Annotated in this window: 51 protein-coding genes and 2 pseudogenes (1 of these 53 cut by a window edge); 33 read left to right on the top strand and 20 right to left on the bottom strand. The window is 65.9% G+C overall.

Translation table 11 applies throughout. The features are described from left to right. Both QNO00_RS00790 and QNO00_RS00780 read left to right on the top strand, forming a co-directional pair. On the top strand, positions 1-707 hold the 3' portion of the coding sequence (locus QNO00_RS00790) for an RNA polymerase sigma factor (protein ID WP_284023286.1). 556 nt of this gene lie to the left of the window's left edge; 707 of the gene's 1,263 nt are visible here — the last part of the coding sequence; its start codon lies off the left edge, out of view; its stop codon occupies positions 705-707. Between the two features lie 782 nt (positions 708-1,489). Beyond that, complete coding sequence (locus QNO00_RS00780; protein WP_284023284.1) at positions 1,490-2,515, top strand: HNH endonuclease; 1,026 nt, start codon at positions 1,490-1,492, stop codon at positions 2,513-2,515. A 248-nt stretch (positions 2,516-2,763) separates the two neighbouring features. Here QNO00_RS00780 and QNO00_RS00775 read toward each other — a convergent pair whose 3' ends face one another. After that, on the bottom strand, positions 2,764-4,017 hold the full coding sequence (locus tag QNO00_RS00775) for an MFS transporter (RefSeq protein ID WP_284023283.1): 1,254 nt from the start codon (positions 4,015-4,017) through the stop codon (positions 2,764-2,766). Further along, on the bottom strand, positions 4,014-4,706 hold the full coding sequence (locus QNO00_RS00770; RefSeq protein WP_284023282.1) for a winged helix-turn-helix domain-containing protein: 693 nt from the start codon (positions 4,704-4,706) through the stop codon (positions 4,014-4,016). The genes QNO00_RS00775 and QNO00_RS00770 overlap by 4 nt, the downstream gene beginning before the upstream one ends. A 129-nt stretch (positions 4,707-4,835) precedes the next feature. On the opposite strand from QNO00_RS00770, the gene QNO00_RS00765 reads away from it, so the two are divergent. The 3 genes from QNO00_RS00765 (at position 4,836) to QNO00_RS00755 (ending at position 7,090) form a co-directional block, all read left to right on the top strand. Further along, complete coding sequence (locus QNO00_RS00765) at positions 4,836-5,162, top strand: hypothetical protein (RefSeq protein ID WP_229965859.1); 327 nt, start codon at positions 4,836-4,838, stop codon at positions 5,160-5,162. 79 nt (positions 5,163-5,241) lie between these two features. Next, a complete protein-coding gene (locus QNO00_RS00760; protein WP_284023281.1) occupies positions 5,242-6,390 on the top strand; it encodes a zinc-dependent alcohol dehydrogenase in 1,149 nt (382 codons plus the stop codon). Positions 6,391-6,403: 13 nt separating this feature from the next. Further along, positions 6,404-7,090, top strand: a complete 687-nt coding sequence (locus QNO00_RS00755; RefSeq protein WP_502862910.1) for a hypothetical protein — start codon at positions 6,404-6,406, stop codon at positions 7,088-7,090. Between the two features lie 23 nt (positions 7,091-7,113). Here QNO00_RS00755 and QNO00_RS00750 read toward each other — a convergent pair whose 3' ends face one another. Together QNO00_RS00750 and QNO00_RS00745 are read right to left on the bottom strand one after the other, a co-directional pair. After that, entirely contained in the window at positions 7,114-7,668 is a 555-nt protein-coding gene (locus QNO00_RS00750; RefSeq protein WP_284023280.1) for a Clp protease N-terminal domain-containing protein, read from the bottom strand. Beyond that, a complete protein-coding gene (locus QNO00_RS00745) occupies positions 7,661-7,906 on the bottom strand; it encodes a helix-turn-helix domain-containing protein (protein WP_284023279.1) in 246 nt (81 codons plus the stop codon). Before QNO00_RS00745 ends, QNO00_RS00750 begins: the two co-directional genes overlap by 8 nt. 133 nt (positions 7,907-8,039) lie before the next feature. Here QNO00_RS00745 and QNO00_RS00740 point away from each other — a divergent pair, with 133 nt between their 5' ends. Both QNO00_RS00740 and QNO00_RS00735 read left to right on the top strand, forming a co-directional pair. Further along, on the top strand, positions 8,040-9,023 hold the full coding sequence (locus QNO00_RS00740; RefSeq protein ID WP_284023278.1) for a DMT family transporter: 984 nt from the start codon (positions 8,040-8,042) through the stop codon (positions 9,021-9,023). A gap of 50 nt (positions 9,024-9,073) precedes the next feature. After that, positions 9,074-10,153 (top strand): tartrate dehydrogenase, encoded by a 1,080-nt coding sequence (locus tag QNO00_RS00735; protein WP_284023277.1) that lies wholly within the window; start codon positions 9,074-9,076, stop codon positions 10,151-10,153. Positions 10,154-10,157: 4 nt separating this feature from the next. On the opposite strand, the gene QNO00_RS00730 is transcribed toward QNO00_RS00735, so the two are convergent. Beyond that, entirely contained in the window at positions 10,158-11,324 is a 1,167-nt protein-coding gene (locus tag QNO00_RS00730) for an isocitrate/isopropylmalate dehydrogenase family protein (RefSeq protein WP_284023276.1), read from the bottom strand. 138 nt (positions 11,325-11,462) lie between these two features. Next, the gene (locus QNO00_RS00725) at positions 11,463-12,365 is read right to left on the bottom strand and encodes a LysR family transcriptional regulator (protein WP_284023275.1); all 903 of its coding nucleotides are present in this window, start codon (positions 12,363-12,365) and stop codon (positions 11,463-11,465) included. A gap of 141 nt (positions 12,366-12,506) precedes the next feature. Here QNO00_RS00725 and QNO00_RS00720 point away from each other — a divergent pair, with 141 nt between their 5' ends. Next, positions 12,507-14,135 (top strand): SLC13 family permease, encoded by a 1,629-nt coding sequence (locus tag QNO00_RS00720; protein WP_229965868.1) that lies wholly within the window; start codon positions 12,507-12,509, stop codon positions 14,133-14,135. 10 nt (positions 14,136-14,145) lie between these two features. On the opposite strand, the gene QNO00_RS00715 is transcribed toward QNO00_RS00720, so the two are convergent. Next, entirely contained in the window at positions 14,146-14,709 is a 564-nt protein-coding gene (locus QNO00_RS00715; RefSeq protein WP_284023274.1) for a hypothetical protein, read from the bottom strand. 91 nt (positions 14,710-14,800) lie between these two features. On the opposite strand from QNO00_RS00715, the gene QNO00_RS00710 reads away from it, so the two are divergent. Beyond that, on the top strand, positions 14,801-15,643 hold the full coding sequence (locus tag QNO00_RS00710; RefSeq protein WP_229965870.1) for an alpha/beta fold hydrolase: 843 nt from the start codon (positions 14,801-14,803) through the stop codon (positions 15,641-15,643). Between the two features lie 54 nt (positions 15,644-15,697). On the opposite strand, the gene QNO00_RS00705 is transcribed toward QNO00_RS00710, so the two are convergent. After that, entirely contained in the window at positions 15,698-16,513 is an 816-nt protein-coding gene (locus QNO00_RS00705) for a lysophospholipid acyltransferase family protein (protein ID WP_229965871.1), read from the bottom strand. Between the two features lie 136 nt (positions 16,514-16,649). Here QNO00_RS00705 and QNO00_RS00700 point away from each other — a divergent pair, with 136 nt between their 5' ends. After that, complete coding sequence (locus QNO00_RS00700; RefSeq protein ID WP_284023273.1) at positions 16,650-17,615, top strand: alpha/beta fold hydrolase; 966 nt, start codon at positions 16,650-16,652, stop codon at positions 17,613-17,615. Here QNO00_RS00700 and QNO00_RS00695 read toward each other — a convergent pair. The 4 genes from QNO00_RS00695 to QNO00_RS00680 form a co-directional block, all read right to left on the bottom strand. Beyond that, positions 17,575-18,366 carry a glycosyltransferase family A protein gene (locus tag QNO00_RS00695; protein WP_284023272.1) on the bottom strand — a complete coding sequence of 264 codons (792 nt, stop codon included), beginning with the start codon at positions 18,364-18,366 and terminating at the stop codon, positions 17,575-17,577. The two genes, QNO00_RS00700 and QNO00_RS00695, sit on opposite strands and share 41 nt — an antisense overlap. A gap of 121 nt (positions 18,367-18,487) precedes the next feature. Then, the gene (gene nhaA, locus QNO00_RS00690; protein ID WP_229965874.1) at positions 18,488-19,867 is read right to left on the bottom strand and encodes a Na+/H+ antiporter NhaA; all 1,380 of its coding nucleotides are present in this window, start codon (positions 19,865-19,867) and stop codon (positions 18,488-18,490) included. A gap of 146 nt (positions 19,868-20,013) precedes the next feature. Further along, entirely contained in the window at positions 20,014-21,036 is a 1,023-nt protein-coding gene (ligD, locus tag QNO00_RS00685) for a non-homologous end-joining DNA ligase (protein WP_284023271.1), read from the bottom strand. A gap of 49 nt (positions 21,037-21,085) precedes the next feature. Then, positions 21,086-22,297 carry an MFS transporter gene (locus QNO00_RS00680; RefSeq protein ID WP_284023270.1) on the bottom strand — a complete coding sequence of 404 codons (1,212 nt, stop codon included), beginning with the start codon at positions 22,295-22,297 and terminating at the stop codon, positions 21,086-21,088. Positions 22,298-22,565: 268 nt separating this feature from the next. Between QNO00_RS00680 and QNO00_RS00675 the strand changes: the two genes are divergently transcribed. Then, the gene (locus QNO00_RS00675; RefSeq protein WP_284023269.1) at positions 22,566-24,266 is read left to right on the top strand and encodes an alpha-glucosidase; all 1,701 of its coding nucleotides are present in this window, start codon (positions 22,566-22,568) and stop codon (positions 24,264-24,266) included. A 26-nt stretch (positions 24,267-24,292) separates the two neighbouring features. On the opposite strand, the pseudogene QNO00_RS00670 reads toward QNO00_RS00675, so the two are convergent. Together QNO00_RS00670 and QNO00_RS00665 are read right to left on the bottom strand one after the other, a co-directional pair. Further along, positions 24,293-24,691 (bottom strand): annotated as a pseudogene (locus QNO00_RS00670) (LuxR C-terminal-related transcriptional regulator); the annotation flags it as partial. 62 nt (positions 24,692-24,753) lie between these two features. Then, positions 24,754-25,296, bottom strand: a complete 543-nt coding sequence (locus QNO00_RS00665; protein WP_284023268.1) for a hypothetical protein — start codon at positions 25,294-25,296, stop codon at positions 24,754-24,756. 274 nt (positions 25,297-25,570) lie between these two features. Between QNO00_RS00665 and QNO00_RS00660 the strand changes: the two genes are divergently transcribed. The 8 genes from QNO00_RS00660 (at position 25,571) to QNO00_RS00625 (ending at position 34,322) form a co-directional block, all read left to right on the top strand. Continuing rightward, the gene (locus QNO00_RS00660) at positions 25,571-26,482 is read left to right on the top strand and encodes an aldose-1-epimerase (RefSeq protein WP_284023267.1); all 912 of its coding nucleotides are present in this window, start codon (positions 25,571-25,573) and stop codon (positions 26,480-26,482) included. A gap of 82 nt (positions 26,483-26,564) precedes the next feature. Continuing rightward, positions 26,565-27,572: a LacI family DNA-binding transcriptional regulator gene (locus QNO00_RS00655; RefSeq protein WP_284023266.1), complete on the top strand. Its 1,008-nt coding sequence runs from the start codon at positions 26,565-26,567 to the stop codon at positions 27,570-27,572. Between the two features lie 4 nt (positions 27,573-27,576). Further along, positions 27,577-28,524 (top strand): alpha/beta hydrolase, encoded by a 948-nt coding sequence (locus QNO00_RS00650; RefSeq protein ID WP_284023265.1) that lies wholly within the window; start codon positions 27,577-27,579, stop codon positions 28,522-28,524. A gap of 171 nt (positions 28,525-28,695) precedes the next feature. Then, the gene (gene araB, locus QNO00_RS00645; protein ID WP_284023264.1) at positions 28,696-30,432 is read left to right on the top strand and encodes a ribulokinase; all 1,737 of its coding nucleotides are present in this window, start codon (positions 28,696-28,698) and stop codon (positions 30,430-30,432) included. After that, positions 30,429-31,106 carry an L-ribulose-5-phosphate 4-epimerase gene (locus QNO00_RS00640; protein WP_284023263.1) on the top strand — a complete coding sequence of 226 codons (678 nt, stop codon included), beginning with the start codon at positions 30,429-30,431 and terminating at the stop codon, positions 31,104-31,106. The genes araB and QNO00_RS00640 overlap by 4 nt, the downstream gene beginning before the upstream one ends. 80 nt (positions 31,107-31,186) lie before the next feature. Further along, entirely contained in the window at positions 31,187-32,698 is a 1,512-nt protein-coding gene (araA, locus tag QNO00_RS00635) for an L-arabinose isomerase (RefSeq protein WP_284023262.1), read from the top strand. Positions 32,699-32,774: 76 nt separating this feature from the next. Further along, positions 32,775-33,980 (top strand): FAD-binding protein, encoded by a 1,206-nt coding sequence (locus QNO00_RS00630; RefSeq protein WP_284023335.1) that lies wholly within the window; start codon positions 32,775-32,777, stop codon positions 33,978-33,980. Between the two features lie 96 nt (positions 33,981-34,076). After that, a complete protein-coding gene (locus QNO00_RS00625; RefSeq protein WP_284023261.1) occupies positions 34,077-34,322 on the top strand; it encodes a hypothetical protein in 246 nt (81 codons plus the stop codon). A 109-nt stretch (positions 34,323-34,431) separates the two neighbouring features. Here the strand turns inward: QNO00_RS00625 and QNO00_RS00620 are convergent, their stop codons facing one another. Then, the gene (locus tag QNO00_RS00620) at positions 34,432-34,698 is read right to left on the bottom strand and encodes a GlsB/YeaQ/YmgE family stress response membrane protein (protein ID WP_284023260.1); all 267 of its coding nucleotides are present in this window, start codon (positions 34,696-34,698) and stop codon (positions 34,432-34,434) included. Positions 34,699-34,937: 239 nt separating this feature from the next. On the opposite strand from QNO00_RS00620, the gene QNO00_RS00615 reads away from it, so the two are divergent. Further along, positions 34,938-35,342 carry a DUF302 domain-containing protein gene (locus QNO00_RS00615; protein ID WP_229965887.1) on the top strand — a complete coding sequence of 135 codons (405 nt, stop codon included), beginning with the start codon at positions 34,938-34,940 and terminating at the stop codon, positions 35,340-35,342. Positions 35,343-35,366: 24 nt separating this feature from the next. Here QNO00_RS00615 and QNO00_RS00610 read toward each other — a convergent pair whose 3' ends face one another. Then, entirely contained in the window at positions 35,367-36,737 is a 1,371-nt protein-coding gene (locus QNO00_RS00610; protein ID WP_284023259.1) for an aspartate aminotransferase family protein, read from the bottom strand. A 27-nt stretch (positions 36,738-36,764) separates the two neighbouring features. Further along, positions 36,765-38,252, bottom strand: coding sequence for a CoA-acylating methylmalonate-semialdehyde dehydrogenase (locus QNO00_RS00605; RefSeq protein WP_284023258.1), 1,488 nt, complete (start codon positions 38,250-38,252; stop codon positions 36,765-36,767). A 166-nt stretch (positions 38,253-38,418) separates the two neighbouring features. Between QNO00_RS00605 and QNO00_RS00600 the strand changes: the two genes are divergently transcribed. The 5 genes from QNO00_RS00600 (at position 38,419) to QNO00_RS00580 (ending at position 45,682) form a co-directional block, all read left to right on the top strand. After that, positions 38,419-40,110: a PucR family transcriptional regulator gene (locus QNO00_RS00600; protein ID WP_284023257.1), complete on the top strand. Its 1,692-nt coding sequence runs from the start codon at positions 38,419-38,421 to the stop codon at positions 40,108-40,110. Positions 40,111-40,188: 78 nt separating this feature from the next. Then, positions 40,189-41,103 (top strand): LysR family transcriptional regulator, encoded by a 915-nt coding sequence (locus QNO00_RS00595; protein WP_284023256.1) that lies wholly within the window; start codon positions 40,189-40,191, stop codon positions 41,101-41,103. A gap of 327 nt (positions 41,104-41,430) precedes the next feature. Next, complete coding sequence (locus QNO00_RS00590) at positions 41,431-42,783, top strand: MFS transporter (RefSeq protein ID WP_284023255.1); 1,353 nt, start codon at positions 41,431-41,433, stop codon at positions 42,781-42,783. A gap of 92 nt (positions 42,784-42,875) precedes the next feature. Next, positions 42,876-44,201, top strand: coding sequence for a M20 family metallo-hydrolase (locus QNO00_RS00585; RefSeq protein ID WP_284023254.1), 1,326 nt, complete (start codon positions 42,876-42,878; stop codon positions 44,199-44,201). Beyond that, a complete protein-coding gene (locus QNO00_RS00580) occupies positions 44,198-45,682 on the top strand; it encodes an amidase (protein ID WP_284023253.1) in 1,485 nt (494 codons plus the stop codon). Before QNO00_RS00585 ends, QNO00_RS00580 begins: the two co-directional genes overlap by 4 nt. Here QNO00_RS00580 and QNO00_RS00575 read toward each other — a convergent pair. Next, the gene (locus tag QNO00_RS00575; RefSeq protein WP_229965895.1) at positions 45,648-45,947 is read right to left on the bottom strand and encodes a hypothetical protein; all 300 of its coding nucleotides are present in this window, start codon (positions 45,945-45,947) and stop codon (positions 45,648-45,650) included. The genes QNO00_RS00580 and QNO00_RS00575 overlap by 35 nt on opposite strands. 194 nt (positions 45,948-46,141) lie before the next feature. After that, positions 46,142-48,340: a transglycosylase domain-containing protein gene (locus tag QNO00_RS00570; protein ID WP_284023252.1), complete on the bottom strand. Its 2,199-nt coding sequence runs from the start codon at positions 48,338-48,340 to the stop codon at positions 46,142-46,144. 241 nt (positions 48,341-48,581) lie between these two features. Between QNO00_RS00570 and QNO00_RS00565 the strand changes: the two genes are divergently transcribed. The 8 genes from QNO00_RS00565 (at position 48,582) to QNO00_RS00530 (ending at position 55,405) form a co-directional block, all read left to right on the top strand. Then, positions 48,582-49,304 (top strand): TetR/AcrR family transcriptional regulator, encoded by a 723-nt coding sequence (locus QNO00_RS00565; RefSeq protein WP_229965897.1) that lies wholly within the window; start codon positions 48,582-48,584, stop codon positions 49,302-49,304. Beyond that, the gene (locus tag QNO00_RS00560) at positions 49,301-50,050 is read left to right on the top strand and encodes an SDR family NAD(P)-dependent oxidoreductase (RefSeq protein WP_284023251.1); all 750 of its coding nucleotides are present in this window, start codon (positions 49,301-49,303) and stop codon (positions 50,048-50,050) included. The genes QNO00_RS00565 and QNO00_RS00560 overlap by 4 nt, the downstream gene beginning before the upstream one ends. A 239-nt stretch (positions 50,051-50,289) precedes the next feature. Next, positions 50,290-50,913, top strand: a complete 624-nt coding sequence (locus tag QNO00_RS00555; protein WP_284023250.1) for a DNA glycosylase AlkZ-like family protein — start codon at positions 50,290-50,292, stop codon at positions 50,911-50,913. A gap of 420 nt (positions 50,914-51,333) precedes the next feature. Then, complete coding sequence (locus tag QNO00_RS00550) at positions 51,334-52,824, top strand: HNH endonuclease signature motif containing protein (RefSeq protein ID WP_284023249.1); 1,491 nt, start codon at positions 51,334-51,336, stop codon at positions 52,822-52,824. Positions 52,825-53,043: 219 nt separating this feature from the next. Beyond that, positions 53,044-53,664, top strand: a complete 621-nt coding sequence (locus QNO00_RS00545) for an L-threonylcarbamoyladenylate synthase (protein WP_284023248.1) — start codon at positions 53,044-53,046, stop codon at positions 53,662-53,664. Between the two features lie 57 nt (positions 53,665-53,721). Continuing rightward, positions 53,722-54,456, top strand: coding sequence for a DUF72 domain-containing protein (locus QNO00_RS00540; RefSeq protein WP_284023247.1), 735 nt, complete (start codon positions 53,722-53,724; stop codon positions 54,454-54,456). A gap of 77 nt (positions 54,457-54,533) precedes the next feature. After that, positions 54,534-55,175, top strand: a complete 642-nt coding sequence (locus QNO00_RS00535; protein WP_284023246.1) for a hypothetical protein — start codon at positions 54,534-54,536, stop codon at positions 55,173-55,175. A 14-nt stretch (positions 55,176-55,189) separates the two neighbouring features. Further along, positions 55,190-55,405, top strand: a complete 216-nt coding sequence (locus QNO00_RS00530) for a helix-turn-helix domain-containing protein (RefSeq protein ID WP_231712735.1) — start codon at positions 55,190-55,192, stop codon at positions 55,403-55,405. Positions 55,406-55,426: 21 nt separating this feature from the next. On the opposite strand, the pseudogene QNO00_RS00525 reads toward QNO00_RS00530, so the two are convergent. Continuing rightward, a pseudogene (locus QNO00_RS00525) lies at positions 55,427-55,579 on the bottom strand (sugar O-acetyltransferase); the annotation flags it as partial. Between the last annotated feature and the right edge of the window lie 190 nt (positions 55,580-55,769).

The following is a 55,769-nucleotide window of genomic DNA, read 5'->3' as shown; positions in this document are numbered from 1 at the left end:
AATGGGGGCCACGGCTCGGCGGTGTTTTGGGTGTCGTCTACCTCATGTTCACTGAGGGGTACGCGGCAACGTCCGGGGACACCTGGATCAGACCTGATCTGGCCGGTGAAGCACTGCGGATCGGGCGGGTCTTGGCCGGACTGGTGCCGCAGGAGCCTGAGGCCCAGGCGCTCGTCGCCCTCATGGAGTTCCAGGCCTCGCGCTTTTCGGCCCGGACCCGGCCCGACGGCTCTGCTGTGCTGCTGGCTGACCAGGACCGGACGCAGTGGGACCGGACTCAGATCCAGCGCGCCCGGGCCGCCCTTGCCCGGGCCGACTCGCTGGGCCGGGGGCGGGGAAGCTACGCCCTGCAGGCGGCCATCGCGGAATGCCATGCCGTGGCTCCCCGTCTTGACGGCACCGATTGGGCGCAGATTGTGCTGCTGTATGAGGCGCTCGGGCAGGTGGCGCCCAGCCCGGTGGTCGAGCTCAACCGAGCCGTGGCGGTGTCCATGGCCACGGGGCCGGCCACCGCCCTCGCCATCGTGGACCGGCTTGTGGCTCAGGGGACCCTCCGCGGGTCGCATCTGCTTCCCGGCGTCCGCGCCGAACTGCTGGTCCGTCTTGGCCGGCTGGAGGAAGCGCGCGGAGAATTCGCCGCAGCCGCCGCACTGGCCAAGAATGTCCGCGAGCGCGAGATGCTGGAACGGCGGGCGGCCGGGGGCTGATTCAGTGGGGACCCTGATTGGAAGAGACTGGTTTATGGAAGGCACTTGGCTCCTTGCGGGAGAACCAGAGGGCCAGGCACAACGCTGCACCCCACACGAGAAACAGAGGATCCCAGAGCCAGGCGTGGCCAACCATTGCGGCGGCGTCGTAACCGCCTGCCGGACGGATGGCTCCCGCCAGCACCGCAGCGCGTGACGGTGTTAGCCGCCCCGTAGATTGTCAGAAGGATGCCGCCGATCCAGCTCAGGGCACGCCAGAACCGGTGCCACGGCAGCTGGTCGTAGATAACCGCTGGCGGAATCGCGGCGGCCAGCAGCTTTGCCGCGCCGATGGCGCCCAGCACCAGACCCGCCTCGAGCGGAGCTTGGGTTGCGCGCTCGACAGCCCATGCACCCACTGTGGCCAGGAGCCACCTGCCGCCGACGGCCCAGCACAGGCTGAAGGCTGCGTGCACCGCACCCGCGGCGCACGCGACCCACACGAAGGTTCGGCTGAGCCGTTGACGATGGGAGGGCTCCACGTTTGCACTTTAGCCACACAGTTGGTGCGCCTCCAGTGCCCATGCCCTGTCCCCTGGCCTTTGTTCCTTACCCTTGTCCCCTGTCCCCTGTCCCCTGTCCCCCCGCCTCCTGGCAGGAACGACGACGGCGGGTCCTGGCTGGCGGGCCTGCAGGCTCAGTGGCAGATCGGGTCTCACGACTCCAAAAAACAGGTACTTTCGCCGGATGTCCGGTAATTCGGAACGCCGTAAAGTGTGGCCTTCGCGACTAAAATCGAACGTATGTACTACTCTCGAACTGCCGAAGGCGGCAACCGAAGCACTGGATCCGCAGACGCAAGCGAGCGCGTATTGGGAGCCGCAGCAGGTTCCGGCCCTGCGCTGGTGGATCTGGAGGCTGCTGAGCGGGCCCGGCTGATCGACGAAATCCGTGCCCTGGAAGACCTGAAGTCAGCGGTCGCGGCAGCACAGGCACGCGCAACGGCGGCGTTCGATGCCTCGAGCCGTCGCTCCCAGGCCCGCGCCGGGCTGAAGGCTGATCAGCTCGGCCGGGGAATTGGCTCTCAGATCGGTTTGGCTCGGCGGGAGTCTCCCCGCCGCGGAACCCAGCTGCTGGGCTTGGCGAGAATCCTCACCACCGAGATGCCCCATACCTTGAATGCCCTCTCCCAAGGGGTGATCAGTGAATATCGGGCCACGATCCTCGTACGGGAAACGGCCTGCCTCAGCCTGCCGGACCGGCAGTGTGTGGACGAGCAGATCGCCGGAAACCTCGCCGAGCTTGAACAGCTCGGGGATGCGAAGTTGATCGCCAGGATCAAGGCCCTCTCCTACGGCCTGGATCCGCACAGTGTGGTCAACCGTGCCGCAAAGGCCGTCTCGGAACGGTATGTCTCTTGTCGCCCTGCACCTGACACCATGACCTATCTGACCGGCTTGCTGCCCGTGACTCAGGGTGTTGGCGTCTATGCAGCCCTGTCGCGGGAGGCTGACCAGGTCTGCCGGATGCCGTGGTGCGGTGCACCAATCCGGCACTATGACCATATCCGTCCCTTCCGAGAGGGCGGTCTCACCAGGGCGGAGAATATTCAGGGGCTGTGCGTGGCATGCAACCAAGCCAAGGAGGCGCCGGGATGGGACTCTGTGGTCACTGGCGGCGTCGAGGCACCGGAATCATCAGAGGTACCGGCGACACCGGGGACGCCGGCAGCACCGCCCCTGCCGCCCCTACCGTCCATACCGTCCATACCGTCCATACCGGAGCGTTCACGGCCAACCTCCAGCACTGGGGGCGGCACACTGTGCTGACGCGGACGCCCACTGGTCATGTGTACCGGTCATCAGCGCCACGACCACCGACAGGGACCATCAACGGATATGGCCACTCGGAATGACTTAGCGGCTGGTTGAGATGATCAGCGAGCGCCTGGCAACTGGCAAACTGGCGGCGAGCGCAGGAGTGCCCCGTGTCGAGTGCCATCCCCATGGAAAGCACCTCGGAACACACCGCTGATTGATCGAACACCTGTTCGATGATCGCATCCCAGCGGGCAGCCCTATGGCTCCGAAGTTCCCTCCGTAGCCGCCTCCGCCCGGGTCCGCGGGCTCAGCAGTGGCAGTACGGCCGCCAGGCACACGGCCGCTGTCGCTGCAATCAGCACACGGTAGTCGACAACGCCGATCACCGCCGCCGCTGCCATCGATACAGCTACCTGGGGAACATTGAGAACCACATGTGTTGCTGCCGCAGTCCTGCCCTGCATTCGGGCGGGCGTTTCGCGCTGGCGCAGCGTGACAAAGGAGATGACTGCCCAGGGAGCACTGATACCCAGCAATACCGTGCCGCCGAAAACAACCGGCAGCGAGGGCGACGCCGTCAGGAGGACGCCCGCAGCCAGCACTGCCACGGAAAAGGCGATCGTGGTCCGGATGCCAAACCTGCGGATTACCCGGGAAGCAGCAAGGCCCCCAAGGACTGACATCGCCCCCTGCACGCCAAGCAGTACGCTGAGGAACTCAGGTGGCTGTCCCAGGCCCTGCTCGGTGGTGGCGAAAATGGTCACATTGATGACTCCCACAGCGCCAACCGCAATGGACATGGTGACGAGCGCCGGTCGAAGCAGCGGGTGGCGGGCCAGGAAGCGGAACCCCGCCGTCGTACTCTGCCAGAAGGTCTCTTCCCCATCCTCCGTGAAAACCGACTCCTTGATCCGCAGAGTGGTGAGTATGCCTGCGGCCATCACAAAGCACCCGCATGCGAGCAGCACCACGGATTCCATGCCCCACAGCGCCAGCATGCCGGCGCCCAGCAACGGTGAGACAATCCGCAGGCCCTGGTCAATGCTGCTGAGGATGCCGTTGGCGGGCGCCAGCAGCCGGTCCGCCAGCAGATCGCGGAGCAGGCCGGACTGCGCCGCAGCGGTGACATAGGACGAGTTCGCATAGACGAAGACCACCGCGTAGACCAGCCACAGCTGATCGGCATCGCGGACGGCGAGCAGGACCAGGACGACGGCGGCAGCGCAGATGTTGTTGATGATCACCAGGGGCTTGCGGCGGTACCGGTCAGCGAGCCTTCCGGTCAGCGGAGACAGGAGCGCCGGCAACCCCAGTGCGGCGAAGACCAAACCGGCGGCCGCGTCGCTGCCCGTGAGTTGTTTGACCCAAATCGCCGCCGTCAGGTACAGGACGGAGTCACCGAAATTGGAGAACAGCCAGGCCAGGGCCAGACGACGGAACGCCGGGAGACTGAGGGCCTCACGGTTGGTGCCAATATCGGTGACGGAGGATCCGGAAGCTGCGGGGCTCATGCGCTGCCGCCCGCGGGTGCAGACTGTTGCCCGGCTGCGCCCGGCCGCCCATCCGGATCAACGTTCAGGACGGTGAGCAGCTGCACCGGAACTGATCCCTCGGGGCGCTGCTCCGGGTGCTGCCAGCGGCCGTCAAATCTGCCGGCCAGCTCCCAGATGTCATCGCGCAGCTTTCGGATTTCCTCGTGAGTGGCATAAAAGCTGGAGTTGGAGATGGTTGCCACGTCCATGTCCTCAAAGGGCAGCTGGGGCGCGCGGCGGAGCCAGGACTGGATGCGGTCCAGCTGCCGGTTCACATGGATGGCCGCCATTGTGGAGAGTGCATGCACTGAGCCGGGGATGCTTCGGTCGGGCACATGGGATCTCCCCCGGGACAGAACCTTCCACGGCTTCTCCCGGCCAGTCCTGCCGGCCTGTTCGATGTAGCCGTGCCTGGCCAGCATGCGCAGGTGATAGGAGCAGCTGGCAACGGATTCACCCGTCGCCGCCGCGCACTCTGTTGCCGTTGCCTGCTCAACGTCGTCCAAAAAGTCCAGCAGCTCAAGCCGCAGCGGATGGGCCAGGGCCCTGATGCGGATTGGATCCGCGATGACCTCCTCCCCGGCCCGCGCCGCATAGCTCCCCGTACGCGAGGTAGAGGGGCTGTCGGGGCCGGAGGCATCGCCGTTGTCGTTCGGGGCAGGAATCATGCCCACAGTGTGCATTCTAAAGAACGCTTTAGCAAGGGATGTTTAGGACCGCCGGATGGGAGAGGCGGTGGCGACGGCCAGGCACAGGCCCCTGTCGTGGCGTACCCTCGGCAGAAAGGGGGTGCAGGTATGCGGCGAATCGGAAGTCTGGCGTTGGTCCTCGGGGCGGCGGCTTTGCTCGTCGTCGTGGGGCTGACGGCGGCGGGCCGGGACGCCGCTGTGGTGGTGAACCTGTTGCTGACCTGCTTCTGGGGCGCGCTCGCCGTGGGTTTGACGGTGCGCCTGATCCTTGCGGTGGCACGCGGGCAATCGGTGCGGAGAGAGCTGCGGCCGGTGGCCGATGCGGCAGCTGTCTACAGCGAGCTCCTCACCTCAACTCCCCCGGCGGCAGCAGAGGCACGCAAGCTGCCCTCGCCCATCGGAGACGACAGGGAATCGTCAGCTGGCCACCCTTGACGACTTCCCGCCCGGGAGGCAGTCTGGTGAATTCATCAGGGGCTTTCAAAAGCAGCATGCTTCGAAACCGGGGAGACAGATGAGGTCAATGGTGTACCGCGGACCGTACAAGGTCCGGGTCGAAGAAAAGGACATCCCGCGGATTGAACATCCCAATGACGCCATTGTGCGTGTGACAGCATCCGCGATCTGCGGATCTGACCTGCACCTCTATCACGGCATGATGCCGGATACCCGGGTGGGGACCACCTTTGGGCACGAGTTTGTGGGGGTGGTCCATGAGGTTGGCTCCTCGGTGGAGCACCTGAGCGTCGGCGACCGGGTCATGGTTCCCTTCAACATCTACTGCGGATCGTGCTACTTCTGCGAGCGCGGGCTCTACTCCAACTGCCACAACGTGAATCCGAACGCCACCGCAGTCGGTGGCATCTACGGGTACTCCCATACCTGCGGCGGGTACGACGGCGGCCAAGCCGAATTTGTGCGGGTCCCGTTCGCGGATGTGGGACCCACGCTGATTCCGGACTGGATGGACGAAGAAGACGCGGTGCTGCTTACTGATGCCCTCCCCACCGGATACTTCGGTGCCCAGCTGGGTGGTATCAGCGAAGGCGACACCGTCGTCGTCTTCGGTGCCGGCCCGGTGGGGCTGTTTGCGGCCAAGTCGTCCTGGCTCATGGGCGCCGGCCGGGTCATCGTCGTCGATCACCTGGAATACCGGCTGGAGAAGGCCCGCACTTTTGCGCACGCGGAGACCTGGAACTTTGCCGAGTACGAGGACATCGTGGTGGAAATGAAGAAGACCACCGATTACCTCGGTGCCGATGTGGTGATCGATGCGGCCGGGGCTGAGGCGGACGGCAGCTTCCTCCAGAACGTCACTGCCTCTCAGCTGAAGCTGCAGGGCGGGTCGCCGGTGGCCCTGAACTGGGCGATTGACTCGGTGCGCAAGGCAGGCACGGTGTCAGTGGTGGGCGCCTACGGCCCCATTTTCAGCGCGGTAAAATTCGGTGACGCCCTGAACAAGGGCCTGACCCTGCGGATGAACCAGTGTCCGGTCAAGCGGCAGTGGCCGCGGCTCTTTGAGCACCTCCGCAACGGCTACCTCAAACCCAGCGACATCATCACGCACCGCATACCCCTGGAGCATGCAGCGGAGGGCTATCACATGTTCTCCGCCAAGCTCGATAACTGCATCAAGCCGCTCCTGATCCCCAGCGCGTACTGAAGGCGAGGAAACAATGTCCGAAACACCGAGCACGCCGTATCTCGCCGGACAGGGACAGCGAAAAGTCAGCAGTGATCAGTTGCGGCAGCGCATCCCCGGCTGGGGCGCCGATCTGGATCCCGGCGACCGGCCCTCTGTCCCGAAGGAACGGATGGACCTGCCGACAGGCGCACACTGGGACTTCCCGGAACGGCAGGAGGAAAGGCAGCCGCGCGAACGTTCCATCGAGCACCAGTTCCTGACCCCCGTGTTCGGCACCTCCGTTCCGTTGAAGGGCCTGTCGGGTGCAATGCGCCGCTATGCCTACAAATACAGTGAGGCGCGGGCGGCCCACTGGCTCATCCTGATCGCCGCAGACCGGGTCGACGCCGGCGGCAGCCACCTGCGTTCCTTCCTCACCCTGCACCCGGACAATCCCCTCACCGAAACCGGGATCCTGAGCGAGTTCACCCGTCACGGAATTTCCTCCCGGTTCGGCAAGAAGCGCGCAGATCTCAAGGGGCAGGCGCTGGCGCCGGTGTTCGTGGCCGGACCGTGGATCCTGGCCGCCGCCGCCGTCTTTGCCGCTGCCCGGGTCCTGGCCCGGGCAGCCCGAGCAGCTCGGAACCGGTCAGTCCGGCCTAGTCGGGTTGGGCCCGTTCGGGTTGGGTTCAGTCGCGCCGCCGCCCGACGGCGGGCCCTAGGCTGCGCCCGACCCTAGCCGCCCGACGCCGCCGCCCGCCCCTAGGCGGCCCGTCCGAGCTCCCGGAGTACTTCGGACCGCACCCGTGCGGGCTCGGCGCCCAGGGCCCTGAGCGTGCGTGCTGCCAGGTCGTTGTCCCCGGCCACCATCCCCAGCAGGAGGTGCTCGGCACCAATGACTTTGTCCCCCAGGGCAATGGCCTGCCGCAGGGACTGCTCCAGGACCGCCTTGGCCGAAGCGGTAAACGGAATGTGTCCTCCGCTGCGCCGGCCCAGCAGGCCCGAACGCCGATGCCGGGGCTGGTCCAGGGCGCCGGGGCCGAAGCTGGCTTCAGCACTTGTGCGGATGGCTTCCAGATCCACGCCAATGGCCTCGAGCGCCTGCGCGTCGGCGGCCCCGAGCCCCTGGGCCCGCTGCGCCACGGCATCATGCCCGATGCCGAGCCGGTGCAGGGCCCTGGCGGCAGGATTGTCCCCGCCGTCAAGGATGCCGAGCAGAAGGTGGTCGGCGGTAATTTCGTGGTCTCCCAGCTGCCTGGCCTGCTCCTGTGCTCCAATCACGGCCGCACGGGCTGCCGGTGAAAAACGTTCAAACATCGTGTTCTCCTCTCTCCGCGGACACTCCCACGCGCCCCGCGTGTTTTTTGTGCACTGCCTGTTTGGAAACTCCGATGGCGGCGGCGATCTCCGCCCACGACCAGCCCTGCCTCCGGGCGTTCTGCACCTGAAGGAATTCCAGCTGCTCCACCAAGCGCCGCAGGGCCGCCACCGCACGCAGCCCGACGGCGGGATCCCGACTTGTTCCGTTGCCGATGAGGTCACTTTCTGGTTCCATGCCGTCAGCCTAGGTTGACGGCATCGGCGCGTCAACCCTTGTTGCCAAGTGAATCCGTCCGTCTTCAGGGCCGGCCGGGGCGCCGACCGGCTGCCGGCCGTGATGCCCGAAGCTGCCTGCCAGAATGGAAGGCATGAATGAGCCCCGCGGACACCAGCCTTCCCCGGTCCGCAGCGCAATGTTGGGGGCACTCTTTGTGCTGGCCGCATCGGTGCTGTGGGGCACCACCGGAACAGCGGCGACCTTCGCACCGGATGTCGGTCCGCTGGCCATCGGCGCAGCCGCCATGGGAATCGGCGGGGTGCTGCAAGCCGTGACCGCGGTTCCCCTGCTCCGGGCCGCCCGCCTTTCCCTGCACGCCCACCGCTGGACCGTGCTCCTGGGCGGCGGCGCCGTGGCGGTCTATCCGCTGGCCTTTTACTCATCGATGCACCTGGCCGGAGTCACTGTGGGCACCGTGGTCAGCATCGGTTCGGCTCCGCTGGCCTCGGCAGTGCTCGAACGCATCGTTGATGGCCGGCGGATGACCCTTCGCTGGGTGGCGGGAGCAGGTGTCGCGATCGCCGGAACAGTGCTGCTGTGCCTGGCGGAGGCCACGGCGGCAGCGGGCGACGACGGCGAACGGCAACCGGACGCCGTCGTCGCCGGCGTCCTGCTGGGGCTGGTGGCGGGTGCCACCTACGCGCTGTATTCCTGGACCGCTCACCGGCTGATGAATCGGGGAATCCCGTCCCGTGCGGCGATGGGAGCGACCTTCGGCACCGGCGGGCTCCTGCTGATGCCGGTCCTCACGCTGACCGGTGCCCCGCTGCTGGCCTCCGGGACCACCGCGGCTGTGGGTCTTTACCTGGCGCTGGTGCCGATGTTTGCCGGCTATCTGTTCTTCGGCTGGGGACTGGCCCGGGTCCTGCCCAGTACGGCGACCGCCATCTCGCTGGCGGAGCCGGTGGTGGCGGCGGTGCTTGCCGTCGTCATTGTCGGCGAGCGCCTGATCCCGGCGGGCTGGACGGGTGCGGCGCTTGTCCTGGCCGGGCTGCTGGTTCTCATCCTTCCGATGCGGCGGCGACTCCCCGCATCCGGCGCCAACCACTCGGAAGCCAGCCGGCAGCACCGCTAACGGCGTCATCCGTCTTTGACTTTGGGCCTCCCTTACCGTGGGATGGCATCATGACGAAGAATTACCGCATTGCCCTGATTCCCGGCGACGGAATCGGCCATGAAGTCCTGCCTCCAGCCCGCGCCGTGCTCGACGCCGTCGCGCGCCGCCACGGGATCAACCTGACCTACGACGAGTTCGACTGGTCCTGCCGCCGGTACCTGGCGGAAGGAGCCATGATGCCCGAGGACGGGCTGGACTCCATCCGCGGACACGATTCCATCCTGCTGGGCGCGGTGGGCTGGCCGGGGGTGCCGGACCACGTCAGCCTGTGGGGGCTGCTGATCCCCATCCGGCGCGAGTTCCGGCAGTACGTCAACGTGCGGCCGATCAAGGTCCTGCAGGGAGTTCCCAGCCCGCTGCGTTCCGAACTGACCGATCCCGGGGTCGACTTTGTGGTGGTCCGCGAGAACAACGAGGGCGAGTACTCGGAGATCGGCGGCCGCCTGAACCGCGGACTGCCCTCTGAAATGGCCATTCAGGAATCGGTGTTCACCCGGCAGGGCGTCACCCGGATCCTGGACTATGCCTTCGATCTGGCCGGGCAGCGCCGTGGCGTGCTGACTTCGGCGACCAAGTCCAACGGCATCATCCACACCATGCCGTTCTGGGATGAGCTGGTGCGTGAACGCGCAGCGGACTACCCCGGGGTGCAGTGGAACTCGGAGCATATCGATGCCCTGGCGGCCAAGGTGGTCCTGAATCCGTCCCGCTTCGACGTCATCGTGGGATCAAACCTCTTCGGTGACATCCTCAGCGACCTGGCAGCGGCGATTGCCGGCAGCATCGGGATTGCCCCGTCCGCCAACCTGAACCCCGAGCGGGAGTACCCCTCCATGTTCGAACCGGTGCACGGGTCAGCCCCGGACATCTTCGGGCAGGGCATCGCGAATCCGCTGGGCGCCATCTGGTCCGCCTCCATGATGCTGGATCACTTGGGCCACCCGGAAGCCGGAGCCGAGGTGCTCGAGGCCGTCTTCGGCGTGCTGGCCGACTCGCCGGTCCGGACCCGGGACCTGGGCGGCACCGCCGGCACCGAGGAATTCACCCGTGAGATCCTGGCCCGGATCGGGTCCGGAAGCACGGTCTGACCTCCTAGGCGGACTCCGGCGGTACGGAGGAGAGCTTCAGGGCATCGATCACCGCGGCCGTGACCTCCTCCGTGCCGGCAGTTCCGCCCACGTCCCGGGTGCGGATTCCGGCGGCCGTGACGGCCTCGATGGCGGCTTCCACGCGCCGGGCGGCGGCCGGAAGCCCCAGGTGGTCAAGCATCAGGGCGGCGCTGGCGATGGCGCCGACCGGATTGCTGATGCCCTGCCCGGCGATGTCCGGCGCCGAGCCGTGCACCGGTTCAAACATTGACGGAAACCTGCGCTCCGGATTGAGGTTGGCGCTGGCCGCCAGGCCCAGGGAGCCGGCGAGCGCCGAACCCAGGTCGGACAGGATGTCCGCGAACAGGTTGGAGGCGACCACCACCGAGAGGTCTTCCGGGCGCAACACGAACTTGGCGCTCATGGCATCCACCAGCACGCTTTCCGTCCGGACATCCGGATAGTCCCGGGCGACCCGCTTGAACACGTCGTCCCACAGGACGGAGCCATACTGCTGGGCGTTGGACTTGGTCACGCTGGAGACCTTGCGGACGGCGCGGGTGCGCGCCAAGTCAAAGGCGAAGCGGATGATGCGCTCGCAGCCCTTCTCGGTAAACAGGGCTGTCTGTACTGCCACCTCATTGCCCGGACCCCGCCCGGACAGGTTGCGGCCGCCCAGTCCGGCGTATTCACCCTCGCTGTTCTCGCGGACCACCACCCAGTCCAGCGGCACCCTGTCGGCCTTCCGCAGCGGTGATTCGATGCCGGGCAGGAACCGCACCGGACGAACATTGGCCCATTGGTCAAAGTTCTGCGTGATGTTCAGCCGCAGCCCCCACAGGCTGACATGGTCCGGAACGTTCTCCCAGCCGACGGCGCCGAAGTAAATGGCGTCAAACCCGCGCAGCAGGTTCAGCCCGTCCGGGTCCATCATGACCCCGTGCTCGGCATAGTATTCCGACCCCCAGGGGAAATCTGTCCAGTCGAAAGCAAAGGGGCCCTGCGGCCCTAAGCCCGGAGGGGAGCCCGGCCCGGATGCCGCGCCCGGTTCTTCAGCCACCGCGGACTGCTCCGCCACAACGTCCAGCACCTGCCGGCCCGCCGCGATGACTTCCTTGCCTACGCCGTCTGCCGGAATCGATGCGATCCGGTACACCCGCTGCTCAGGCATGCCCTGCTCCCTTCTTTCCGCACGCATTCGACTGCCCGCTCCCACTACACAGCTCCCGGACAGGCAGCGTCCAAGACCGGATCCGGATCCGTTGCATAGGTGTTCTCTATCCGTGCTGTCCGCTGGCCGTACGCCTCCCTAGCCGTGCGCCGCGGCAGGAACCGTCTCCGTTGCGGCGGCCACGGCGAGGAACGCGAGTGCGGCCGGGGTCAGCTCGGCGGCCCGGCTCAGGGCAGAGATGTGCAGGAGCGTTTCGGGCTCAAGCCGCACCGTCCGCAGTCCCGCCTGCCGGGCCAGCGGAGCCCACGACGACGGCAGGACGGCATGGCCGATTCCGGCCAGGACCAGCGGCAAAATTGACGTCCGGTGTGCCACTTCGACGGCGATTTCGAGATCAACGCCGTTGGCCAGGGCTTCATCCACAGCCCACCGCATCAGCGACCCGCGCTGCGAGACGATCATGCGGTGGCCGGAGAGCTCCTCCCATCCGACGGCTTCTCCGCCGGGCAAGGCATCCTCCGGATTGAGGACCAGCATCAGCGGCTGCCGGCCCAGATGCAGGACATCAATGTCAGCGGCTCGGAACGGCCGGTCCGAGCCCAGCAGCCCAACTTCGGAGCTTCCATCCCGGACGGCAGCGACGACGTCGTCCTGGGTGAACGCTGCGTCAACGTTGACGGTGATCGTGGGATGGGTCCGGGCGTAGGCGGTGATGATCGAGGTCAGCGGCTCAATGGCCGGCGAGGGCATGGCTATGACATCCAGCCGTCCGCGGCGCATTCCCTTCAGCTCGTCGATCGCCGCGCGGGCTGCCTCCAGGTCGCGGACGACGACGCGCGCCGGTCCCACCAGCTCCCGGCCGGCCTCGCTGAGCACCACGTTGCGCCCCACCCGGTGAAACAGCGGAACGCCCAGGTCGCGTTCCAGGCTCTTGATCGTCTGGGACAGCGAGGGCTGGGCGATCAGCAGCCGTTCCGCGGCCCGGGTGAATCCCTGATGGTCAACGACAGCGAGAAAGTACTTCAGGTGCCTGACGTCCACGAAAGCTCCCTTGCATTCGGGTGGACCATTTCCGGTGCGCAAACTATTGGTTTCTCCTATGGGTGAGTAGACAACAGGTTGTGGACGCGGCACAAGGCGCTGCTGCATAGTGAACGCATTCAACGAGGAAGGACCAGGATTGTGTATACGCAGCAGCCGGCTCCAACCGAAGATCCGGGCGCCCCGCAACGAACCGATGTCCGCGCCGCACTCCTGGGCGGAACCACTTTCCGCAGCCTGAGCGAGCAGACACTCTCTCCGCGGGAAGAGAAATTCGAACGGACCCGGCAGACGATCGGCCTGTTCCTGGCCCCCGTCGTCGCCGTCGTCTTCGCCTTGCTCCCCCTCAACCTGGAACGCCAGCAGCATCTGCTGGCCGCCGTGCTGCTGGGCGTGATCATCCTCTGGATCTGCGAGCCGGTGCCCATTCCGATTGGCGGGCTGATCGGCGTAGCGGCCATTGTCATCCTCGGAGTTGCTCCGGCCAGCGCGGTGCTGGCGCCATTCGGATCGACAACCATTTTCACGTTTATTGGGGCGTTCATCCTGGCGCAGGCCATGCTCAAGCACGGCATTGCCCAGCGGCTCGCCTTTGCGGTGCTGTCGATGCCGGGGGTCGGCAAGTCCACCTACCGTGTGGTCATTGCCTTCGGCGTGATCACCTGCATGCTCTCGGCGTTCGTCTCCAATACGGCGACCGTGGCCATGCTGATGCCGACGGCGCTGGGCGTGCTGGTGGTCATCGCGCAGCTGATGCAGGACCGCGGCGTGGTCAAGACGGACTTCGATCCGCTGCGGCTGCGGATCGGCGCCGCCCTGCTGCTGATGCTCGCCTACGGGGCCAGCGTGGGCGGACTGCTTACCCCGGTCGGGTCGCCGCCGAACCTGATCGGCCGCGGGCTGATCGAGGAAGCCACCGGAGTCCGCATTTCCTTTGCCCAGTGGATGGCCATCGCCGCCCCCGTGTGCCTGGCAATGTTCGTGGTCCTGGCCCTGGTCATGCTCCTGCTGAACAAGCCGGAAATCCGCCGGCTGGAAGGCGTCGAAGAGTACGTGCGGGAGCAGCGGGAGGCCCAGGGCAAGATGTCCCGCGCCGAGGTCAATACGCTGATCGCCTTCGGAGTGACCGTCACGCTCTGGCTGGCGCCGGCCGTGGCGAGCCTCATCGGCGGCACCGAGTCCGAGGCCTACATCTTCCTCGACGACCGCCTCGACGAAGGAATCGTTGCGGTGCTGGGCGCCTCGCTCCTGTTCATCCTTCCGGTCAACTGGAAGCAGCGGCAGGCCACGCTGACCTGGTCGGACGCGGCGAAGATCGACTGGGGAACCATTCTGCTCTTCGGCACCGGCATTATCTTCGGTGCGCTGCTGGCAGAAACCGGGCTGGCGGAAACCATCGGAAAGGGCGCCTCGGAAAACCTGAACATCACCAACGTCGTTGCCATCACGGTGTTCTCGGCCGTCCTGGCCATCATCATTTCGGAAACCACGTCAAACACTGCTTCAGCCGCCGTGATTGTGCCGATCGTGATCCCGCTGTGCCAGGCGATCGGCGTTGATCCCTTCGTGCCCGCCCTGGCCGCCACTTTTGCCGCCTCATTCGGATTCATGCTTCCCGTCTCCACTCCGCAGAACGCGATCGTCTACGGCACCGGTGCCGTGCCCATCACCCGGATGATCCGGACCGGCCTGTTCTTCGACGTTCTCGGTGCCATCCTGATCATCACGATCGTGCCGGTGATGATCGCCGTCGTGGGTATCGGCGGTTAGGGCCGGGCGTTCACGCGGGGTCCGGCACAGCCCAGCCGGTGCGCGACAGAACCTCGGCAGCGACGTCGGTTGCTGTCCGGCCGTCCGTGGGAATCCGGTGGACCCAGGCCGGGGTGTGCAGCTCCAGGGCGGCGGCGGCTTCCCGGCTCCGCAGCAGGTGTTCCTGCAGGGCGGAGCCGGATTCGCGCCCGGCCAGCCGGCGCTGCACGGTTTCGTCGGAGCCGCACAGCAGCACGGCGCAGATGCTTGGGCTGCCGCCCATGGCGGCTGCCAGTTCGGCCGTTTCACGGACCGAGACCGTGTTGGTGTAGATCAACCGGCGGTAGCCCAGGGCGCGGTAGTTCTGCCACATCACGGCAAGGTTTTGGGCTGCCAGGCGGCGGTCCCAGGGAACCGGATGTTTCCACGGAGCCGGATGCGCCAGGTCGAGGTTGTCCCCCTCAATGACGGCGTGGCGCACATCCAGCGCGGTGAGCAGGGAATGCAGTTCAAGGGCTGCGCTGGTTTTGCCCACTCCGGAGCGGCCGCCGAGGAAGAGCACCGCTGAGTCGGCCCCTGAGATTCCGTTATCCATCTGTTTCCCTTGTTCTTTGGACCCGCCGCCGCCAGAATCTTTCCAACCTTTTGCACCGCTACGCGGTGCACTGATGCTGAGAGGACCAGCCATGCCCCACATCACGGTAGGTACGGAGAATACCGGAGACATCGAGCTCCACTACGAGGACCACGGGTCCGGACAGCCTGTGTTGCTGATCCACGGCTATCCCCTGGACGGGGATTCCTGGGAACGCCAAACCCGGGCCCTGCTCGGCGGAGGCTACCGCGTCCTGACCTACGACCGGCGCGGCTTTGGACGCTCCAGCCACCCCACCACGGGTTATGACTACGACACCTTCGCCGATGACCTGGACGCGATCCTCACCGAGCTGGACCTGCAGGAGGTGGTGCTGGTCGGGTTTTCCATGGGCACCGGGGAGCTTGCCCGCTACGTGGGCCGGCACGGAACCGGCCGCATCAGCAAGCTGGCATTCCTCGCCTCGCTGGAACCATTCCTGCTGCAAACCCCGGACAACCCGGCTGGCGTGCCGGCCGAGGTCTTCGAGGGCATTGCCGCGGCCGCACAGGCCGACCGCTACGCGTGGTTCACCAATTTCTTATCCGACTTCTACAACCTTCCGGAGAACCTGGGCACCCGCGTCAGCGAGGAGGCGGTGCGTGGGAACTGGAATGTGGCCGCCGGCAGCGCCCCGCTGGCCGCTTACGCCGTCGTGCCCTCCTGGATCACGGACTTCCGCGCCGACGTCGCCAAGGTGGGCGACTCGGGACTTCCGGTACTGATCCTGCACGGAACGGCAGACAAGGTCCTGCCCATCGATTCCACGGGACGGATGTTCTCAGCAGCCCTGCCGAAGGCACGCTACGTGGAAATCGAAGGCGCACCGCACGGCCTGCTGTGGACCCACACAGATGAAGTCAATGCGGCCCTGCTCGATTTCCTCAAGGACTAGCTGTAACTCAGCCAGGTACTGCGAACAGGTGCCCGGCCGGAACCGACCCTGCTTCTAGCCGGTGATCTTGTACTTTTTCCGGTCTTCTTCGTCCAGGATCAGCTGTTCCTCAACGGTCATGGCGCTGCCGCCGCGACTGACGGGCATCCACCACGCGCCGGGCTCGGGGGTCTCCGGGTACGTGTCGATGCAATGGTCCATGCCGTCCTGCAGGGTTCGCTGCAGCCGTTCGGTTTCTTCGATCACCGGAGCATCAGGGGCCACCCGGATCATCGGGCTGACGTGCATCCGGACCGGTGTTTTCCAGACAGACTTCCGGCTCAGGCCGTGACCGCCGCGGGTGAGCATCCGGTGCCCGCCCCAGACCGAGATCGGGATGATCGGCACTCCGGCTTCGGCTGCCATGCGGACCGCTCCGGTCTTGAGCTTGCGGACGCTGAAGCTGCGGCTGACTCCGGCTTCGGGCAGTACGGCCAAATATTCGCCGCGGCGCAGGGCCGCCACCGACTCGGCGTAGGCGGCGGCGCCGTCGGACCGGTCCACGATGATGTGCTCGCACATCTGGCAGACAGCGTTGACGAACGGTTTGCGGGCCGCCTTCTTCGTGACCAGGAACCGCATGTGCGCCTTGAGCTTTTTCCAGACCAAGTACTCAGCAAACACGAAATCAAGGTAGCCAAAGTGCGTGATGGCCACGACGGCACCCTTGCCGGGAACCACCTTCCGGTTCAAGCCGGAAATCTCCTCATCTGCCGGCAGATTCTCCAGGCCGGAGGGAAGAACGGGAACACGGAACAACTTGATCGACAACACGCCTGTCAGGACGATGGTGCGGTAGACGTACTTGTTGGGGGAAAACTTCAACGTCATCTCCTGTTTGCGTATTCCGGCGGGCCTCGATTCTATCGGTTCTGCAGCGGCTCTGCGGAACGGGCTTCCGGGGCCTGCGGGCCATTTGGCCCCGCCGCCCTGTCCCTCCAACCGCGGCGCGCGGTTATGGTTGGATATGGCATGGCGAATCCTGGCCCGGGCGCGCAGCGGCGGCGGTGCGGCAGCGGTCGCGGCGACGCAGACGGCAACCGCGGCAGCCGCCCCGGATGAGGCGGAAACCCTTGACGCGCGGTTGGGCGTGACGGATTGGGCAGTACACCCGGAGGGTTCCCGCGCAGCCTGGTTCCGGGCGCCCAGCGGCGATCTGGCACTGCTGACGATGGGCGCCGAAACCGATCCCCCGGTTGTTCTCGTTCCGGGAGTCATGGGGTCCAAGGAGGATTTCTCCCTGATGCTGCCGGTCATTGCAGCAGCGGGATACTTCGTCCTCAGCTATGACATGGCCGGGCAATATGAATCAGCGGTAGCGGGCCCGGAGCAGCTGACGCCGCCGGGAACCCGCTACGGATATGAACTGTTTATTAATGATCTTGTGGCGCTCCTGGAGTCCCTGGGCGAGCCGGCGCATCTGCTGGGATACTCGTTCGCCGGAATAGTCGCCCAGATGACCCTCGTCCGGCGCCCGGACCTCGTCCGTTCACTGTGCCTGCTGAGCTGCCCGCCGGTTCCAGGGCAGAGCTTCCGCACCGTCAGCCGGGTGGGCAGGTTCAGTCCGCTCGTCAACGACAAGATGCATGCTGACCTGATCATGTGGGGCATCCGCCGCAACTTCGTGCGGGTACCGGAGCCCCGGATGAAATTCATTCGCCGCCGGTTCGAGTACACGAGGAAGCAGTCGCTGCAGGATGTCGTGGCACTGATGAAGCAGTCCCCGGACCTGCGCGGTCTCCTGGCTGCTGCACCGCAGCCCAAGCTGGTGGCGGTGGGCCGCGCTGATGTCTGGCCGCTGCACCTGCACAAAGCCCTGGCGGATTCGATCGGAGCCGGGTTTGCCGTTTACGGAACCGGTCACGCGCCCTGCGAGGACGCCCCCCACCAGCTCAGCCGTGACCTTTTGGCGCTGTATGCGGCGGCGGAGTAGCCTTCCGTCCGGCCCGGCGCCGGTGCCGCAGCCGGTGCCGCTCGCGGAGCCGGCGTCCGGGAGGCTCGGCCCGGAAATCAATGTCGAACGTTTGGTAGGCCCGAAGGATGCGGCTGCCCAGGCCGCGCCAGCTGTAAAAGGGGCGGGCGGAGACCCCGACACGCAGCCGGGGATCATAAATAACCGACATGTCCGGGCGGATCTGGTAGCTCAGGTCAAGGTCATCGTGCACCTCCGACCGGTCGCGGTGGACACGGTTCCGGAGGGCGGCCCACATCGGCGCGGGCAGGGCGAAATTCGATCCGAACAGGGGCGGGTGGCCCAGCAGCAGCCCGACCGCGCGGATGTATCCCCCGATATAGATGTTCCGGGCCACCCAGCAGGTGAAGCGGCCGGCGCCGTAGAAGTCTCCCGGACCGGTCACCGCCGTCAGCGGGCCGGACGAGGCGAGCCGCATTTCCACGCGTTCCAGCCACCGGGGCGGCGGAACCGAGTCGGCATCCAGCCGGGCCAGGATTTGGCCGCCGGCGGCGTCGAACCCTGCCGCCGTCGCACCGGCGATGCCGGGCACTTCCTGGTACACGCGGCGCACTCCCGCGGACGCGCAGACCGCGGCGGTGTCATCGGTGCTGCCGTTGTCCACCACCACGATTTCCTCCGGCGCCCGGGTCTGGCGGTCCAGGGCGGCCAGGCAGGCAGCCAGCATCGGGGCGTCGTTGCGGACCGGGATGACCACCGAGATAGTTGGCATGGTGCTCCGACTGTAGCGGGAGGCTCCCCGGCGGGACCATGGTGCGGGCCCACCGGGGAACGGGCGGCGGCGGATTGCTCCCGCACGCCGGCCGCGGGCTCAGCGCCCTCGGCGGGTGGGGTCAGCGGACGTTCGGGTGCTGGTAGACGTCGGGAACGCCGTCGCCGTCGTCGTCGGTGTTTTCCTCGTCCTCGATCGCACGGTAGTGGCGGTTGCGGCCGGTCAGCACCAGGGCGGCCAGCAGGGCTGCCAGCACAGAGGCGGCCAGGATGCCCACCTTGGCATGGTCATTGGGCAGGGTGCCCTGTCCAAAGCTCAAGTCAGCGACCAGCAGCGAAACGGTGAAGCCGATGCCGGCCAGCACCGCAACGCCGAAGAGGTCGATCCACTTGAACGAGGTGTCCAGCCGGGCGCTCGTGAGCTTCGTCAGCAGCCAGGTGGTGCCCAGGATGCCGATCGGCTTGCCCAGCACCAGCCCGGCGATGATGCCTAGGGCGACCGGATCGGCCAGCGAGGAAACAAAGCCGTTCCAGCCGCCCACCGCCACGCCGGCGGAGAAGAAGGCAAAAACGGGGACCGCAAAACCGGCGGACAGCGGGCGGAACCGGTGCTCGAAGATTTCGGAGAGGCCCGGGCCGGCCTCGGGTCCGCCGCTGGCCTTGCTGCGCAGCACGGGAACAGCGAAGCCCAGCAGCACACCGGCAACGGTGGCGTGGATCCCGGAGGAATGCACCAGCGCCCAGACGACGACGCCGATCGGCAGCAGGATGAACCACGCGGCGGAGGCTTTCAGGCGGAAGAACCGCCGGTACTTCTGTGCGAGGAAGGTGTAGAGTGCCAGCCCGGCGAGGGCCAGCAGCAGCGGCGTGACCTTCAGTTCCTCGGTGTAGAACACGGCAATGATGGTGATGGCCAGCAGGTCATCAACGACGGCCAGGGTCAGCAGGAAGATCCGCAGGGCAGACGGCAGGTGCGAGCCGATGATGGCCAGCACGGCCACGGCAAAGGCAATGTCGGTGGCCGTGGGAATGGCCCAGCCGGAGAGGGTTTCCGGGCTGCCGAGATTGACGGCGGCGTAGATGGCGGCCGGGACGATCACGCCGCCGGCCGCTGCCGCCACGGGAACGATCGCCTTGCTGAAGTTGCGCAGATCGCCGGCGACGAATTCCCGTTTAAGCTCCAGGCCCACCAGGAAGAAGAACACGGCGAGCAGGCCGTCGGCGGCCCAGGTGCCCAGGCTCAGTTTCAGATGCCACGGTTCGTAGCCGATCTCAAAGTCGCGCAGGGCGAAATAGCTGCCGGAAATCGGTGAATTGGCCCAAATGATGGCGATGACGGCGGCTGCCACCAGCAGCAGGCCGCCAACGGTTTCCTTGCGCAGGATCTCGCCGATGCGGAGTTTTTCGGTGTAGCTGCCGCGGCTGAAGATGCTGGGGCCGCCGGAAGTGTTCGGGGCGTCGCCCGGGCCCGAAGCTGCTTCCGGGGAGGTGTTGGACTGCATGGGTGCTCCTGAAAAAGCGGTCGACAATGTTATTGCCGACCAGACTTCCCGGCGCACCTTCGCTCCACCTTACGGGACATGCCCCCGAACCCGGAAAAACGCTGTGGACGGGGCCGGTCCGTGTTCCGGAACCATTCCTGTCCCGGCTACTCCGTTTTCCGGGCCCTGCTGGGCTGGACCCGCATCGGTTCGCCGGGCATCTTGGGATAATCCGGCGGAAACGGCTTCTCGCCCAGCCCGTTGTCCAGGTCCCGCTGCCACCATTCCAGCAACACCTCGATGCTGCCCGGGCTGGCACCCATGTCCGCCCACGGGTCCCCCACCGTGCGCAGCCGCTCCGGAACGGTGCGGATGGTGAAGTCCCGCGGATCGGCAGCTTCCAGTTCGTCCCAGCCCAGCGGGGTGGACACCGGTGCGTGCGGCAGCGCCCGCGGGCTGTAGGCGCCGGCGATGGTGCGGTCCCGGTTGGCCTGGTTGAAGTCCACGAAGACCTTTTCCCCGCGCTCCTCCTTCCACCAGGCGGTGGTCACCTGGTCCGGCATTCGGCGCTCCAGTTCCCGGGCGGCGGCGATCACCGCGTGCCGGACGTCGAGGAACTCGTGGGCCGGGCTGATCGGTGCGTAGACGTGCAGGCCGCGGTTGCCCGAGGTCTTGATGAACGCCTCCAAACCGGCCTCCGCCAGGACCTTGCGCAGTTCGACGGCGGCGGGGACGGCGTCGTCGAACCCGGTGCCGGGCTGCGGATCCAGGTCTATGCGCAGCTGGTCCGGGTTGTCGGTGTCCTCCGCCCGGGACGGCCAGGGGTGGAAGACCACGGTGTTCATCTGCACCGCCCAGACCACGGCGGCGGGCTCGTCGAGGACGAGCTGCGGATGGGCGCGGGCGCTGGGATAGGTGACGGTAACGGCCCGGATGAAGTCCGGGGCGCCCTTGGGCGGGTTCTTCGAGAAGAACTGTTCGCCGTCGACGCCGTCCGGAAACCGTTGCAGCGAGACCGGGCGGTCGCCGTTTGCTGCGATGAACGCATTGCCCACCTCGGCCACATAGCGGGCCAGATCGAGCTTGGTCAGCCCCATTTCGGGCCAGAGGATGCGGTCCGGACTGGAAATGCGCATTTCCCGCTCGCCGTGCGGACCAGGGACAGTGAGGGTGGTTGCTTTGCCGGCCATGGCGATAACCTACTCCGGATTTTCCGGAGCGTCACGCCTGCGGCCGGCGTCAGGCGGGAGTGCCCGTTGCAGGCTCGGCGCCGCGGCGGTAGCGCTTGTGCCCGTGGACAAAGTGGTAGAGCGCCGTGGTGGCCACGATGCAGCCGGCCAGCAGCCAGTACATGCCGTGGAAGCCGGTTACGGGGATCAGCGCGCCCAGGACCAGCGGACCCAGGCCCACCCCCGCGTCCATCATGATGAAGTACGTGGAGGTGGCCAGGCCAATGCGGTGCGGCGGCGCCATGGTCACGGCGATGGCCTGGCCGGTGGGGACCAGGGCACCGAAGCCGATGCCGACAAACACGCCGGCGGCGGCGAGCACAAAGGCGTTGGGCGCCCAGGCCACCAGGGCCAGTCCGACGGCGAAGGACACCAATGTGGGATAGATGACTGCGTTGTCACCGTAGGTGTCCTGCAGCCGGCCCATGAAGAGGCGCGATACCAGCACGACGGCGGCATACACCAGGAAAAACGCGCTGGCGGCCGCCACCAGGTTCTCCGACTTCGCGTAGGAGTTGATGAAGGTCAGGATGCCGGCGTAGGACGCACCGGCGACAAACATGATGGAGGCAATGGGCAGAGCCGCCGGATCCAGGATGTCGGTAAACCGCAGCCGCCATTTGCGGGCCCGTTCCGCCGGGGTCGGCGTGCGCTCGGGGAGCTTCAGCATCAGGGCGACGATCAGCGCCAAGGCGGCGCACGCAGCGCTGGCCAGGAAGAGGAAGTCATACGTCATGCTGTCCACGATCAGCACGGCGAGGAAGGGCCCGACGGCGGTGGCCAGCGTGGTGGAGATGCCGAAGTAGCCGGTGCCCTCGCCGCGGCGGTGAACCGGAATGAGCCCCATGACGGACGCGGAAATCGAGGTGCTGGCCGCACCAAACGCCGCGCCGTGCACCAGACGGATGGCCAGCAGTCCGGCAAAACTGTCGGCCAGGGGGTACAGCAGCGCCGCGGCGGTGAAGAGAGCAAGGCCGCCGAGCAGCAGCTTCCGCCGCCCGATGAAGTCCAGGAATTTGCCGCTGAAAATCCGGGCCACCAACGCGCCGACGACGAAGGATCCGGAGGCGAAACCCGCGGAGCTGTCCGAGACGGAGAACTGTTCCACGGCGTACAGCGCCATGGTGGTCATCAGCAGATAGAACACCAGGAACACGAAGAAATTGGTGATAATTGCGAGGACAAACCCCGTGGTCCATAGTTTCTGACCGCCGCGCGTCACCAGGTACTCCTCTGAATGTGGAAATTTTCCGGTTCCGTTCGATTGCCGGACCGGCGCAACTACGTTACGCCTGTCCACTTGTTGAACAAAAACCGGGCCGGTCGCCGGAGACCCCGGCGCCGGTGCATTCCCTGTCCTGAGCCTGCGCAGGATTGCCGGACCCTGTCAGCGGGCAGCGCCGGAACCTAAGCTGGGTTCAGCCGGTGCGCTGTCCCGGGGGCCGTGCGCGCCGCCCGTTGTGTGGGCCTGCGAAAGGACCGGAAGTTCGATGAGGAATCCCTATCAGCCGGCGTGGTGGACCAACGCCGTGGTGTATCAGATCTACACCCGGAGCTTCGCCGACAGCTCAGGCGACGGTGTGGGTGATCTCACCGGCATCATAAACCGCTTGGACTATCTCAGGGAGCTGGGGGTGGACGTCCTTTGGCTCTCGCCCATCCACGAGTCCCCCCAGTACGACAACGGCTACGACATTAGCAACTACCGGCGGATCGACGAGTTGTACGGTACCGAGGAGGAGTTCGACAGGATGCTGGCCGAAGTGCACCGGCGCGGCATGAAGCTGATCATGGACCTTGTGGTGAACCACACCTCCGATCAGCACTCGGCTTTCAAGGTCTCTTCGTCCTCGCGCAGCAACGAGTCGCGGGACTCCTATTTTTGGCGTGATCCCCGGCGCGGGTTCTCACCCGATGAACCAGGTGCCGAGCCCAACAACTGGGGCTCGATTTTCGGCGGGAGCGCGTGGACCTACCATCCGGGAACGGAACAGTATTATCTGCACCTGTTCAGCCCCCACCAGCCGGACCTGAACTGGGAGAGCACGCGCGTGCGCCGGCGGGTCTACGACATGATGAACTGGTGGCTGGACCGCGGCATTGACGGGTTCCGCATGGACGCGATCAACTTCATCTCCAAGCGGCCCTCCCTGCCTGACAGTCCGGTGGGTGCCGGAGGGATGTACGCCAACGGCGCCCCCTCCTATGTTTCCGGCCCCCGGGTGCATGAGTTTCTGCAGGAAATGATGCGGGCCGTCTTCAATTACCGGGACACCGATTACCTGGTGGTCGGGGAAACCGACGGCGTCACCGTGGATGAGGCTGTGCTCTTCACCGATGCGCTGCGCGGCGAACTGGACATGGTCTTCCAGTTCGAGCATATGCGCCTGGACCGCGGACCCGGCGGCAAGTGGGATCCGCTGCCCATGCGGCTGCAGGACCTGAAAACCATCTGGAACCGGTGGCAGCGCTCGCTGTCGGACCGGGGATGGAACAGCCTGTACCTGGGCAACCATGACCAGCCCCGGGCGGTCTCCCGTTTCGGCGATGACACCGAGTACCGCTACGAATCAGCCACCCTGTGGGCAACGCTGCAGCACCTGCAGCGCGGCACGCCCTATATCTACCAGGGCGAGGAGATCGGGATGACCAACGCCGGGTTCACTTCGCTGGAGCAGTACCGCGACCTGGAGACACTGGCCTACTACAATTTCGCGCTCACCCGCGGCGTGAGCCGTGACCACATCCTGGCCACCCTGAACCGGGTCAGCCGGGACAACGCCCGCACACCCATGCAGTGGGATGACGGGCCGAACGCCGGCTTTACCACCGGCACGCCCTGGATCGATGTCAATGCCAACTACCGGACCGTCAACGCCGCGGCGGACCGGGCAGCGGAGAAGTCGGTGTTCCGCTATTACCAGCGGCTCATTGCCCTGCGCCACGCTTCTCAAGTGGTCTCGCTGGGCGACTTCGAACTGATGGATCCCAGCGACCCGGTGCTCTTTGCCTTTCGGCGCCGGCTGGGAAATGAGGAACTGGCAGTGATGTGCAATGTCTCCGGTGGACTCTTGATGGTGCCGACCTACCTGAACCGGCATCAGCTGGTGCTCGGCAACTACTCGGAGCCGGGTGATCCGGACGTGCTGCGGCCCTGGGAAACGCGGGTCCACAGCCTGTCCTCCGCCTGATGGCAGTTAGCCGTCCCTAATCGGCGCTAGCGCCGGATGGTGCGGCGCTTGCGGGCCTCGTTGACGGCGGCAGTGCGGTTGTCCACGCCCAGCTTCTCGTGAATGTGCACCAGGTGCGTTTTTACGGTGGCTTCGGAGATGAAGAGCTGCCGGGCCATGGCGCGGTTGGACATGCCGTCCGCGATCAGTTCCAGCAGCTCCAGCTCACGCGGGCTGAGGGTGGTTTCCGGGCTCCGCAGCTGTCCGAGCAGGCGCCCGGTCACCTGCGGGGCCAGAGCCGTGCGTCCTTCGGCGGCTGCCGCCACGGCGCTGCGGATCTCCTCCGGTGCCGCGTCCTTGAGCATGTAGCCGGCAGCTCCGGCATCGATCGCTGCCAGGATGTCGGCGTCGCTGTCATATGTGGTCAGGATCAGCGGATCTGCCGGCACCGACACCGCCGCGCTGGACGACGCCGGACGCACCACGCTGCGCCGCGGCTGGCGGCCTTTCAGTCGGCGCGGGGTCCGTTGGCGGCGTAACAGTTCCATTCGGCGAGTGACGCGGCGATCACGACGAACCGATCATCGAATGAGTCCGCGCGGTAGTCGTCGCCCAGATTATGCTCCCGGGCCACAGTGAAAGCGCGGCGGTAGTCGGCGGTCGGGTCGATCACAAAGCGGCGATCAGGGCCATGCCGAACGACGGACCAGCGGGTGTCCGGCGCTGCGGCAGCAGCGGCGTCGTGGTCGTAGTAGTCGACGGGCATCCCGAACCGGCCATCCCATTCCACGTCCGCCAGCGCCACTTCCGGCGGCAGCTCGGCGGAGCGGGCGATCCGCCAGTCTCGGACAGCAAGGTCATGGTCATCGACGGTCAGTGCAACGTGGGCGCGGATGCGCCGGTTCAGCGGCATCACTTCGGCGAGTCTGCGCGGGGCGAGGTTATGAGGCTCCGTCAGCAGCAGCCCGGCGTCAGTGGCCAACGCGAAGATCTGGGATCCGTCGGCAGCCGCGCGAGGCTCGATCCGGCGGAGAGTGGTCGTTATTTCCAAGGCTCCTTCCTTCCAGCAAATAGGGGCGACGGGTCGGCGGTTCCCTGGCCGGGGCGGCGGGCGTTGCCGCCGGCAATGGTCAGCATCATGACGCCCCAGTTCGATAAACGTCTTCATCTCCGCAAGAATTCCCTTCCGTGTGGGTGGCTGGGCAGCCCGGAATCGGGGACTGTTAGCGCTCACAGGTAAACTCGTGAATCGCAGTGCACGCAGGACGCATTCCGGGCAGTTCCCAGGACACCGGGGATGACCCCGCCGCCGACAGGAGCCGGACATGACCAATCCACCAACCACCCCCAACGGGCAGATCATTGTGCTCGAAGCGGGGCGGTACTCGGCAGGCATCGCGACGGTGGGGGCCGGAATCCAGAGCCTGCGCTTTGGGGAGCGGGACCTCGTCCTGCCGTTCGATCCGGATCTGGTGCCGCATGCCTACGCAGGCAAGACGCTGGCTCCCTGGCCCAACCGGATTGATTCCGGAACGTACAGCTTCCGCGGCGCGGAGTACTCGGTTCCTGTGAACGAGGCGTCCACCGCAACCGCCCTGCACGGCCTGGTCGTGTGGGCGGACTGGACGGTGGCCGCCCGCTCAGCCAACGCCGTCGTGCTTGAACACACGCTGCACGGCCAGCCCGGCTATCCGCACCAGCTGCTGCTGCGCGCGGAGTTCACACTGAATGCCGAGACCGGACTGACCCTGGTGGTGGAAGCGAGAAATGCCGGCCGCACCGCGGCGCCGTACGGAGTGTCCTCGCATCCCTACCTCACAGTGGACGGCGCTCCGGTGGATGACTGCGAGGTGGCCTTCACGGCTTCGCACGTGCTGATGACCGATGACCGGCTGCTGCCCCTGGAACTGAAGGAAACGGCAGGCACCGAGTTCGACTTTGCGCATCCCCGGACCCTGGGCACCATGAGCCTGGACCACGCCTTCACCGGCCTGCCCGCCCTCTGGCACGTCACCCTGCGGAACCCCGCTACCGGTGCCGCGAGCGTCCTGGCTTCGGCGGGCGGGACGGGCGGGTCCAACTGGCTGCAGGTGTATTCCGGGGAGGAACTCGGCCGGCGCGGCATGGCGGTGGAACCCATGACCTGCCCGCCGGATGCCTTCAACACCGGCACGGACCTGGTGATCCTGGAGCCGGGCGACCGCCATTCTTTTTCGTACTCCATCAGCGCCGGGTAGCCTTTTCTCTTCCCCGCCTCACCGCACTCCGCTTCACCTCGTCCTCCACACCTCACAGTGCCGCACCTACTGAAAGCAGCCCATGCCCCCGTCACACCGCAGGCCGTCCGGCTCGGCGCCGACCATGGAAGACGTCGCCCGCCTGGCCGGAGTCTCCCACCAGACGGTCTCCCGGGTGCTGAACGACCACCCGAATGTCAGCCCTGCCACCAAGGAACGGGTTTCGGCGGCCATTGAGGACCTCGGCTACCGGCGCAATGCGGCGGCGCGGTCGCTCGTCACGCGCTCCTCGAAAGTCATCGGGGTGATCATCACCGAGCTTGAGCAGTACGGGCCGGCGAGCACCCTGCTCGGGCTGCAGGAAGCCGCCTTCCGGAACGGCTATTTTGTCAGCGTCGCCGGCCTGCGCGGGATGACCCGAGAGGCCATGCTGGAGTCGGTGAACCATCTGCTGAACCAGGCACCGGACGGGATCGTGGTGGTGGCTTCCGCCCAGGCCACGGTGGACCTTTTCAGCAACCTGGAACTGAAGATCCCGCTCGAGATTGCGGCCAACGGCCTGGCTCCCGAGGGGAACCAAGAATACGCAGCGCGCCTGGCCGTGGCGCACCTTGCCGACCTTGGACACCGCACCATCGCCCATCTGGCCGGTCCGGAGCAGTGGATGGACGCGCAGCGGCGGGCAGCGGGCTGGCGCGAGGAGCTGCAGGCACGAGGGCTGGCGGCAGCCCCGCCGATGACCGGAAACTGGGGCTCCGAGTCGGGCTACCGCAACGGACTGGAGTTCGACGTTGCCGCCCACACTGCAGTCTTCGTCGCGAATGACCAGATGGCGCTGGGATTCACGCGGGCACTGCACGAGCGGGGCATCAGCGTGCCCGGGGACATCAGCGTTGTCGGTTTCGACGACCAGCCCGAAGCCGCATACTTCCTGCCTCCGCTGACGACCATCCGCCAGGACTTCCGCGCCATGGGCAGGTACTGCATTGACCGGCTCCTGCAGCAGATCGCAGGGTCGGGTGCTTCCGGCCCCGGATCTCCACCCTCACCCGAGCTCATCGTGCGGGGCAGCACCGCTCCCCCGCACTAAGGAGGTGCGTGAGGTGCGTGCCTGTCATTTACCCGCAGAACTCCGAGATGAGCGCCGCTACGAAAAGCACATTCCCGCACTGATCGGTGAAGCGGTCCTGCGATCGACTTCCATATGGAAGTGGCGGGATTCCCACGTTCACGTCGAACATATTGGCTCTCCAGAGGCTCCCGTGCGGATGCTGCTTGTCCACGGCGCGGGTGGCAATAGTGCGGCAATGTGGCCGTACGCCGCCCACCTCTCGAAGCTGGGCGCTCACGTAACGGTCGCCGATCTTCCCGGCTACGGCAAAACAACAACGAGGCAGCTCGGACGAGTCCGGTACGGAGACTGGCAGCAGCTTCTGGTCGATCTGGTGCGGAAAGAAGACGATGAGCGCCCCCTTGTCATGATGGGAGCAAGCATGGGTGGCATGCTTGCCTACGATGCGGCAGCAGCAACAGGACTGGCGTCCCGTTTGGTCGTCACCTGCCTGCTTGACCCACGCGACCCGGGCGTGCGCCGACGCCTGACGTGGCATCCGGCCCTGGCGAGCATGGCTGCCCCCGCAATGGCAGTCGCAGCAGGCCCGCTCGCGAACGTGCGTGTGCCCATTCGATGGATTGCAGACATGCGACATGTAGCCAACGGTCAGGGACTTGTTGATGAAGTCATTGCTGACAAGAGCGGCGGAGGCGGACGCGTACCTCTCGGATGGATGCGCAGCTTCCTCGAATCCCTGCCGCTTGTTGAGCCGGAGCGGTTCACTGATACGCCGGTCCTGATGATCCACCCCGGCAACGATCGGTGGACTCCCCTGGAGGTCAGTCAGCCCTTCTTTAACCGCGTTGCAGCAGAGAAATCGCTTGTCGTGCTGGAAGGCTGCGGCCACTTCCCCGTCGAGCAGCCTGGATTCACCCAAATGCTGAATGCAGTGAGCACCCTCCTCGCCGAAGTGAGGCCACATCCCTGATGCCCCGGGTGGGCAAGGGAAGACGTTCCGGCTAATTGCCGCAGGACCTCCCTTGCCGTCGAGCGCCCCACTGCCCCTTCACCTTGACAATGAGACACGCCTCACATCTAATTGTTAGCGCTAACAAGATCAATGACGATTTCCGCGGCCCCGCCGCAGCAGGAGGCCCCCATGAGCAGTACCCATCCGGAGGAGCAGTACGTTATCGGAGTGGATTACGGCACGCTCTCCGGGCGCGCTGTGGTGGTGCGGGTCGCCGACGGGACGGAACTGGGCTCCGCGGTTTACGAGTACCCCCACGCCGTGATCACCGAGAGCGTTCCGGGATCGGAGGTCCGGCTGCCGCCGGACTGGGCGCTGCAGGTTCCGCAGGACTACGTTGACGTCCTCAGCAACGCCGTTCCGGAAGCTGTGGCGAGCGCCGGGATCAACCCGGCGGCCGTCATCGGCCTGGCCACTGACTTCACCGCCTGCACCATGGTTCCCGTCACCGGAGACGGAACGCCCCTGAACCAGCTGCCGGAGTTCGCCGGCCGCCCGCACGCCTACGTCAAACTCTGGCGCCACCACGCCGCGCAGGCGCAGGCCGTGCGGATCAGCACCCTCGCCGCAGAGCGCGGAGAAACCTGGCTGGGCCGCTACGGCGGGCTGATCTCCTCGGAGTGGGAATTCGCCAAGGCGCTGCAGATCCTCGAGGAAGACCCCGAAATCTACGCGGCCATGGACCACTGGGTCGAAGCAGCGGACTGGATCGTCTGGCAGCTGACCGGCGCCTACGTCCGCAACGCCTGCACCGCCGGCTACAAGGGCATTTACCAGGACGGCGCCTACCCCTCCGCGGACTACCTCGCGGCGCTGAACCCCGGCTTCGCCGGCTTTGTCACTGACAAGCTTGAACACACCATCGGCCAGCTCGGCTCGGCCGCGGGCACGCTCTCCGCCCGCGCCGCTGCATGGACCGGCCTGCCCGAGGGCATCGCCGTCGCCGTGGGCAACGTGGACGCCCACGTCACCGCACCGGCGGCCAACGCCGTGCAGCCGGGCCAGATGGTTGCCATCATGGGCACGTCCACCTGCCATGTTATGAATGCCGAGGAAATCCACGAGGTTCCCGGGATGTGCGGCGCCGTCCAGGGCGGCATCGTGGAGGGGCTCTGGGGTTACGAAGCCGGACAGAGCGGGGTCGGAGACATCTTCGGCTGGTTCGTGAACAACTGCGTTCCGCCCCGCTACGTCAGCGCGGCCGACGACGCCGGCACCGGCGTGCACGAATACCTCACCGAACTCGCCTCCCGCCAGGCCATCGGCGAACACGGCCTGGCGGCACTGGACTGGCACAGCGGCAACCGCTCAGTGCTCGTGGACCATGAACTCTCCGGCATCTTCATCGGCCAGACCCTGGCCACCCGCCCCGAGGACATGTACCGGGCGCTGTTGGAAGCCACGGCCTTCGGCACCCGCACCATCATCGAGGCCTTCAACGCCAGCGGCGTCCCGGTCACGGAATTCGTGGTGGCCGGCGGCCTGCTCAAGAATCCGCTGCTGATGCAGATCTACGCCGACGTCATCAACCTGCCGCTCTCGGTCATCGATTCCGAACAGGGCCCGGCCCTCGGCTCGGCGATCCACGCCGCAGTTGCCGCCGGAGCCTACCCGGACGTCCGAACGGCCGCAGCAGCCATGGGGCGCGTCCGCCGCGGGGTCTACCAGCCCATCCCCGGAAACGTCAGCGCCTACAACGCCCTGTTCGCCGAGTACCGGACCCTGCACGACTACTTCGGCCGCGGCGCCAACGAGGTCATGCACCGGCTGAAGAGCATGCAGCGCGCGGCCGCGGCGGGCGTGCCGATAGCAGCGGCGGAAACCGGACCGGACGAATCTGCCGCAGCCCTGGAGCCTGTGCTGTGACCCTGACCTCCGATGTCCTGGGCACCGTGGACCGGCTCCGCCGCCAGGTCAGCAACCTGCACGCCGAACTGACCCGCAACGAACTCGTCGTCTGGACCGCCGGCAATGTTTCCGCCCGGGTTCCGGACCAGGACCTGATGGTCATCAAGCCCTCCGGTGTCTCCTACGAGGAGCTCACCCCCGAGCGCATGGTCCTCACCGACCTGTACGGCAAAGCGGTCGACGGCGGCGGGTCACCGTCGTCGGACACCGATGCCCACGCCTATGTCTACCGGCACCTGCCGGCGGTCCACGGCGTTGTGCACACGCACTCGACCTACGCCACCGCATGGGCCGCCCGGGGAGAGGCCATTCCCTGCGTCCTGACCATGATGGCCGACGAATTCGGCGGGGAAATCCCCGTGGGCCCGTTCGCCCTGATCGGTGACGACTCCATCGGCCGCGGCATTGTCGAGGTGCTGTCCGGGCACCGCTCCACCGCCATCCTGATGCAGAACCACGGCGTGTTCACCGTCGGCAAGGATGCCCGCTCGGCGGTGAAATCCGCCGTCCTGTGCGAGGAAGTCGCGCGCACCGTGCACATCAGCCGCCAGCTGGGCGAGCTTTTGCCCATCCCGCAGCCGGACATCGATCACCTGTACGCGCGCTACCAGAACGTGTACGGCCAAAAGTAACTGCACAGTGTCCGACCTGTTCAACTGCTTCACCCCTGTTCCCCTGCCCCCCGCCAGGCCCGTTTCCAAAGGACGATTCCATGACCATCAGCACCACCCCCACCCGCGAAATCTGGTTCCTCACCGGCAGCCAGGGACTCTACGGCGAAGACACCCTGGCCCAGGTCCGGGAGCAGGCCAGCGACATCGCCCGCCAGCTCGACGACGCCGACGCCATCCCGTACCGCATTGTCTTCAAGCCGGTCCTGAAGGACTCCGACGCAATCCTGGAGACCATCCAGGCCGCCAACTCCTCGGAGGCCTGCATCGGCCTGATTGCCTGGATGCACACCTTCTCACCGGCCAAAATGTGGATCCGCGGCCTGACCAAGCTGCAGCGCCCGCTGCTGCACCTGCACACCCAGCACAACGTCGAGCTGCCGTGGGCGGACATCGACATGGATTTCATGAACCTGAACCAGGCCGCGCACGGCGACCGGGAGTTCGCCTACATGCAGTCCCGCCTAGGCATCAGCCGCAAGACCGTCGTCGGGCACGTCTCCAGCCCCCGCGTCCAGGCCAAGATCGATTCCTGGGCGCGCGCCGCAGCCGGCTGGTTTGAGATCAGCAGCCTGAAGCTCGCACGCTTCGGCGACAACATGCGCAACGTGGCCGTCACCGAGGGTGACAAGACCGAGGCCGAGGTGAAGTTCGGGGTCTCCGTCAACACCTGGTCGGTGAACGAGCTGACCGACGCCGTGGACGCAGTCAGCGAGGAGGCAGTGGACGCACTGGTCGCCGAGTATGAAGAGCTGTACGACGTCGTTCCCGAACTGAGGCGCGACGGCGGCCGCCACAAGTCCCTGCGCTACGGCGCCCGGCAGGAACTGGGCCTGCGCTCCTTCCTGGAAGCCGGGAACTTCGGCGCCTTCACCACCAACTTCGAGGACCTGGGCGGCCTGCAGCAGCTGCCCGGCCTGGCCGTGCAGCGGCTGATGGCCGACGGTTACGGGTTCGGCGCCGAGGGCGACTGGAAGACCGCCGTCCTGGTCCGCATCGCCAAGGTGATGGGTGAGGGCCTGCCCGGCGGGGCGTCCCTGATGGAGGACTACACCTACAACTTGGTCCCCGGCAGCGAAGTCATCCTCGGCGCTCACATGCTCGAAGTCTGTCCCTCGCTCACCACCTCCAAGCCCGCGCTGGAGATCCATCCGCTGGGCATCGGCGGCAAGGATGACCCGGTGCGTCTGGTGTTCACCGCGGACCCGGGCCCCGCCGTCGTCGTCTCCCTCGCCGACATGCGTGAACGGTTCCGGCTCACTGCCAACCTGGTGGAGAACGTGGTTCCCGAACAGGACCTGCCCAATCTCCCCGTGGCCCGCGCTGTCTGGAAGCCTGCCCCGGATCTGGAAACCTCGGCGGAATGCTGGCTCTCCGCCGGCGGTGCGCACCACACGGTGATGTCCACCGCGCTGGGCCGGGAGGTGTGGGAGGATTTTGCGCAGATCGCCGGGGTGGAACTGGCCCTGATCGACGAAACCACCACCACCAAGTCCTTCGTCAATGAACTGAAGCTGAACTCGGCGTACTATCGGCTGGCACAGGGATTCTGACCTGGGACTACTGAGAGGCGCTGCTGTGCTTGAGGAATACAACTGGGCCGGAAACCTGCGGTACTCCGCGGCGGAAATGGCCCAGCCTGCCAGTGTTGACGAGCTGCGCGTCCTGGTTGCCGCGGCGTCGGCCGTCCGTCCCGTGGGCACCAGGCACTCCTTCAACGGGATCGCCGACAGCTCCGGCATCATGGTGAACCTGGACAAGTTCGAAGGCCTGCCGGTCCTCGATGAGCAGGCCCGCACAGTCACGGTGAGCGCAGGCACCCGCTACGGGGACCTGGCCGCCTTCCTGGTGCGGCACGGGTACGCGCTGCACAACCTTGCCTCGCTGCCGCACATTTCGGTGGCCGGCGCCGTCGCCACCGCCACCCACGGTTCCGGCAACGGCAACGGAAACCTGGCCACCGCCGTGGCGGCGCTGGAGCTGGTGACGGCGGACGGCAGCCTGGTCCGGGCGGACCGCTCCTCGCCCGACTTCAACGGCATGGTGGTCTCCCTCGGCGCCCTGGGCATCTTCACCGGCATCACCCTGGACATTGAACCGGCATACGAAGTGCGCCAGGACGTGTTCACGAACGTTCCGTGGGCATCAGTGGAGGAGAACTTCGACGCAGTGACGTCCGCCGCGTACAGCGTCAGCATCTTCAGTTCGCTCAGCGGCCCGGCCGCATCCCAGGTGTGGCTCAAGAGCCGGACCGACACGGACCTGCCCTACGCCGGTGCCGCTGAGTTTTTTGGTGGAACCGCTGCCGAAGAACCGATGCACCCGCTGCCGGGCATCAGCGCAGTGAACTGCTCACAGCAGATGGGCGTTCCCGGTTCCTGGTCGGACCGGCTGGCGCATTTCCGGCTGGCCTTCACGCCCAGCAACGGGGATGAGCTGCAAAGCGAGTACCTTGTGCCGCGAAGCTCCGCCGTTGAAGCCATCCGGGTCCTGCGCGGTTTGTCGGCCAAGATCGCTCCCCTGCTCCAGGTCTGCGAAATCCGGACGATGGCCCGTGACGACCTGTGGCTGAGCAACAGCTACGGGCAGGAGACGGTGGCTTTCCACTTCACCTGGAAACCGCGCCAGGCCGACGTCGAGGAGCTGCTTCCGCACATGGAAGCCGTCCTTGCTCCGCTGCGGACGCGGCCGCACTGGGGCAAACTGTTCGCCCTGGAGCAAGCCCAGCTGCAGGAGCTGTATCCGCGCTTTGCCGACTTTCGGAACCTGGCTCACAACATGGATCCGGAGGGCAAGTTCCGCAACGCATTTCTGGCCCGGCACGTCCTCGGCTAACCAAAGATTGAGTGCACCCTCCGGTGTCCGGCAACCGCCGGGAAAACGCCGGGCACATCTCGTGCTTTTGGCCGGCTTCCCGCCTAGGATCACCCCATGGACTACATCCCCTGGTACGGACTCATACCTCTGGCCGGAATCGCTGTCTTCGGGCTCACCGAGACTGTTCGGATGGTGCTCAAGAGCAAGCGGGCCCCGGCGGTTGCCGCATCGCGCGAACTGCAGCAGAGCCTGGACGCGAACCGGGCCCTCCAGCGCCGGCTCGACTCGATGGAACGGAAGCTGTTTGACCTCGAACTGGAGAATACCGGGCGCCCGGCTCCTCCTCTCAAGAAACCCTGAAGCCGCGGAACGGCCGGGTTAAACGCGGTTAAATGCGAAGGAGCCGCGGGACTGTACCCGCGGCTCCAACACTGCTGGTTCGAACGCCGGCACTTCCGCCGGCTTTGCGTCAGCGGCGAACCTGTCCCTTGCCGCGGCCGGCCACGGACTCGGCCACGCCAATCAGCAGGACGGCCGCTACCACGGCAACGATGAACCCGAGGATGTTGAGCTCGAAGATGTCCCCGGTGCCCAGCAGATTCGCGATCACGCCGCCGATGACTGATCCCACCAGACCGAGGATCAACGTGGTCAGCAGGCTCAGGTTCTGCTTTCCGGGCTTGACCAGGCGGGCCAGGGCGCCAATAACGAGTCCTGCGACGATGAATCCGATCATGGTGATCTCCTTCTGAAGAGGGCTGCACTCCCGTTGCGGGAACCGCCCAAAGTGATAAGCATCCTGACTATCCTAAGGTGGACGCCGGCTTCCGGCCCACTTCGTTTAGGGGAATGCCTGACCCGGACCCCGGAGGGGCCGCCCGGCCCCGAGCCCTTCACCCTCCGTCCGTCCCCACCTATTCTGGCAGGAGAGGCAGCCCGGCGCAGGATGCGGGCACCAAACCGGAAGGTGGCACCGTGGAAAACACCCTGAGCATCGAAATACGCGCACCCTTCAAGGAGGCCCTGCGCCTCACGAAGGGATCCCTGGCCCATCATGGCTTCACCATCATCAGTGATTCGGACCTGGCCGCGGCACTCGGCCAGGATGCACCCAAGCAGCTGGGAAACTACCAGGTCCTCGGCGTGCTTCACACCGCCCTGGCCCGAGGTGCCGTCGAAATGATTCGGGACGCCGGCGTCGTACTGCCCCTCAACGTCGTGGTCCGGCAGGATCCGCAGGCCCAGGTAACCCGGGTCCACCACCTGGCCCCGGATTCCCTGATCCGCCTCTGCGGTCCCGAACTGCGCGACGCCGCCGCTCAGACGTCCCAAGCCCTGGAGAACGCGATACGGAACATCATCAAGCAGGTGAAAACCTAGCCGAACCCCGCACACCGAACCCCGCTAGCCGACCAGGCCGTCGGCGATCTCCAGCACTTCGTCCAGGATGCCCAGCCCGGTTTCCGTGTCGGCCACGCTGGTGTTGCACGGCGGAACCACGTGGATGCGGTTGAAGTTCGCGAACGGCAGCAGCCCGCGGGACTTGCAGGCGGCCAGCAGCTGGTTCATTTCCCCGCTGGAACCGCCGTACGGTGCCAGCGGTTCGCGGGTGGCCCGGTCCCGCACCAGTTCGATGGCCCAGAACACGCCGGTTCCGCGCACCTCGCCGACTGATGCGTGACGCTCGGCGAAGCCCGCCAGCGCCGGGCCGATGACACTGCGGCCCAGTTCCGCCGCATGCTCCACCATGCCCTCGTCCTCCATGGCGTTGATGGTCGCCACGGCGGCCGCAGCGGCCAGCGGATGCCCGGAATAGGTGAGCCCGCCGGGATAGACCCGGGTGCCGAAGGTCGCCGCGATCTCGGGACTGATGGCGACTCCGCCCATGGGGACGTAGCCGGAGTTGACTCCCTTGGCGAAGGTCAGCAGGTCCGGCACCACATCAAAGTGCTCGACGGCGAACCACTTGCCGGTGCGGCCGAACCCGGACATGACCTCATCGGCGATGAGCACAATGCCGTACCGGTTGCAGAGCTCGCGCACTCCCTGCAGGTAGCCGGGCGGCGGCAGGTAGATGCCTGCGGTGCCGGGGATGGATTCCAGGATGATCGCGGCAATGGTTGCCGGCCCCTCGTAGGCAATCAGCTGTTCCAGGTGCTCCAGGGCGCGGGAGCTTTCTTCTGACTCGGTGGTGGAATGGAACGCCGTGCGGTACAGGTACGGCGGAAAGAAGTGCACGGTGCCGGTGCTGGCGGAGTCGTTCGACCAGCGCCGGGGGTCGCCGGTGAGGTTCACCGCGAGCTGGGTGCCGCCGTGATAGGAGCGGTACGCCGACAGCACCTTCTGGCGTCCGGTGTGCAGGCGCGCCATCCGTACGGCGTGCTCATTGGCGTCGGCGCCGCCGTTGGTGAAGAAGATCCGGTCCAGCTCCCCCGGCGTCCGCTCCGCGATGAGCCGGGCCGCCTCGGAACGCGCGTCATTGACGTAGCTGGGCGCAATGGTGCACAGCTTCGCCGCCTGGGCGGCGATCGCGGACACGACGGCGGGATGCTGGTGGCCGATGTTGGTGTTCACCAGCTGGGAAGAGAAGTCCAGGTACTTCTTGCCGTCCCCGTCCCACACGTGGGATCCGGAGGCCGCACTGATGACCATGGGATCCAGCAGGTCCTGCGCGGACCAGGAGTGGAAGACATGCTTGCGGTCCAGCTCGTAGGCGCGGCGTGCGCCTTCAGCGTCCAGCAGCGGCGGAGCTCCGCCGTCGATCGTGGAAGTCATATCCAGTACCTTTCAGGTGCGGCCGGGTCAGGCGTTCTGCGGGAAGCCGAGGTTGATTCCGCCGTGGCTCGGATCCAGCCAACGGGTGGTGACCACCTTGCCCCGGGTGAAGAAGCCAACGCCTTCGGTTCCGTGGGCATGGGTGTCGCCGAAAAGTGAGTTCTTCCACCCACCGAAGGAATAGTAGGCCATGGGAACGGGGACCGGGACATTGATGCCGACCATGCCCACCTCCACCTCGTTCTCGAACCGGCGGGCCGCTCCGCCGTCGTTGGTGAAAATCGCGGTGCCGTTGCCGTACGGGTTGGTGTTGATCAGGTGCAGCGCCTGCTCATAGCTGTCCACGCGGACCACCGACAGGACCGGTCCGAAGATCTCGTCCCGGTAGATCGACATCTCCGGTGCGACGTTGTCGAACAGCGTGGGGCCAACGAAGAAACCGTCGCCCTCGGCGTCCGGAGTGACGGTGCGGCCGTCCACTACGAGGGTGGCGCCGGCTGCCTCGCCGGCGTCGACGTAACCCGCCACCTTGTCCCGGTGGGCCGCCGTCACCAGGGGCCCCATGTCGCAGTTGCGGCTGCCGTCCCCGGTGCGGAGTTCCCTGGTGCGCTCGGCGATCTTGGCCACCAGCTCATCGGCGATGTTTCCCACCGCGAGCAGCGCCGAGATGGCCATGCAGCGCTCGCCGGCGGAGCCGAAGCCAGCGTTGACGGCCGCGTCGGCGGCGAGGTCCAGATCGGCGTCGGGCAGGACGATCATGTGGTTCTTGGCGCCGCCCAGTGCCTGGACCCGCTTGTCGTTGGCTGTTGCCGTCTCATACACGTACTTGGCAATCGGCGTCGAGCCGACGAAGGAAACGGCCTTGATGTCCGGGTGGGTAAGGAGCGTGTCCACCGCCACCTTGTCGCCGTGCAGGACGTTGAAGACGCCGTCCGGCAGTCCGGCTTCCTTCCACAGCTCGGCCAGCCAATTGGCTGCGCTCGGGTCCTTTTCGCTCGGTTTCAGGACCACTGTGTTGCCGGCGGCCAGGGCAATGGGGAAGAACCACATGGGAACCATGGCCGGGAAGTTGAAGGGACTGATGATCGCAACCGGTCCCAGCGCCTGGCGAACGGAATGCACGTCCACACTGGTGGAAGCGTTTTCGGTGAAACTGCCCTTCAGCAGGTGCGGGATGCCGCAGGCAAATTCCACCACTTCCTGGCCGCGGCTCACTTCACCCAGGGCGTCGTTGAGCACCTTGCCGTGTTCGGCCGTCAGGATGGCGGCCAGCTCGCCCTTGCGGGCGTTGAGGAGCTCGCGGAAGGCGAAGAGGATCTGCGTCCGCCGGGCCAGGGAGGTGTCCCGCCAGCCGGGAAAGGCTGCCGCAGCCGCGGCAACAGCTGCAGCGCCTTCTTCGCGGGTGGCCAGGGACACCTGGCCGGTGACCTTGCCCGTGGCCGGATTGGTGACCGGCGCCGTGTTCGACCCGGCCGGAACGTAGCTGCCGTTGATCCAGTGCTTGATGCTGTTCAAGGTTCTCCTTGAGAAGGGGTCGTTGCCGGTGACCGGAGGTGGTTGACGGCCGGTGCTGATGACGGTCAATCAGCTGTGCGAGCGTTTCGTCCAGTCTTGCGGTTCCCGCGGGTCGGCAAAAGTAACGATGTGTAAGCCTCCTCCCTTCCTCCTTTACCCTGTGTAAATGCTGCCCACAGTTCGGTCCGTTCTGGACCTGCCCATCCTGCGCGACGCCGCGCCGCAAATCCTCGGACCGGGCCCGGAAAACACCGCCCTGGAGAATCCGGTGCGCTGGGTCCATGTCAGCGAGGTCCTTGATGTCTCCGGGCTGCTGTCCGGCGGAGAGCTGGTGCTCACCACGGGCCTGGAACTGGAGAAGGATCCCGGCCGCACCGCCTCGTTTCTGCGGTCGCTGCAGGATGCCGGGGCATCCGGCCTCATCATGGAGGCCGTTGGCGACCGGCAGCGCAGCCTGGATGCCCTGCACCTGGCGGCGTTGACCGCGGACCTGCCCGTCGTCGTCGTCCGGCACCGGGTGCGTTTTGTCCAGATCACCGAAATTGTGCACCGGCTCATCGTGGCCGAGCAGCTGAGCCGGGTGGAGCGTGCCCGCGCCGTGCATGAAGCGTTCACGCTGCTCAGCTTGGAAAGCGCGGGAACGCAGCAGGTGGTGGAGCAGGCCGCGGCCATGATTGGCGCTCCGGTGGTGCTGGAGGACCTCTCGCACCTGGTCCTCGCGTATGCGGCCCGGCAGCTGGAGACCGCGGTGCTGCTGGAAGACTGGGAACGCCGGTCGCGGACCACGCATTCCGCGGCCGAAACGTCCCGGACGGGCGACGGCGCCTGGCTTCAGACTCCGGTGGGCGTGCGGGGCCAGGTATGGGGGCGGTTGGTGGTTCCGGTGCCGCTGGACGACGACGACGCGGCCGCCATGGTGCTCGAACGCGCCGCCCAGACCCTGGCCATCAACCGGCTCGCGGAACGGGACCGGCATGACCTGAACCAGCAGGCACAGGCCGGGCTCCTGAATGCACTGCGTCAACCCCGCGGCCTGGGTGAGGGCGAGGCCCAGACCCGGGCTGCTGCGCTGGGCCTGCGGCGCTCGCCCTTCTACCTTCCGGTTGTCTTCCGCAGCGGCTCACCGTCCGGTTTTCAGGGTGCCGCGCCGACGTCAGGAAAACCGTCCGGCGACCCGCTAGCCGGGCAGCAGGAGGAACGTGCCCTGCTTGAGCAGCTCGCCCGCGTTCTCAAGACCCTTCCCTGCACTGCCATCAGTGCCGTCATCCGGTCCGGCTCCGTGGGCATGCTGCTGGCCCTTTCCTCGCAGCAGCTGGAGGACGAGGTGCTGACCGCGCTCGCCAGCGCACTGGCCCTGGCGGCGGAGGACGGGCCGGAGCCTCCGGCCGCAGGACACTGGACCATCGGCGTCGGGCACTGGACCATTGGCGTCGGACGCCTGCAGGCCTCCCTGCTGGAAGCTGCGGCAGGCATCGATGAAGCGGCGCACGTCGCTGAAACCGCTGCGACGCTGCCCGGACAGGACCGGCTTTTCCATCGGGCCACGGATATCCGGCTGCGGGGGCTCCTGGCCCTGCTCCGCAAGGACCCGCGTGTTCAGCAGTTCGTCGAGTCCGAACTGCACGGGGTCCTGCAGGCCGAGGCCCGGGGCGAGCACGGCTATCTGGAGATGCTCGGGCAGTTTCTGGAGTCCGGCGGCAACAAGACCGCACTGGCCCGGAGCAGTTACCTCAGTCGGCCGACGCTATACGCCCGGCTCAGCCGGCTGGAGGAACTGCTCTCAGTGGACCTGGACGACGCCGAGTCCCGGACGTCGCTGCACGTCGCCTTGCTCGTGTACCGGCTGCGTGCCCTGTGACTGTCTGGAACCACCCAACACTGTCTGGTACCACCCAACACCGCCTGGAACCACCCAACAGAATGCGAGCGCTGAGCCGTGCCGAAACCCTTCACACTGACCCAGCTGAGGTATTTCGCCGTGGTGGCGGAGGTGGAAAACATGACGGCGGCCGCCGAGCGTCTGCGCATCACGCAGTCCGCCCTGTCCACAGCCATAACCCAGCTCGAAGCCAGCCTCGCCACCCAGCTGTTTGTGCGTCTGGCGCGGGGCCTGCGGCTGACACCGGCCGGCCGGCAACTGGCCGGGGATGTCGGGGTCTTCCTGGAACACGCCGACTCGCTCTATGAGTCGGCCCGGGGACTTGCCGCCAGCGTTGTCGGTGAACTGAAGGTTGGGGTGTTCTCACCGCTGGCTCCTTTTCGGCTTCCGGCCATCCTCCAGTCCTTTGAGCGCCAGCATCCCGGAGTGGCTGTCTCGATTCTGGAAGCGGACCTGGCCGGGCTGCAGACCGCCCTGCGGGAAGGACAGTGCGACGTTGCGCTGACCTACGGCCTCGGCCTGGGTCCCGGCTTCACCACCAGGGTGCTGGAGCGTGTGCCGCCGCATGTGCTGGTCCACGCGGGACATCCCGCCGCCGCCCGGCCGGAGCGGAGCGTCGCCCTCCGGGAATTGGCCGGTGAGCCGTCGGTGGTGCTTGACCTCCCCCACAGCAGGGAATACTACGAGCAGCTCTACACCCTTGCCGGACTGGTGCCCAACGTCCGGCACCGCTTCGCCGGATATGAAACCGTCCGGTCATTCGTGGCCAAGGGACACGGCTACGCTGTGCTGAACCAGCGGCTGCACAGTGACCTGACCTATTCCGGCGGCCAGGTGGCGGTGCTCACCCTGACCGATGACTTCCCGCCCATCGAAGTAATGCTGGTCCGTTCCGACGGCGTGCAGCCAACCCGCCGCACCCTGGCCTTTGAAGAAACCTGCCTCCGGCTTTACGGCGCATCCGGGCAGTAAACCGACCCGCACGCCGAGCCATTGGCTAAATCGATTGCTTTACCCTAAACAACCGATTGGACAACTGTGAGCGGCATCACCACAGTTGATGCTGTGGTGCTGAATCCGGAAGATCAGTGCCCGCTGGTCAGGCCTTTTGTCGGCTTGTCCGGCTCCAGGCCGCTTAATCAAGGGAGAATCGATGGTCCCGACGCCAGAGTCGCAAGTCCGGGAAGTTTCCGGACTTCGGGATGCCCGCAATAAAGCTGTAATGAGGCCGGATTTTCTTTTTCCGCCCCGTAACACTGCCCGCGTTTACGGAAACACGATCCCCCTAGCGTTGCTCTCATGACAATCCACGACAGCACAGCGGAACAGCCGGGATCGGGGACGATCGGTACAGCTCCGGCCACACAGGTCCCGGCGCCGGGAACCACCAGGATGCAGAAGCGGGTCCTGCTCGGCGGAAGCATCGGACAGTTCATCGAGTTCTACGACTTCACCCTCTACGGCCTCACCGCCGTCACCCTGTCGCAGCTGTTCTTCCCCGGCAGCAACCCCATCGCCGCGATGCTCGCCACGTTCGCCACCTTCGGCGTCGCCTTTGTGGTCCGCCCGCTCGGCGGCCTCTTCTTCGGTGTCCTGGGAGACCGCACTGGGCGGCGCAGGGTCCTGAGCATCACGCTGATCGCCATCGGCGGAGCAACTGCCCTGATGGGCATGCTTCCCACCTACGCGCAGATCGGCGCCTGGGCGCCGGCGCTGCTGGTCCTGTGCCGGCTGATCCAGGGCTTCTCCGCCGGCGGAGAATCCGTGGGGGCGCCGTCGTTTGTCTTCGAACACGCGCCCGTTAACAAACGCGGCTTCTGGCTCAACATCACCATCGCCGCCACCGCTCTTCCCTCCGTGGTGGCCGGAACAATGATCCTCATCCTCAGCCAGTCCATGACCGACGAATCCTTTGAGTCCTGGGGGTGGCGCCTGCCGTTCCTGCTCGCGCTTCCGCTGGCCATGTTCGGCGTCTGGATCCGCAGCCGCACCGTGGAAAGCGAAGCCTTCAAGGACGCCAAAGCGGCCCAGCCCAAGGAATTCAGCCCGGTGCAGGAAGCACTGCGCGAGAACAAGCTCCGCATGGTCCAGGTGATCTTCGTGATGGGCCTGACGGCGATGGGTTTCTACTTCCTGTCCGCCTACTTTGTCTCCTACGTTCAAACCGCCGGCCAGCTCAGCCGCGAGCAGTCCCTGATGGTCAACGCCGCCGCCCTGGCGCTCTACGCCCTCCTGCTGCCGGTCGGCGGGCGGATCGGCGACCGCGTTGGCCGCAAGCCGATGCTCATCGCCGGCTCCGCGGCGCTGGCGGCACTCTCGGTGCCCAGCTTCATGCTGGTCACCAGCGGCAGCCTGCCGCTGGCCCTTGCCGGGCAGTCCCTCTTTGTGGTGGCCCTCTGCATCTACGGCGGCGGCTGCTACACGTTCTTTGTGGAGATCTTCACGACCCGGACCCGGTTCACGTCGGCGGCAATCAGTTACAACGGTGCCTACGCGATCTTCGGCGGCACGGCTCCGTTCATCGGCACGGCCCTCGTCGGAGGCACCGGAGTAGCGCATGCACCGGGTTTCTACATGGCTGCCGCGGCCGCCGTCGTCTTCCTCCTGATCGTCTTCACCAAGGTTCCCGAAACCCGCGGCCGGATGGGCTGATCCCGCCGTCCCCGCGCGCCCCCGCGCGCGCCGCAGATCTCCACACTTCACATCTCCCAACTTCACATCTCCCAACTTCCAAAGGACTTCCCATGACGTCAGCATCATTCCTCTCCGACTTCCATGCCGTCGCCGCCATCGGCGCCACGCCCAACAACGGGGTGGACCGCCAGGCCGCCACCGCGGAGGACGCCCTGACCCGTGACTGGTTCGCTGTCTGGGTGCAGGAGGCCGGCTGGGAACTCCGGGTCGACAGCATCGGCAACATGTTTGCGCTGCTCGAATGGACCCCGGGCGCACCCTTTGTGATCATCGGGTCCCATCTGGACAGCCAGCCCCTGGGCGGCCGCTTCGACGGAGCCTACGGTGTCATTGCTGCGCTCCACGCGGCCCGGCGAATCAGCGCCGACGTCGATGCCGGCGGCGAGCTGCCGCGGTTCAACCTGGCGGTGGTGAACTGGTTCAACGAAGAGGGCGGCCGCTTCGCCCCGAGCATCATGGGCAGCTCGGTTTACGCCGGCCTGCTGTCCCGCGACCAGATGCTGGCTGTGACCGACCTGCAGGGCACCTCGGTCTCCGAGGCACTTGAAGGCATCGGGTACCTGGGCACGGCGGAAGCGCCCGCAGCGGCCGGTTATGCGGAGATCCACATCGAACAGGGCCGGATCCTGGAACGTGAAGGCATCTCCATCGGCGTGGTGGACAGCAGCTGGTACACGCAGAAACTCGATATTGAAGTGCTCGGTGAACAGTCCCACACCGGCGCCACAGCCATGGCGGACCGGCACGACGCCCTGGTGGCGGCCTCGCGAATCATCCTCATGGTGCACGACGTCACCGAAGAGTTCGCCGACGAGGCCCTCGTCTCCTCGGTCGGCCAGCTGACCCTGGAACCCAACTCCCCCATCGTCGTGGCCCGCAGGGTGCATCTCATCGCCGACCTGCGCTCCGGCGACCCGGAGGTCGTGAAGGCGGCCCGTGCCAAGCTGATCGGCGACATCGATGCACTGGCCCGCAAATACGACATCAAGGTCAACGTCAAGGACTTCGATATCCGCCCCATCCGCCGGTTCCCGCAGGAAGGGCTCGAGCTGGCGGAGCAGGTCGCGGCAGGGCTGGGACTGTCCTCGCGGCGGATCCAGACCATGGCCGGCCACGATTCCGTCGCCATGAACACCGTTGCGCCGTCGGTCATGCTGTTCATCCCGAGCGTGGACGGCGTCTCGCACTGCGAACGTGAATTCACCACAGACGAGGACATGGTCTTGGGCCTGGACATGCTAACCGGTGTCACCCGCGAACTGATCTCCGGCGCCCTGGCGAACTCGGCCACCGGCTCATCCGACGCGGTGAATTCCGCGCTGCCGGGAGCCGACGCCGAGAATGCCGCCGCGCTGCCGGGAGCCGTCCGGGCATGACCGATCTGCACTACCTGGATGCGTCCTCCGCGCTGCGCCTGTTTCGTGCCAAAGAGCTGTCGCCGGTCGAGCTGCTTTCGGCGGTCATCGCCAGGACGGAGGAGGTCAACGGCTCCTCCGGTACCGGCGGGGCGATCAATGCCGTCACCGAAACCCTGTTCGATGAAGCGATGTCCGCCGCCCGTGAAGCCGCTGCCAAGTATCAAACGGGGCACGGCCTGACTCCGCTGCTGGGGCTGCCGGTGGCAGCGAAGGAAAAGCACGGCCTGCGGGGCCGCACCCTCTCGCAGGGACTGGTGGCCCATCGGAACAAGGTGGCGCAGGACGACCACCCGGTGATCGGCAGGATCCGCGGCGCCGGGGGCATCATCCACCTGCGCACGACGACTCCGGAGTATAGTTGCGCCACCGTCACCCACAGTCCGCTGTGGGGCGTCACCCGCAATCCCTGGAACCCCCGCTTCTCGCCGGGCGGGTCCTCGGGCGGCTCGGCCGCGGCCCTGGCTGCGGGGTTTGCACCGTTGGCCACTGCCTCGGACATCGCCGGCTCCACCCGGCTGCCGGCGTCGTTCACTGGGACGGTCGGCTACAAAGCGCCGTACGGCAGGATTCCCGGGCTCGCTCCGCTCTCCGCCGACTTCTACCGGGGCGACGGCCCCATGGCCCGCACCGTCGCTGACGCTGCGCTGCTGGCGAATGTGATGGCTGGCCAGCACGCCGGGGACCATGCCTCGCTCGCGTCCGGCGATCCGATCGAATTGCCGGCGGAAGGCGCGGCTGCGGAGTCGGTTGCCGGCATGCGCATCGCCCTCTGCCTCCGGCTGGGCAACTACCCGGTGGCAGCCGATGTGGAAGCCAATACGCGTGCCGTGGCGGCCGCCCTGCAGGCCGCGGGTGCCGTGGTGGAGGAGATAACCCTGCCGTGGACCTCCGAGGAAATCAGCCGCACCATGTTCACCCATTTCGGCTATCTGCTGGGGCCGGCCATGGAGGCGGAGACCGCCGGCTCCACTGACCTGCTGGCCGACTACACGCGGCGCTTCATGGCGGATGCGCGCCAAGCCGCGGCGGACCGCAGCTTCTTGAACGGCATCACCGCGGAAACCCGCATCCAAGGCGAGCTTGCCGCCGCCATGGCCGGCTTTGACGCCCTGATCTGTCCGGCTTCCGCCGTGGCCTCGCTCGACGCCGACGGGATGTACCTGGACGGCATCGCAGCAGAGGGCCTCCACCTGGAGCACTATTGGCAGGGCCACATGACCGGCGTCTTCAACATCGCGAACCGGTGCCCGGTGTTGGCCGTTCCCAGCGGGATGGCCGACTGCGGCATTCCCACCGGCGTCCAGATTGTTGGCCATCCCTTTGATGACGGCGCCGTGTTTACCGTCGGTGCGGCGGTGGAGGCGCTGCGGCCCTGGCGGAACCACCGCCCGGAGCCGGTCGGCGCTACAGCGTTGTCTCGGGGCCGGCAGGTTCTGTAACGATCAGCTCGTCCACCTGCAGGCGGCCGACGTAAAGTTCCTTGATGTCGGTACGGCCGATGCTGAGCTTTCCGATCGCCAGCGCCCCCACGGCCACCGCTCCCATCGCGAGGGCGCCCAGTGAGAAGGCGCCCACCGCCAGCCGCCTGGCGCTAAGCCCGGGAAAGTCCAGGACGGGGAGGTGCATGGAGCCATGGTGCTGATGCTGGGCGTGCAGATGATGCGGGCCGTGCAGGTGCTTGGAGCCACGGTGCTTGGTTTTCATGTGCATGGGATCCTCCGGCGGTGTCGAGCAGCGGGTATGAGTTATCCAGCGTGCAGGGAGATTTCCGCAGGCACAAGCACCACACGCAGAATGCTCCGCAGCCCTTGAAACGGACTGCGGAGCATTCTGCGGTTTAGCGGTGTTTCGGGCCTTGACCGCCGGCCTTGGTCCCGGTCGCCGGCCGGAGTCGCGGCTTAGGAGTCGGCGGCTTCGCCGGGTTCGTCGTCGGCCGGTGAGGGCTCGGCGTTGTCCTGTTCCTTTTCGGGTGCCGGTTCGTTCTCCGGCTTGGCGTCGGGAGCCGGAGCCGACTTGCGGTTAGGATCCGTCAGTTCGCCCGTTGGATACAGCCTCGCAACGGAGCGCATGTATTCGGTCCACTGCGCGCCGGCAATGGTGGAGCCGTCCACGTAGCTGCGCGCCACGCCGTTGATTGGCAGGTCGTTCAACGAAGAGTAGGACGTCCAGTTGCCTACCCAGGAAGCAGTCGAGATGCCCTGGGTGTAGCCGACGGTCCAGGTCTGTTCGGAAATGTCCGTGGTGCCGGTTTTCGCCGCTGCGGGGACACCCAGCGGTGAAATGGCGCCCGGTCCGCTCTCCACAAGTTTCTGGAGCGGCTCCGAGACCTCCTTGGCGACCTCCTCGGACATTGCACGGGTGCACTGTTCCTCGGGTACTTCAAAGGACTTGCCCCGGGAATCGGATACCTGCGTCAGCGCGATGGGTTCGCAGTACTCGCCCCCGCTGGCAAACGTTGCGTAGGCAGCCGCCATGGTCATGGGAGCCACTTCCTGGCCGCCCAGGACGAAGGAGGGATTGTTGACCTCCAGCGGTTCGCCGTCGACCGCCCGGTGCACGCCCATGCGGGTGGCGACGTCGCCGATGTCGCACAGGTCGAGCTGGGAGGCCTGCGCCACTGTTGCCGTGTTGGTGGACCAGGTCAGCCCCTCGCCCACGGTCATGCTGCGTTCATAGCCCTCTTGGGCGTTCTTGAACTTCCACTCGTCAAAGTAGGCGTCTTCGGGCAGGCAGCTGGCGGACCAGTCGTATCCGGCCGGGTAGCTGGTCCGGGACGCATCGATGACGTCGTCGATGCTGCCGCCGTTCTCCAGCCAAGCAACGGTGGTGAAGGGCTTCATCGTGGATCCCGGTTGGAAGCCGTACGCGGTGCCGCCCATGTCGGAGTCGACGTTGAAGTTCAGCTGCGTGTTTCCGCTGCCTTCTTCAGGCGTGTAGTTCGTGTTCTGGGCCATGGCCAGGATCTTGCCCGTTCCGGGCTCCACGGACACCATCGCGGAACCTGCACCCGAGGGGTCGCCGGTCGGAACCTGCGCCTCGATCTGCGCCTGGGCCTGTTCCTGAAGCCGGGAATCCAGAGTGGTGGTGATGGTCAGGCCACCGCGGGCCAGAAGCTTGGCGCGGGCCGTTTCGTCCACCCCGAACTCATCGGAGGCCAACACAACCTGTTGCACATAGCTGCAGAAGTATTCGGCCATTTCAGCTCCCACGCAGCCGGAACGTGCCGCGGGCTGCGGGTTGAGCTGCAGGTCGGAGGCGACGGCGTCGTCGTGTTCCTGCTGCGTGATTTTGTCGTAGCGGAGCATGGCAGCCAGAACAGCGTCCCGGCGGTCCCGCGTTGCCTCGGGATTTGTCATCGGGTTGAAGTTGTTCGGCGACTGGACCATCCCGGCGAGCATTGCCGACTGGGCGATGTTCAGGTTTGCGGAGGGAATGCCGAAGAAGGTCTGCGCTGCCGCTTCGACGCCGTAGGTACGGCCGCTGAACAGCACAATATTCAGGTAACCCTCGAGGATTTCATCCTTGGAGAATTCCTTTTCGACGGCGAGGGACAGCTTGGCTTCACGGACCTTGTCGGTGATGTTCTTGGTTCCGCTGACCGTGAGCTCGTCGGCGCTCTTGCCTTCGGCGACGCCCTGGTCGATCAGGACGTTGTTGACGTACTGCATCGTCAAGGTGGAGGCACCCTGGGTGCTGTCCTTGGTCATGTTGGAGGCCAAGGCGCGGGCGATGCCTTTGGCGTCCACTCCCCCGTGCTCGTAAAAGCGGTTATCCTCGATCGCGATGATTGCGTCCTGCATCGACGGGGAGATTTTGTCCAGCGTCACCGGGATCCGGTTTTCCGCGTAGAAGGTGGCGATCAGCTTTCCGTCGGCCGAGTAGATCTTGGACCCCTCGTCGAGCGGGCCGGTTTCGAGCTCGTCCGGCAGGTCCTCGAGGCTGTCGAAAATCTGGTTGGCGCCGGAGGCTGCCACCGCTGTCGCGGGAACGAAAATCCCGGCGACGAGGGCACCGCAGAGGACGCTGACGGCCAGAAACAACACCAGCCGGCCGGAGGTGCCGAGTCTGGCCAGCATGGAGGAGTTGTTTTGTCGCATTCGAACAAGATACAACCCATTTCTGTGGGCCGATCTTGACGGTCCCCGCCGTGCAGAGTACAACCTTCCCCGCATTCCGCCGCGGCCCGGTGTTTCCCCGGGGCTTGCCCGCCCCTTCCCGACACGCCCCTTGAGAAAAAGATCACACGTCCGGCCGCCACTTCCGGCGAAGGATCGGCCCAATGTCCGGCGCGGATCCCCAGACATGATCTTGCGGCGGCATTCGGTATACGCTGTACGCATGAACCCCCTTCCGGACGCCCACCGCGGTCCCCTCTCTGCCGCCGCCATCGCGGCCTGTGGGCTTGATCTGGCAGACCGGGAAGGCCTGGAGGCAGTGTCCATGCGGAACGTCGCTGAGATTCTCGGCGTCTCCGCCATGGCTTTGTACCGCCACGTCGAGAACCGGGAATCCCTGCTGCTGGCCATGGCCGCCGAGGCGGCCCGGGAGTTTGTCCTGCTGCCTCCGGAACCGGCTTCCTGGCAGGAGATGCTGCGGCACATGGCCGTGGCGCAGTGGGAGGGTTTCCACCGGCATCCGTGGCTGCTGCAGATAGTCCTGGGTCCCAGCCGGCTCCTGGACATGGCGCCGACCGCCGAGCTCGAGGTGCTGCTGCAGGCACTCAAAGCGGCCGGCCTGTCGGAGGACGAATGTTTTGACTGCGTCGTAGGCGTCTCGGCCATCGTGATCGGCACTGCCGTCCTCGCGCTGGCTGCGAACCCCGGGCCGGGGCGGTACCGCCCCACCCGGCCCAACGCCGTCGTGCCCCTTAACGCCGACGACGGCGCCAGTCCCGATTCCGTCACTGCCCGGTTCCGCGGCCGCGGCATTACCTATGATGCCTCCAGGAGGTCGCTGGACTTTGCTGTGAGCGGCTTCCTGCACGGCGTGGAGACCCAACTTTCAACAACCGTCCGGATGCGGCAAGAAAAGCAATCCGGCTTAGAGAAGGAACAAAAGTGAAACTCAGCAACAAGACCGCCATTGTCACCGGCGGCGCCGGCGGCATCGGGCAGGGCATCGTCCGCCACTTCCTTTCCGAGGGCGCCAAGGTGGCTGTCGTTGACATCGACCAGGAGCAGGGCGACAAGCTTGTTGCCGACCTCGGCAACATCGGTGAACTCATCTTCATCCGCAAGGACATTTCCCTTCCCGAGAGTGCTGCCGAGATCGTTGCCGAAACGGTTGCCCGCTTTGGCGGCCTGGACATCCTGGTCAACAACGCCCACGCCTCCAAGCAGGCGCCGATCCTGGAAACCACTCCGGAGATCTGGAACCTGTCCTTCGGCACCGGAACCCTGGCCACCCTGTACCTGATGCAGGCAGCCCATCCGGAACTGAAGAAGACCCGGGGCAGCATCATCAACTTCGGTTCCGGTGCCGGGATCAAGGGCCTGCCCAACCAGGTGGCCTACGCTGCAGCGAAGGAAGCCATCCGGGCCATCACCCGCACGGCTGCGAATGAGTGGGCAGCCGACGGCATCCGCGTCAACGTTGTCAGCCCTGTTGCGCTGACTCCGGGCATCGTCCAGTGGAGCAAGGCCTACCCGGAGCAGTACCAGGAAGTAGTGAACGGTGTTCCGCTGGGCCGCCTGGGCGATCCCGAGACCGACATCGCACCGATCGTTGCCTTCCTGGCCAGCGAAGAGTCCCGCTACCTGACCGGCCAGACGCTGATGGCCGACGGCGGAAGCATCAAGCTCTACTAGAAGAACCCGCGCGCACTGGTTCCCACTCTCTGTTGCCCCTGTTACCTGTTGGGGTCACATCAGCCCCAGGGCTGAACCAAGAGTGGGAACCAGTGCGTCTGTGCGTCTGGCGGCCACGTGCGTCTGTGCGCCTGTGTGCGCCTGGCGGCCTGTGCGTCTGTGCGCCTGTTCGTGTGGGCGTCTGCCGGCCACGGGGCCGCCCTGCCAGTCCCCCGGATCCGCAGTTGTAGGGTTGCGGCATGAAAGCGCGGAGCACCGGCCGTCACGCGGGAACATTTACGGCGAACGACCTGCGGCAGCTTCGGTTACGGTCTCAGCTCCTGGTGGCATCCGAACCCGTCGGGGCGGCCGAGACTGTTCGCCGCCTTTTGGCCGTGCAGGCCCAAAACCTTGGCGGCGCCTTGTGGAGCGTCGGCCAACGGGCGCCGGGAAGCACTCGCGGCGACGTCGAGGCGGCACTGGCTGCCGGCGTCGTCGTGCTCACACTTACGCCCCCTCCCGCCGATGTGACGGTCTTTCCGCGTGTCCATCTCCTGCCGGGTTTCGATGAGTTCCACATTGGTTATGCCGACCGCGGGCCGATTCTGGCGTCCGAGCACCAAGCATTTGTGGGCCCGGGAAAGAACGGGCTGTTCCGGTCGCCCGTCGTTGTCGACGGTGTTGTGGCTGGTATCTGGTCGGCCTCGGAGCGAAAGGGAAATATCGACGTGGACGTGTCATTGTTTCCAGACCGAGTGGGCCCGATATTGCCTGGGGTAAAAATGCTGAGTGGTACGGAGATGAGGCGTGCGGTCGAGACGGCGGCCACGTTGTACGGACGCTTCCTCTCTGTGGAAGCCCATGCCGCCGTGTCACGGTCGTAAGCCGCTGCGCGGTGGGCGGTGGGTGGTGGTTGGAGGGCGAAGGGTGGTGAGTGGTGCGGTCGCTACGCAGGGGGCCGGACCTGTGACCAGAGATGCTGTCTTATTGGCGTGCACAGGTATCGGCTAAGGGGCGTAGGTAGTCCGGCGAAAAAGTCGGGTATTCGTGCGTCCTCAAAAGGGCCTGTTTTGGGCTGTTTTGGCGCTGTTTGAAGTGGTTTTGGGGCTTCTCGAACCGGGAATGTCAGTGCCGGGTGAAAGTCTTTAGTCATGGATCAGAACGGATCTTCGACCGGGACTCCCGGCACTGGCGGTGAGACTGCAGCTTGCAGTCGGTTCGTCTTTGTCGCTGAGCCTGGGGTGGCCGGAGGTGAGCCGGGTGATGGGTTTACCGGATCTCTGGTTCTGCAGGGTGTGGAGTCGTTGACTGAGGAGCAAACCGGGACGGTGTTGGCCCGGCTCAATCATTTGTCGCGGTGGGTGCAGGCGCAGCAGGGTCGGGTCCTGTCCCGGCTGCAGACCGTTTACGAGGACGAGACGCTATCCGTTACCGGGTTGCGGGACGCGGAGATGGCGTTCAGTCTCGCTGCGGAGGAAGCCGCGACCATTCTGGGGGTGCCTACCGGTACCGGAAAGGCGTTGATGAGTCAGGCCGGTGATCTCTGCACCAGGAACACGGCCACGCTGAAGGCGTTGGAGGCCGGGCAGATCAGTTACGGGCATGTCGAGACTCTGGTGGAGCAGTGTGTGGGAGTGGTGCCGGCGGAGCTGCCCGGGTTCGAGGCGGAGCTGTTGGGTCTGGCTGCGGGTCAGACCAGAATCCAGTTCCGGGTGAAGGCGCAGCGGCTGCGGGAGCAGTACTATCCGCAGACCATCGTGCAGCGGCAGTTGACGGCGTTTGAGCAGCGGACGGTGTGGGTGCGTCCGGAGCCGGACGGGATGTCCTGGCTTTCGGCGTTGCTGCCGGCCGAGAAAGCCCAAGCGATCTTTACTCAGCTCAGTGTTGCGGCCCGGGGTGAGCAGGCCGCCGGGGACACGCGCACGGTGGATCAGTTGCGCACGGATATCCTCACGGACTTGCTCGGCGGTCACGACCATGAATGCCGGGACGAGTGCAGAAACGGTGGTGGTGTTCGCGGCAAAGGTGGCCGTAGCGTGGGTGGCACAGGTGGCGGGGGTAAGAAGCGTAAGGGTCGTAGTTCCGGCTCCGGCAACAAGGCCAGCAGCCGAGGTTCCGGTTCCCGCTCCGGGAAGGGGTCCGGGTCCTGCCGTATTGGCCATGGTCCCCGGGCGCGGACGGAGATTCTGGTGCTGATCAACGCTGAAACCCTCTTCGGTGCCGATGATCAGCCGGCGGAACTGAACGGGTACGGACCGATCAGTCCCGTAACGGCCCGGGGGATGGCTCGGGAAGCGGCGAAATGGACACCGGTGGAACGGGATCCGGACACCGAAGAAATCCTGCGGGTGGGGAAACGGCGGAAGGTCCCCGACGGATTGAAACGGGTTCTGCGGGTGCGGGACGGAACCTGCCGGTTCCCGGGGTGCCGGACCAATGCGGTGATTTCCGAGATCGATCACACCAAGCCGTGGGCTCGGGGCGGGCCGACTGATCATGACAATCTGGAGCATTTGTGCCGGCGGCATCACATGTTCAAAACCGCAGGGTTTTGGAAAGCCCGGCAGCCTCGTCCCGGGGTGATTGAGTGGACCTCGCCGGGCGGCAGGTGTTACCGCACCGAACCGCAACTGAGCCTGTCCCGGGAAACGTGTAGCGATGACGGTGGTTATCTGCGGCCAGGGATCACAGCGAACAACGACACCGTTCAAGGAAATACGGCGGGACCAGATCCGTCGTCTGCCCGTAACGCGGTGAACCCGGACGACTACGGCGACCACCCGCCACCCTTCTGACGGCTGCTCTTCCGTACGGCACCCTCAGATGCCCAACTCGCCGATCCCAGCCCACGGACCACAGCCGTTGCCACTACCCAAACTTTCCGTGGGCCAGACCTCGTCCACAGTTATGACCGCCGCCAAAGCTCCTGAGGTGAGTCACGATTCCACCCCTTCCGTGCCGCCCAGCCTCGTTGGCCAACAAGGAGTGCCAGCCTGCAGCGGTAAGCTCATGACATGGCACGATACTTTGACATCCACCCCGAGAATCCGCAGCAACGCACCATCGGACAGGTAGTTGCGATTCTGCGCTCCGGCGGATTGATCGCCTATCCCACAGATTCCTGTTATGCCCTGGGAGCCCAGCTGAGCAACAAGGACGCATTGGACCGGATCAGGTCCATCCGGCAGCTGGACGACAAACACCACTTCACGCTGATGTGCAAAGATTTCGCCCAGCTCGGCCAGTTCGTGCAGATGGACAACAACATCTTCCGCAGCATCAAGGCCGTCACTCCGGGCAGCTACACCTTCATCCTGCCGGCGGTGAAGGACGTGCCGCGCTGGCTCTCACAGCCCAAGAAGAAGACGGTGGGCGTCCGCATCCCGGACAACAAACTGGTCCAGGCGCTGCTGGAAGAATTGGGTGAACCGATGATCTCCAGCACCCTGCTGCTGCCCGGCGAAGAAGATCCCCTGACTCAGGGATGGGAAATCAAGGAACGGCTAGACCACCAGGTCGACGCAGTTCTCGATTCCGGGTTCTGCGGTCCGGATCTGACCACCGTCATCGACTTCTCCAGCGGTGAGCCGGAAATTGTCCGCCGTGGCACCGGTGACCCCTCGCGCTTCGAGTAAACCAATCCGGCGGCGAAGCTAACCGCCTCGCCGCCGAACCCGTGACAGGCTGGAGCCATGGCATTGCACATCGGCACCTCGGGCTGGAGCTACAACGACTGGCGACACGTGCTGTATCCGCCCGGGCTGCCTAACCGGCTGTGGCTGGAAACTTACGCCGCGGAATTCGACACGGTCGAGTTCAACGGAAGTTTCTACCGCTGGCCGCGCGAGCCGGCCTTTGCCGCCTACCGGGAGCGGCTGCCGGCCAGCTATCAGTTTTCGGTCAAGGCGCCGCGGGGACTGACCCACGGCCGCAAGCTTCGCGACCCCGAGGAATGGATCGGACGCATCAGCCGCTGCTGGAAGGAACTCGGCGATAAAGCCGGTGTCCTGATCGTGCAGCTGCCGCCGGATATGGAGCGCGACGACGAGCGGCTGGCGTATTTCCTGACTACACTCCCCCGGGAGATCAGGGTGGCTGTGGAGTTCCGGCATCCCAGTTGGGAAACCGAAGACGTCTACGATCTCCTGTCACGGCACGACGCCGCGTATACCGTCATGAGCGGAGCTCACCTTCCGTGCAACCTGCGCGCCACGGCGTCGTTCGTGTATCTGCGCATGCATGGCCCCGACCCGGAGCACCTCTACGCCGGTTCCTACAGCGACGAGGACCTGCACTGGTGGGGTGACCGGATCCGCGAGTGGGAAGCCCTGGGCAAGGACGTCTATGTGTATTTCAACAACGACGGCGAAGGCCACGCGGTCCGCAACGCCCGGACCCTGCGCACGCTGCTGAAGGAAAGAATCTAGCGACCAACCCTTGCCGCAGTTATCGAATACCGTTATGTTAACGGTATTCGATAACCCATTCCGCGCAGGGAGACCCCATGGCAACAACATCCATACCGCTGACCCGCAAGAGCGCACGCACTGCCCAAAAAGTTGGGCTGGTGATTGGAATGTTGATCTCCGGGTTTACTACTCTCGTGTGCCTGGGAGCGGCGGTCGCCGCGGTCATCATGCCAATGTCCGGACGGGTGGAGCTAACCCTGCCCGCAGCTCCAATACAGGACTCCGCTTGGACGCACCTGAGTCCCCAAATCGTCAGCGGATCCTCGGAGAGCTACCAACTGTCACTGCAAAACGTTGAGTCCGAAGGATTGTCGATGTGGTCGGCCACGATGGGGATTGGGTGCACCGTCCCAGCCCTGATTACCGCGTTTCTTGGCTACCTCTGTCTCCGCGTCTACAGGGGCCAGCCGTTTGGGCGGCTTATGACTCTCGGCTTCTGCGTCTCTTCCGCTGTGATCGTTGCCGGATCCGCAGTTCTGCCCTCGGTGTTCGCCAGCATTAACGAGCGCATCCTCTCCGACGCGGGCATCGATCTGAGAAACGCGCCATTCACCGACGGTTACGTCTTTGGCGCGTTGGATGCGGTGATCCTGATGTTCGGCATATTCCTGGCCCTGCTGGCAGCAGCCTTCCACCTCGGCAGCAGATTTCAGCGCGACGGCGAAGGGCTGGTCTAGTGCCGCCTGTTGACTTGGACTCATCTGTGCACTGCAGGCTCGATGAACTGCTGGCTGAGCGGAAGCTGACGCTGACTGAACTCAGCAAGCGAGTGGATGTCAGCATCGTGAATCTCTCAGTCCTCAAGAACGACCGGGCCAAGGCGATCCGCTTCTCCACCCTGACAGCAATCTGCCGAGCCCTGGACTGCTCCATCGGAGATCTGCTGGTCCTGAGACCCCAAACGTAAAGAGACCCCAGCGGAAACCACCTAGAGGTTCCTGATCACCCGCGCCGGATTGCCCACGACCACCACATTCTCCGGCACAGCCCGGGTAACCACGGCTCCTGCGCCAATCACTGAGTTCTCCCCGACCTGACACCCGGCAGAACGCTGCGGCTCCACCGGATGGGTGGGAGTCAGACCCGGAAAAACAAGAAGGACTGCAGGAAACACCTCCATTCGGCCGCATCCCGCCCGGCTGTCCACGACTTCGCTTGACGGACAGTTCACAGATGAGAACTGTTGACGCCACGGAGGCACAGGGGACGCCGACTTGGACCAGAACACTGCTGGTCCATTCATCGCAGGCTGGTCATCGCACTCTGGGAGG

Origin of the sequence: Arthrobacter sp. zg-Y1219 (genome assembly GCF_030125545.1) — a bacterium.
Classification (GTDB): Bacteria; Actinomycetota; Actinomycetes; order Actinomycetales; family Micrococcaceae; genus Arthrobacter_B.
The sequence above is the reverse complement of the archived record's forward strand: the minus strand, read 5'-3'. Positions and strand labels throughout refer to the sequence as shown.

What these genes read in the sequence shown, in the direction of transcription:
- QNO00_RS00780 (WP_284023284.1), top strand. Translation starts at nt 1,490, where the DNA reads ATGTACTACTCTCGAACTGCCGAAGGCGGCAACCGAAGCACTGGATCC.
- QNO00_RS00775 (WP_284023283.1), bottom strand. Translation starts at nt 4,017, where the DNA reads ATGAGCCCCGCAGCTTCCGGATCCTCCGTCACCGATATTGGCACCAAC.
- QNO00_RS00770 (WP_284023282.1), bottom strand. Translation starts at nt 4,706, where the DNA reads ATGATTCCTGCCCCGAACGACAACGGCGATGCCTCCGGCCCCGACAGC.
- QNO00_RS00765 (WP_229965859.1), top strand. Translation starts at nt 4,836, where the DNA reads ATGCGGCGAATCGGAAGTCTGGCGTTGGTCCTCGGGGCGGCGGCTTTG.
- QNO00_RS00760 (WP_284023281.1), top strand. Translation starts at nt 5,242, where the DNA reads ATGAGGTCAATGGTGTACCGCGGACCGTACAAGGTCCGGGTCGAAGAA.
- QNO00_RS00755 (WP_502862910.1), top strand. Translation starts at nt 6,404, where the DNA reads ATGTCCGAAACACCGAGCACGCCGTATCTCGCCGGACAGGGACAGCGA.
- QNO00_RS00750 (WP_284023280.1), bottom strand. Translation starts at nt 7,668, where the DNA reads ATGTTTGAACGTTTTTCACCGGCAGCCCGTGCGGCCGTGATTGGAGCA.
- QNO00_RS00745 (WP_284023279.1), bottom strand. Translation starts at nt 7,906, where the DNA reads ATGGAACCAGAAAGTGACCTCATCGGCAACGGAACAAGTCGGGATCCC.
- QNO00_RS00740 (WP_284023278.1), top strand. Translation starts at nt 8,040, where the DNA reads ATGAATGAGCCCCGCGGACACCAGCCTTCCCCGGTCCGCAGCGCAATG.
- QNO00_RS00735 (WP_284023277.1), top strand. Translation starts at nt 9,074, where the DNA reads ATGACGAAGAATTACCGCATTGCCCTGATTCCCGGCGACGGAATCGGC.
- QNO00_RS00730 (WP_284023276.1), bottom strand. Translation starts at nt 11,324, where the DNA reads ATGCCTGAGCAGCGGGTGTACCGGATCGCATCGATTCCGGCAGACGGC.
- QNO00_RS00715 (WP_284023274.1), bottom strand. Translation starts at nt 14,709, where the DNA reads ATGGATAACGGAATCTCAGGGGCCGACTCAGCGGTGCTCTTCCTCGGC.
- QNO00_RS00710 (WP_229965870.1), top strand. Translation starts at nt 14,801, where the DNA reads ATGCCCCACATCACGGTAGGTACGGAGAATACCGGAGACATCGAGCTC.
- QNO00_RS00705 (WP_229965871.1), bottom strand. Translation starts at nt 16,513, where the DNA reads ATGACGTTGAAGTTTTCCCCCAACAAGTACGTCTACCGCACCATCGTC.
- QNO00_RS00700 (WP_284023273.1), top strand. Translation starts at nt 16,650, where the DNA reads ATGGCATGGCGAATCCTGGCCCGGGCGCGCAGCGGCGGCGGTGCGGCA.
- QNO00_RS00695 (WP_284023272.1), bottom strand. Translation starts at nt 18,366, where the DNA reads ATGCCAACTATCTCGGTGGTCATCCCGGTCCGCAACGACGCCCCGATG.
- nhaA (WP_229965874.1), bottom strand. Translation starts at nt 19,867, where the DNA reads ATGCAGTCCAACACCTCCCCGGAAGCAGCTTCGGGCCCGGGCGACGCC.
- ligD (WP_284023271.1), bottom strand. Translation starts at nt 21,036, where the DNA reads ATGGCCGGCAAAGCAACCACCCTCACTGTCCCTGGTCCGCACGGCGAG.
- QNO00_RS00675 (WP_284023269.1), top strand. Translation starts at nt 22,566, where the DNA reads ATGAGGAATCCCTATCAGCCGGCGTGGTGGACCAACGCCGTGGTGTAT.
- QNO00_RS00660 (WP_284023267.1), top strand. Translation starts at nt 25,571, where the DNA reads ATGACCAATCCACCAACCACCCCCAACGGGCAGATCATTGTGCTCGAA.
- QNO00_RS00655 (WP_284023266.1), top strand. Translation starts at nt 26,565, where the DNA reads ATGCCCCCGTCACACCGCAGGCCGTCCGGCTCGGCGCCGACCATGGAA.
- araB (WP_284023264.1), top strand. Translation starts at nt 28,696, where the DNA reads ATGAGCAGTACCCATCCGGAGGAGCAGTACGTTATCGGAGTGGATTAC.
- araA (WP_284023262.1), top strand. Translation starts at nt 31,187, where the DNA reads ATGACCATCAGCACCACCCCCACCCGCGAAATCTGGTTCCTCACCGGC.
- QNO00_RS00630 (WP_284023335.1), top strand. Translation starts at nt 32,775, where the DNA reads ATGGCCCAGCCTGCCAGTGTTGACGAGCTGCGCGTCCTGGTTGCCGCG.
- QNO00_RS00625 (WP_284023261.1), top strand. Translation starts at nt 34,077, where the DNA reads ATGGACTACATCCCCTGGTACGGACTCATACCTCTGGCCGGAATCGCT.
- QNO00_RS00620 (WP_284023260.1), bottom strand. Translation starts at nt 34,698, where the DNA reads ATGATCGGATTCATCGTCGCAGGACTCGTTATTGGCGCCCTGGCCCGC.
- QNO00_RS00610 (WP_284023259.1), bottom strand. Translation starts at nt 36,737, where the DNA reads ATGACTTCCACGATCGACGGCGGAGCTCCGCCGCTGCTGGACGCTGAA.
- QNO00_RS00600 (WP_284023257.1), top strand. Translation starts at nt 38,419, where the DNA reads ATGCTGCCCACAGTTCGGTCCGTTCTGGACCTGCCCATCCTGCGCGAC.
- QNO00_RS00590 (WP_284023255.1), top strand. Translation starts at nt 41,431, where the DNA reads ATGACAATCCACGACAGCACAGCGGAACAGCCGGGATCGGGGACGATC.
- QNO00_RS00585 (WP_284023254.1), top strand. Translation starts at nt 42,876, where the DNA reads ATGACGTCAGCATCATTCCTCTCCGACTTCCATGCCGTCGCCGCCATC.
- QNO00_RS00580 (WP_284023253.1), top strand. Translation starts at nt 44,198, where the DNA reads ATGACCGATCTGCACTACCTGGATGCGTCCTCCGCGCTGCGCCTGTTT.
- QNO00_RS00575 (WP_229965895.1), bottom strand. Translation starts at nt 45,947, where the DNA reads ATGAAAACCAAGCACCGTGGCTCCAAGCACCTGCACGGCCCGCATCAT.
- QNO00_RS00570 (WP_284023252.1), bottom strand. Translation starts at nt 48,340, where the DNA reads ATGCGACAAAACAACTCCTCCATGCTGGCCAGACTCGGCACCTCCGGC.
- QNO00_RS00565 (WP_229965897.1), top strand. Translation starts at nt 48,582, where the DNA reads ATGAACCCCCTTCCGGACGCCCACCGCGGTCCCCTCTCTGCCGCCGCC.
- QNO00_RS00555 (WP_284023250.1), top strand. Translation starts at nt 50,290, where the DNA reads ATGAAAGCGCGGAGCACCGGCCGTCACGCGGGAACATTTACGGCGAAC.
- QNO00_RS00545 (WP_284023248.1), top strand. Translation starts at nt 53,044, where the DNA reads ATGGCACGATACTTTGACATCCACCCCGAGAATCCGCAGCAACGCACC.
- QNO00_RS00540 (WP_284023247.1), top strand. Translation starts at nt 53,722, where the DNA reads ATGGCATTGCACATCGGCACCTCGGGCTGGAGCTACAACGACTGGCGA.
- QNO00_RS00535 (WP_284023246.1), top strand. Translation starts at nt 54,534, where the DNA reads ATGGCAACAACATCCATACCGCTGACCCGCAAGAGCGCACGCACTGCC.